Consider the following 48,599-nt stretch of genomic DNA (forward strand, 5'->3'; position numbering starts at 1 on the left):
GCTTTTTGGGGCTGGGGGTGCTGCGGGAAATCCCGGACTGGGGCACCTTGCTGTCGCAAGGGCGCGGTTACCTGACCGTCGCTTGGTGGATGGCGACGTTCCCCGGGCTGGCGATTACGTTGTTCGTATTGGCTGTCAATCTGATCGGCGATCAGCTCCGTGACCGGCTGGACCCGAAGCGGAGCCTGACATAGAAGTCAGTTGGATGCGCCGAATTTTCCACTATGTCAGGAGGAGATGCCCGAGTGAAGGCATTGCTTGAGATCGAACAGCTAACGGTCGATTTCGTCACCCCGGCCGGTTATCTTCCGGCAATCCGGGACGTGTCGCTCCACATCGGCACCGGCGAAACGGTATGCCTGGTCGGCGAATCCGGCAGCGGCAAAACCGTGACGGCCAAAGCCTTGATGCGCTTGATCGACTTCGAGAACGGCGTCATTACGGGCGGCCATGTGCGGATGGACGGCGTGGACTTGACGGCGCTGCCGCAGGAGGAAATCCGGCGCTGGCGCGGCAAACGAATCGCCATGGTGTTCCAGGAGCCGATGGCGGCGTTTGACCCGGTCTTTACGGTCGGCAGTCAAATCGCCGAGTCGATGGTGCGCCATCAAGTAGCTTCTCGGGCCGAAGCTTGGGAGCGCGGCATCGGGCTCCTGCGCAAGGTCGGCATCCCGGAGCCGGAAATCCGGATGAAGCAGTATCCCGGGGAGCTTTCCGGCGGCATGCTGCAGCGCGCAATGATCGCAATGGCGCTGGCCTGCGGCCCGGAGCTGCTCATCGCCGACGAGCCGACGACCGCGCTGGACGTGACGATTCAAGCGCAAATTCTTCAGCTGCTGCAGGAGCTGCAATCGGAATTCAACATGTCGATTCTGCTCATTACGCACGATATGGGGGTGGCGGCGGAAATCGCGGACCGCATTATCGTCATGTATGCCGGAGAGATCGTGGAGCAGGCGGCCGCAGAGCAGTTGTTCCGGGAGCCGCAGCATCCTTACACGAAAGGACTCCTGCAATCGGTCGCGACACTGGAGAGCGACCGGGGGGTGAAGCTGTATTCGATCGACGGCTCGATCCCGAGCTTGTCCGAGCTGCCGGGCGGCTGCCGCTTTCATCCGCGCTGCCCGTTTGCCACGGAAGTCTGCGAGGAAGAGCGCCCGCCGCTGGCGGACAACGGCGGCCGGCAGGTCGCCTGCTGGCACGCCGAGGCCATAACGCACTCCGGGCGGTGGGAGACCGCCTTCGCCTCCGGAGCCTCCGAAGCTGCCGCTGCCCGGGTGTCCCGGATCGTCGAACCGGAGGAGGATGAAGCAGCGCAGCCCTTTACCAGCAACCTGATCGAAGCGCACGAGCTGACCAAGCATTTTCCGGTGAAGCAGGGCTTTTTCCGCTTCGGGCGTGCCGGGGCGCATATTCGCGCCGTCGATCAAGTGTCCTTTTCCATTCGCAAAGGGGAGACGTTCGGACTCGTCGGGGAATCGGGCAGCGGGAAGTCGACGCTGGGACGGCTGCTGCTTCAGTTGGACCGTCCGACAAGCGGATGGGTCCGGTTTGACGGACACGATTTGTCGAAGCTGTCCTCTGGAAATTTACGGGAAGTCCGACGCAACATGCAGATGATTTTCCAAGATCCGTTCGGCTCGCTCAATCCGCGCTGGAAGGTGGGCGATCTGATCGGGGAACCGCTGGCGGTGCATGAAGGCTGGAGTGGACGCGCGAAGCGGGAGCGGGTAGAGCCGCTGCTGGCCGCCGTAGGGCTGAATCCGGCGTGGTACGACCGGTATCCGCACGAATTTTCGGGCGGACAGCGGCAGCGGATCGGCATCGCCCGGGCGATCGCGCTGCGTCCGAAGTTTATTTTGGCGGACGAAGCGGTGTCGGCGCTCGACGTATCCGTCCAATCGCAGATCGTCAATTTGATGCAGGATTTGCAGCGCCGTCTAGGGCTGACGTATTTGTTTATCGGCCACGGCCTTCAGATCGTCCGCTACATTTCTGACCGGATCGGCGTGATGTATCTGGGCAAGCTGGTCGAGATCGCTTCGAGCGAGGAGCTGTTCCGCCGCCCGGCGCATCATTACACCAAGGCGCTGCTTGCTTCCGTCCCTGTCCCCGACCCATCCCGCAAAAGAACATGGGCCGCTATTCAAGGGGAAATCCCGTCTCCGGCCCATCCGCCCTCAGGCTGCCGCTTTCATCCGCGCTGCCCTGCAGCGACGGCGAGATGCCGGGAGGAGGCGCCGGAGTTAACCGAAGTCGAAGCGGGTCATTGGGCTGCGTGCCATGATCCCGCATAAAGTCAGGAGGAAATCATCATGAGTCAGAGTGTGATCGATATTGAAGCGTACTTGCATACGCATGAGCAATTGAAGCAAGCGATCGAAGGCTTGTCGGAGAACGAGCTGAAATGGAAAGCGTCGCCGGAGCAGTGGAGTGTAACGGAGGTGCTGTCGCATCTGGCCGATCACAACATCGTCGTCTCGTTCCGCATCCGCGAGCTGCTGTCCGGATCGACGGAACAGCTGCCGGCCTTCAAGCAGGACCCTTGGGTGAGCTCGGTCCGGGCGAACGAAAGCTCCGCTGACGATATTTTGGACGTGTTCCGGGCGCTGCTCGTCTTCAACAGCCAGTTATTCCGTCGGTTAACCGGGGAAGATTGGAGCAAGAGCGGCGTCAACTTCAAAGGCGAAACCGTGACGCTGGAGCAGGCGATTCAAGCTTTTATCAACCACGTGCAGACGCATCTGCGGCAGATCGAGCGAATCAAGCAAGCTCTCCCGCAGAATGAATCGGTAAAATAAGAATACTTGTGCCAAAAAAGAAGCTGATTGGACCGCCAAAAGCTCCTGTTGATTGAAGCAGGGGCTTTTTGTTGCCAATTCATCACGATCATGGGGGTTATCATATGAAAAAAAGATTTCTTTCGGCGTCCCTGCTCACCGTCCTCCTTCTGGCAGGCTGCGGTGCTCAAGCCACTACGGGAGGGGCGGGCAGCTCCAGTGCTGCGGCTTCCGCCGGGGGCCAGACCGTGAAAAAAATCGTCGTCGGCACGGGCACGCAGTTTCCGAACATTTGCTTCATCGACAAGGACGGCAAGCTGACCGGCTACGACGTGGAGCTCGTCAAAGAAATCGACAAGCGTCTGCCGGAGTATGAGTTCGAGCTGAAAACGATGGAATTCAAAAATTTGCTGCTCAGTCTGGAAACGAAAAAGATCGATTTTATCGCGCATCAAATGGAAGTGAACGAGGAGAGACAGAAGAAATTTTTGTACAACGACGAAGCGTACAACATTTTCCCGAACAAAATCGTCGTGCACAAGGACAATAACGACGTCAAGTCGGTTGCCGATTTGAAGGGCAAGAAGCTGATTGCAACTGCGACAAGCAATGCGGCGGCGCTGGCCGAAAAATACAATAAAGAGCACGGCAATCCGATCCAGATCGTGTATACGGGTGCAGGCGAAGACACGAGCACGCAAGTCAAAACCGGGCGGGTCGACGCCTTGATCAGCACGCAGTTTGCCATCGATTACTTGAACAAAAGCGCGGACGCCCAGCTCAAAACAGTCGGCGAGACGCTTTCCAATTCGAAAGTGTATTTCATGCTTCGCAAGGACGAAAGCGAGCTGAAAAGCAAGATCGACGAGGCGTTGAAGGCGATCAAGGCCGACGGGACGTTGGCGAAGCTGAGCAAGCAGTGGCTGGGTGATGACTACACTGTGGAAAAATAGACCAAATTTCCTTACAGAAAGGTATGGGGTGGAATGGGGAAATCGTTCGACGCCGCGCTCATAGGGGAGTTCCTTCCTATACTGCTGTCTTACCTCCATATTACGCTGTTTATTCTGGCCGCTTCGCTCTTCTTCGGCGTACTGCTGGGAATGCTGATCGCGCTGCCGCGGCTGTACAACGTTCCGGTGCTGAACCGGATTGCCGCCGTTTACGTGTCGTTTGTCCGTGGAACGCCGATTTTGATCCAATTGTTTCTCGTCTTTTACGGGGTGCCCGCGCTGCTGCAGCTCGTGGACTTCGACATGTCGCGGATGAATCCGATCGTATTCGTTATTATTACGTATGCGCTTGGCAGCGCCGCCTCGATCTCTGAGGTGATCCGCGGGGCGGTCAAGGCCGTAGACCGGGGCCAGCTTGAAGGCGCGTATGCGGTGGGCATGACGGGGCCACAGGCCTTTTTCCGGATCGTTCTGCCGCAGGCGTTCGTCGTTGCTTTTCCGAATTTTGCGAGCACAGTGATCGGCTTTTTAAAAGATACGTCACTGGCGTACTCCATCGGCGTCATGGACATGATGGGGCGTGGACAGACGCTGATTGCGACGACCGCCCACACGCTGGAGGTATATATCGGTCTGACGATCATTTATTATTTGACCGTACTCGTGCTGGAGAAGGGCTTTGCGTTGACGGAAGTCCGGCTGCAGCGGCACGAACAAAGAATCGCGAGCGCATGACCGGCTGCCAGTCCGGGGATGGAGTGAGAACGAATGAGTATCGACATCGGGTTTATCGTTACGGCTTTTTTTGAAATATTGGACGCGCTGCCTCTGACGCTGGTCATCACGATCGTCCCGCTGCTGTTCGGGTTCGTCATCGGCGTGGCGACGGCGCTGATCCGCATGTACAAGGTGAAGGTGCTGCACCGGATCGCCGACGCATACGTTTCCTTTTTGCGCGGAACGCCGGTCATTCTGCACGTGTTCCTCATTTATTGGGGGCTGCCGATGCTGATCGACAAGCTGTCGACGCATTACGGGTGGGGGATCAAGACGGCTTCGATCCCGATCCTGTCGTTCGTACTGACGGCGTTCTCCCTGACAGCCGGCGCCTATATGTCCGAGATCATCCGCTCCGGTCTCCTGGCGGTAAACCGCGGTCAGATCGAGGCCGCCTACTCCGTCGGCATGAGCACGCCGCAAGCGCTCAGACGCATCGTGCTGCCGCAGGCGATCGGGGTTATTTTACCGAATCTGTGCAACCTGTTCGTCGGATTTTTGCATACGTCGACGTTTGCGTTCACGGTCTCGCAGATGGAGCTGCTGGGCAAGGCCAGCGTCGTGGCGTCGAGTAATTTGAAGTTTCTGGAAGCCTTTATCGCGGCGGCGCTGATTTATTGGGGAATCACGGTCGTGGCGGAGCGGCTGACGGCTTATTTGGAAAAAAAGGTAACCAAATACAATCGGGGAGGCGTGACATGATTCGGCTGACGAACATTCAAAAGTCGTTCGGCAAGCAGGCGGTGCTGAAAGGGATCGACTTGTCGGTGGAAAAAGGAGAGGTCGTCGTCATCCTCGGGCCCAGCGGATCGGGCAAAACGACGCTGCTCCGCTGCGTCAATCTGTTGGAGCGTCCGCAGGACGGGGAGGTGGCGATCGGTGATTTTACGGTCAGCTGCAAGCATCCGAGCAAGCGCGACATCTTGACGCTGCGCCGCAAAACGGCGATGGTGTTCCAGCATTACAATTTGTTCAAGCATAAGACGGCGCTGGAAAATGTGATGGAAGGCCTCGTTATTGCGCAGAAAATGCCCAAGGAAGAGGCCAGGGAGCGAAGCCTTCGGGTGCTGGAGAAGGTAGGCCTTGCGGCAAAAGCGGATGCCTACCCCAGCCAGCTCTCGGGCGGGCAGCAGCAGCGGGTCGGGATCGCCCGCGCCTTGGCGCTCAATCCCGAGGTGATTTTGTTCGACGAGCCGACGTCGGCGCTCGATCCCGAGCTGGTCGGCGAGGTGCTGTCCGTCATCCGCAAAATTGCCCGTGAAGGCATCACGATGATCGTCGTGACGCATGAGATGAGCTTCGCCCGCGAAGTGTCGAATCGCGTGGTGTTTATGGACGAAGGCGTCATCGTCGAGGAGGGCAAGCCGGAGGACATTTTCTCCCGCCCCCAAGAAGAGCGCACCAAGCAATTCCTGCGGAGAATCACGCCGGAATGGAGTTATGTGATATAATAGCGAAAATTGTGAGGTGAGTCCCGTGAACGAGGTGTACCGTCAAGCGACGTTAGACGATGCCGAGCAGGTTCTTGGCGTAATTCGCAGAGCTTATCGGAGCATCGGGGAGCTTAAAATCGAATTTGCGGCCGTCCATGCGGATTTGGAGATGGTGCGGACGAATATCGCCGAGCATGCCAGCTACGTGCTGGAGATCGACGGAACGATCGTCGCGACCATTTCGCTCCGGTCGCTGCCGGAAGTGACCGATCTGCCGTTCCTGTACAACTTTGCCGTCGATCCGGCATATGCGAACCGCGGTGTCGGCAGCAAGCTTCTGTCCTACGCGGAGGAAGCGGTCGTACGGGACATTCTGCTTTCGCCGGCTGTTGTGCTCGCGACCTCAGCGAAGCATCCCTGGCTGCTGCCGATGTATGAACGGAAAGGCTACATGCGCTTCTATGAACGAGAGCTGGGACGGGACGACAAGCTCGTCTTTTTGCGTAAAAATTTGCTGCCTGAAGTCCGCGCCACCACAGGCTGAAACGAGGAGAATCTGCGCATGAACCCTGAACGATTGCTTCAAGAGGCTGAGGAACTGAAGCCCGAATTGGTGCGGCTTCGCCGCGACTTGCACCGCCATCCGGAGCTGTCGATGCAGGAGGTGGAGACGACCCGCAAAATCCGGGAAGCGTTAAGCGGAGCGGGCATTCGTCTGCTGCCGCTCGACCTGCCTGTCGGCGTGCTGGCGGAGGTTGAAGGAGCGGAGCCCGGGCCGACGGTTGCGTTGCGGGCGGATATCGACGCGCTGCCGGTGACGGAAGAAACCGGGCTGCCGTTCGCCTCGGAAATTCCCGGGAAAATGCACGCTTGCGGGCACGATTTTCACACCGCAGCGATTGTGGGCGCGGCGCTGCTGCTCAAACGGCATGCCGCAGAGCTAAAGGGAACCGTGAGGCTGCTGTTTCAGCCGGCGGAAGAGAAGGGCACCGGAGCGAAAGCGATGATCGGTGCGGGCGCTTTGCAAGGCGTGCAGGCCATCTTCGGCATGCATAACAAGCCCGAGCTGCCGGTCGGCACCGTGGGCTTGGCGTCAGGGCCGCTGATGGCCAGCGTCGACGGCTTCAAGCTGACGGTGACCGGCAAGGGCGGCCATGCGGCGATTCCCGATGCGGCGATCGACCCGATCGTGGCCGCCAGCGCGATCGTAGGCGGCCTCCAGACCGCGGTCAGCCGCAGCATCAGCCCGCTCGACAGCGCGGTCGTCAGCGTGTGCAGCTTTCATGCGGGCAGCACGTGGAACGTGATCCCGGACGAAGCGGTCCTGGACGGCACCGTGCGGACGTTCCGCCCGGAGGTCCGGCAGAAGCTGCCGGATCTGCTGCAGCGCATCGCCGGCGGTATTGCCGCGGGCTACGGCGCGGAGGCGCGTCTGACTTGGTTTGCGGGAATTCCGTCGGTTATGAATCATCCGGAAGCGGTGGAGATCGCCCGGGGAGCGGCGCAAGCCTTGAACCTCCAGGTGACGGAGGCCCTGCGTTCCGCGGGCGGCGAAGATTTTGCGCACTATCAGGAACAGGTGCCGGGCTGCTTCCTCTGGATGGGCACGAGCGGAACGGAGGAATGGCACCATCCGAAATTTACGCTGAATGAGGATGCGCTGACGCCGGGTGCGGCTTTATTTGCGCTTACGGCGGTCCACGCTTTGGACCGTCTGCGGGGCTAGTCGCGCCGGTACCACTCGCCGGACATCCACTCGCTCGCTTTCCAGCGCAGCACGTCCGGCGTGGCGAGGTGGATGATTTCTTTCAAGAAGTCGAGCTGCTCCGTGTCGGACATCGGGCAGAATTGTTTGGCGATGGCGAGGTTTTTCTCCAACTGCTCCATCGTTTCCATCCCGATGATGGTCGTGGCAACGGGCAGCGAGAACGTGTATCGCAGCGCTTGCTCGTACCACGGGGCGAGCTTCCCGAGCGCCATTACCTTCATGCCGATTACGGCGATTCCCTTCTCGACGGCCCGCGGAACAAATTCGTGCGCGAAGCTGTAGATGAAATGGTCGGCGGCGGATAGTGCCACCAAGGCGCTGTCGAAGGGGAACCGTTCGATCGCTTCGAGCTGGACTTCCGGGTTCGTATGCCCGCTGACGCTGATCGCCTTGATGATGCCTTGCTCTTTCGCTTCGAGCATCGCCTCCATCGCTCCGCCCTTGGCGAAGCATTGCTCCAAATCGTTCATCGTCACCAGATTATGCAGACGCCACTCGTCAACACGGTCAGTTTGCAGCCGGTTCAGGCTGGCTTCGAGCAGGCGCCACGAGCCGTCTCTTGTCCGGTCGTGCGTCTTCGTTGCGATCCAGACGTCGCTGCGGCGGTGCCCGAGCGCTTTGCCCAGCCGCTCTTCCGACTGCCCGTCGGAATAGCTCGGGGCCGTATCGAAGTAGGTGATGCCTTCGTCGATCGCCCGGTTCACGATGCGAATTGCTTCTTCCTCCGTGCATTGATGCTCGTCCACGATGCGCTGGGCGCCGAAGCCCAGAATCGGAAATTGCTTGTCGGACGCGCCGAAATATCTATGTTCCAAAAAAGTTCACTCCTTCGGGAATGTAGGTGGTCATAGTCTGATTATACCTAATTATAAGGCGGTTTAATATACGATTGGGAAGGAGTGACCGTTATCCGTACGTCTTACGATGTCATCGTCATCGGCGCAGGCTCCATGGGCATGAGCGCGGGGGCGCATTTGGCGGGGCGAGGAATAAGCACGCTGCTGATCGATGCGTTTGACCCGCCCCATGGGGGAGGCAGCCATCACGGGGAAACGAGGCTGCTCCGTCATGCCTATGCCGGAGGGGGCCCCTACGCGGCCATGGCCGTCCGGGCGCACCGCCTTTGGAGCGAGCTGGAAGAGGAGCGCGGCCGGAAGCTGTTCTTTCGCAGCGGCGTGCTGAATATGGCGCCGGCAGGGCATTCGGGGCTCCGCGACAAGCTCGAATCGTCGGCAGCGCTTCAACTGCTGGTCGAGCTGCTGCGGCCGGAGGAGATTGCGAAGCGCTGGCCAGGCGTTCAACTGCCGGACGATTACGCTGGGCTGTTCGAGCCGGAGGCCGGCTATTTGCTTAGCGAGCAATGCGTGCAGGCGTACCGCGAGACGGCGCTGGCGCATCGGGCGGCGCTGCTTCCGTACACGCGTGTAACGGAGGTCGTGCCGGGGAACGCGGGCGTCACCGTAAAAACCGGGGTTGGCGACTTCTACGCGGACCGTCTTATTGTAAGTGCGGGCGCCGGAGTCGGCAGCGTACTGCTTCCGTCGCTAGCGCCGCCTGTGGCGCCGGTCCGCAAAGCGGTTGCCTGGTTCCAGGCCGATGAAGCGCTGTTCGCTTCCGAGCGCTTCCCGGGATTCACGTTAAGTACCCCGGACGGCGGCTTTTACGGCTTTCCGAGCATTCAAGGGTCCGGCGTGAAGATCGGCCGGCACGAGACCGGACTTCCGCTCTCGCCAGTCGAGCAGCCGGCTGACTTCGGGACGCTGCCGGAGGACGAAGGCGATCTCCGCCGGGCGCTGGAGACGTATATGCCGGCTGCGGCGGGCGGTCTGCTGCGCGGCGGGGTGTGCAAATACGAGCTGTCACCGGACGAACATTTCATCATCGACCGGGCGCCGTTCAATTCGAATATCCAGATCGCCTGCGGCTTCTCGGGTCACGGCTTCAAGTTTGCCAGCGTCGTCGGCGAAATTTTGGCGGACCGGATCGAAGGAAAACCGGACGCGTTCGATCTAAGCATGTTCCGGCTGTCCCGCTTTCAGGAGCAGCAGGTGGTGATCATTTAAGAGAGCACTTTCTCAACACTTGAGCACATACTTATGTGTACGTAGTAAGGTAGACAAGACAACGGAACTGCCGTGCGCTATTTTTTGTCTTAGAAAGCCCGTTTCCAAAATAGAGAACGTACGTTCCTTTATTTGTGTCGAAACATAGTAAGTAAGGTTAACATCGGGCATTTAGCGCATCTGAGTTCCTCTGTATTTGCACAAAGAGGTCAAAAAGCCGATTTAGAGGAACTTTTCTGCATCTATTTGCTGACGCGCGATCCCGCCACAGAAAGGCGGCTCTGCTGCTTACCTCCCCGATGTTTCTGACGGCTCCCGAATATCGACAGGTCCTATCGGTACGGGCTCTTGAACAAAACAGAAAAACTCTCCACTGAGAGGTTAGAGTATCGAGAAACTCGAGGAGTAAAAAATTCAGACAAATAGACGTGGATATATCCCGTAAGAGTGTACGTTCGCCTTGAAGCCCGTGAAATTACCGCTAATTCTAATCAGTTTCACGGATAGATGGGTCCACGGAAAGTATTAGAATATGCTTCTAAGAGATACATCACTTTCTGGGGAGGGGCCGCTGCTGGGAGGGATATACCCCACCGGCGTATGCCAGAGAGTTTTCTACGAGCATCGGGTTTTACAACAAAGCAAAGCCCCGGGAAACCCCGGAGCTTTACATCATCACTAACTATTCCGCCTAGACAACATAACGAAGAGGGTACCGCCAAACGCCACAAGCGCCATAAAAATCAGCATCATGTTGCTATAAAGCGCAGCCGTTTGACTCGTTACAGTCCCGACAAGCGGAGAGTCCAGCCACGGCTTCGTCAGCAGTCCGCCCACACCGGCAATGCCGATCCCTTCCGCAAGGAAGCAGGCGAAGTTGAGCATGCCCATACCTGAGCCCGCTTCATTCTCTTCCAGCGTACTGGCGACACTTGCGGAAACGGCGGTTTTGACAAACGACAGGCCGCCAAACGTCAGAATCACCGAAGCCGCGATAAACCACGGCGCCCGGTCCGTATAGAACAGGACGACCAGAAAACCGGCGACAATCATGCTTAATCCGGTCAGCATCGCGGCGTTATGGCCCCAGCGGTCGGCCAGCATCCCGCCAAGCATCCCGAACAAAATGACGCTCAAGGTGCCGGGGAACAGAATGGCGCTTCCAATGAGACCGGTCGGCATCTCGTACACCGCTCTCATCAGATAAGGCACCATGGAAAAAAAGCCGGCGACCGTGCCGAGAAGCAAGGCGCCTAGGATCACACCAACAAGATACGTTTTCTTCCGGAACAGGAACGGCTCCAGGAACGGATCCCGGTGCCGACGGATATGAAGAGCGAGAAGCGCAAACAGAACCAGACTTGCAGTCAGATAAATCCAATGATACAGCGTCGTAAACAACGCAAACGACAGAATGCCCGCGGACAACAGTACCGCTCCGGTCATGTCGAATGCTTTTGTCTCTGTCGTCTCGTCAGGCAGCGTCCGAAGGACGAACGGCAGGGCCAGCAGCGACAGCAGCGGCAGTGCAAACAACAGCGACCAATGCATATAGCCGGATACCGCGCCTCCGATGACCGGACCGAGACCCTCGCCAAAGGCGACAACAGAACCGATCAGGCCGAAAGCTTTGCCCTGTTTTCCCGGTTCGACAACCTTGACGATCATCACCATAATGAGCGACGGAATGGCCGAAGCCCCGATTCCCTGCAAAAAACGCGCGGCCAGCACGCCCGGATACCAGGCATGACCCAACAGGCCGGCCACCGAACCGAAACCGTAGGTCAGCATACCGAACAACAGCAGCTTTCGCATGCCTGTATGTTCCGATATTTTGCCGTACACGGCGACGCCGATCGCGAAAGAAAGCGAAAAGCAGGTGTTGGTCCAATTGGCCGCCGACGGTGCAATATGGAAATACGCGGCAATGTCCGGCAACGAAACGTTAAACATAGTTTCGTTCATAACGCTGAAAAATGTCAATATGCTCAACCACAGGATGAAACGCGACGCGTGAACTTCATTTCGGTGTTGCACTTGAATATTACCCCTTTAAAGGAAGGGGAATCGCAGTTTATAGGGTCAATGATGCGCCTTCCCCTAAATGTTGTACCCTTGCGAGATTGTTTTGCCGCATGATCTGCTACGCCTCCAGATTAGTAAAAATGAGAAAATAAACCAACCCGATTATATCACATCCGATGAAAGGACGTAAGCGTCATGCATTGGAATCATACGTAAAATGCGTATATACTGAAGTTAATACTATAGATTGGAGTGATCGGAATGCGGCAACTTAACCACATTCGAAAGGAGAATAACATGAACGGAGAAAAGAGGATTTTAACGCATGCATACTATGAATATAGGGATTCTGGCGCACGTCGACGCTGGAAAGACAAGTCTGGCTGAGCGTATCTTATATGAGACGAAAGTTATTGACGAGCTGGGTAGGGTAGATCAAGGAAATACGCAGATGGATGCCATGGAGCTGGAACGGAAAAGAGGCATCACGATTAAAGCATCTGTCGTTTCTTTTGATCTCCATGGGTTAAAAGTGAATTTGATCGATACGCCGGGCCATGCGGATTTTATCGCGGAAGTGGAGCGGTCGCTGAGTGTTCTGGACGGCGTTATACTGGTTGTTTCGGCTGTGGAAGGCGTGCAGGCGCAGACCAAAATTCTGTTTTCCGTCCTGAAGAAAATGGGACTTCCCACGATCTTGTTCGTGAACAAAATTGATCGTCTGGGCGCGCAATCTGACATGGTGATTGAACAAATCCGCGAAAAGCTGACACTGAACGCGTTTCCTCTGTGTCAGGTCGAACATGCAGGCATGAAGAATGCGTCTGTTGTTGAACACCGTTTCGATTGGGCTGCGGACCCCGATTTTATGGAACGATGCATCGAGCTTGCGGCAGCGCATGACGAGCAGGTGCTGGAAGCTTATGTAAACGGCGAAGCCGTGACGGCAGGGCAAGTGAAAGAGGCATTCGGAAAGCAAGTAAGGCAAGCGAACATCTACCCGGTTTATTTCGGGTCCGCCATGACGGGCGTGGGCGTGTCCGGCCTGCTCGCCGGTGTGACCCAATGGTTTCCGGTGAATATACATGCCGAGGGAGAGCCGTTGTCGGGGGTCGTATTTAAGCTTGAAAAAGAACCGTCCGGCGAAAAGATCGCTTATGTCAGACTGTTCTCAGGCGGTTTAAACATGAGAGAACAAGTGAAGCTGCAGCGGAAAAACGGGCAGAGCGAATTCGAAGCGCGTACCTGCAAAATCAAAAAGCTTCATGCCTTGATAAACGGAAAGGCGGTTCCCGCCGCCAAGGTAACCTCAGGGGATTTAGGCAAAGTATGGGGGCTGGAGGACGTCCGGATCGGGGATGTCGTCGGTGAGCAGTCTCATCTAATCAAGCATTTTAGCTTCGCAGTCCCACAAATGGAGACGCGAATTGAAGCGTCGGAACCGAGCAAGGACCACCTGCTGTACAAGGCGCTTATCAGCCTGTCGGAGGAAGATCCGTTAATCCAAGTGCTGAAAAATGATGTTCATCAAGAGCTTTATATCCGTATTTTTGGCGAAGTGCAAAAAGAAGTGATCGAAGCGGCCTTGAAGGAACAGTACGATTTGGAAGTCAGGTTTTCGGAGACTAGAACGGTTTGCTTGGAAAAACCGGCTGGAACGGGTCAGGCGCTGGAGATCATCGCGGAGGGCGATAATCCTTTTTATGCGACCGTGGGGTTTAGAGTTGAGCCAGGCTTGCCCGGAAGCGGAGTCGCCTACGCTTTGGAGGTTGAGTTGGGCTCGCTGCCGTTGCCCTTTCACAAAGCCATTAAGGAGACGGTCTTCCAAACCTTGAAACAAGGGCTGTACGGCTGGGAGGTTACCGACATCGTTGTGACCCTGACTCATACCGGTTATTTCAGTCCGGTATCGACAGCGGGCGACTTTAGAAGGCTGGCTCCACTTGTATTGATGGAGGCGCTGGCGCAGGCCGGTACGGATGTTTATGAGCCTATTCATGCGTTTGAGTTAACGATGCCCGCCGCTATGATGAGCAAAGCGATCTACAAATTATCCGCGATCCAAGCGGTGGTGCACGAAACGGCTATGCATAACGGGTTGTGTCTTATAACAGGCACCCTTCCTGTAGCCGCAACGGAGAGCTTCAAGAGAAGCTTGCATGCGTTTACCCAAGGGGAAGGCTTCGTGCTCGTCGAACCGGCCGGATTCGTAAGAATGCATGGCGACGTGCCGACAAGAGCGCGGACCGATTACAATCCGTTAAACCGGAATGAATATTTGCTTCACGTTCTGCGCGCTTATTAAGGCCAGTGCTAAACCCGGCAGGAGTTGAAAGCTCCGGCCGGGTTTTTCGCTGGCGACAGTTACCTTTATAACACATTCTAGCGTACAGCGGGCCTATTGCCTGGTCCTGCCGCTGGCCGTCAACGCCGGAGCGCCGCTCCTTCTGTCATGGGATAGCCGCAGTCAAAACTGCCGTTTCCCAGGCGAAGGGGCGGCGGTTTGTTTTCATGGGCAAATAGAGGAACGGCGATGCGTTAATAGGGGCTTTGGAATAACGGTACAGTTCCTCTAAGTTCGCGAACTTCACCGACGCAGTCAACAGTAAAAAGGCAGCGGGTACAGCCCGGTCCGGGTTCACCGGCGGACCAGCATGGTAATGAAGAACATAGAAACGGATAGAGAGGAGCCGGGGGAATGGGCTTTCTTTTCATTTTGATCTATTTTGTCTTGATTTTTATCGTGCTGGAAATTGCCGTCATGCTGCTGATCGTCACCGGTCTCGATAGCGAAATCGCCCGCTTCCAAGCGGTCTCCATGCTGACCTCCACCGGGTTTACCACCAAGGAGTCGGAGCTGATCCTGCGGCATCCCGTCCGGCGTAAGATCGGCGTATTTCTCATCTTGTTCGGGGTGTTCTCGCTCGCGGTGATGATCTCCACACTCAGCAACCTATTGGCTCAAAGTTTCCGCGTGCCGCAGCTGACAGGCGTGACGTTAGGGTTTGGCGTCGTTTTGCTGGCAACGAAAAACAAGCGTATCGTCAACAGCTTGAAGCGGCGGTTCCACAAGCATCTCAAGCAGGAATTCGAGCTGCACGAGCTGCCGATCGAGGAAGTGTTGTATTTTACAGGCAGCGATTTATTCACGGGCATTTCGATCTGTAAGGGGTCCGCTATGGCGGGGCGCGGCTTCCGCGACGTCTGTTGTCCGGAGGAGGACATCAACGTCTTGTTCGTACAGAGAGGGGAAACGAAAATCCGCAGCGGATGTCTGCAGCTGTCCCTTCAAGAGGGGGATATCTTATTCGTATACGGCGATAAGGAAGCGATCGAACAAATGTTCCGCCGCGAACTCGACGCCATGCGTCAAGAGGAGGGGAATGAGAAGCATGTCACCGAGCTGTGAACCGCTTTTCGTCAAACTTTTTACGAAAATTTAATCTCCTAATCTTTTACAAAATGGTAAAATAGATTTGGGCAGTATGCCCCAATATAGAAAATACTGGAGGTAACTGATGAGATCCTTTAAAGCTGTTCTTGCAAAATCGGCACTGGCGTTTTCGCTGCTCCTTCCGCTGCCGGGATGGATCGGGGATGCGCCGAAGGCGCTGGCGGAAGGGCCGACGGACCCTGCCCCGTTCCTTAATCCTACGGTTGTGAACGAAAATGCGGGCAAAAAGATTTTGTTCGACAATACGCACGGCCAGACGGCGGGGGCCGCAGATTGGGTTATTGACGGGGGGTTCTCGGATTTCGCCAATGCGCTCGCGAACAATGGCTACTACGTCAAGGAGCTTCGCAAAACGACGCCGATCACGCTGAGCGACTTGAGCAGCTACGACGTGTTCGTGGTCGGAGAGGCCAACATTCCTTACAAAACAAGCGAGCAGGACGCGATGACGCAGTATGTCCGGAATGGCGGCAGCATTTTTTTCATCGCCGACCATTATAATGCGGACCGCAACAAAAACCGCTGGGATGCCTCCGAGGTGATGAACGGCTACCGGCGGGGAGCCTGGACCGATCCGGCGAAAGGCATGAGCACCGAAGAGCGCGCTTCCGACGCAATGCAAGGCGTGGCCAGCTCGGATTGGCTCGCCACGAATTTTGGCGTCCGTTTCCGGTACAATGCGCTGGGAAACGTTACGGCCAACCAGATCGTTTCGCCTAATCAGGCGTTCGGCATTACCCAAGGCGTCTCGGCGGTCGCGATGCATGCCGGTTCGACTCTTGCCATCATCGATCCTCTTAAGGCAAAAGGCATCGTATACCTGCCGCAAACCAGCGCCGCTTGGCCGAATGCGGTGGATCAAGGCGTATATAACGGCGGCGGGACGGCGGAAGGGCCGTACGCGGCTGTCGCCAAAGTGGCTGCCGGCAAGGCGGCGTTCATCGGCGATTCGTCGCCGGTTGAGGATGCCACGCCGAAATACCGCCGCGAAGAAACGGGACAAGCCAAAACGACTTACGACGGCTTCAAGGAGCAGGACGACGGCAAGCTGCTGGTGAATATCGTAAACTGGCTTGCCAAAAAAGAAAGCTACACACAGCTGAGTCAAGTCCCGAACTTGCAGCTGGACCAACCGACTGCGCTGCTGCCGTTCGAAAACCCGGCTAGCTCGACCGAGCCGAAGCCGGAGCCGTGGGCGACGCCGGCGGCCGGGTATAAATGGTGGGACCGTTCGACGTTCAAGCCGGGGTCGTACGGCACCGGAGCGGTGGTCGGCAATCCGGCGTACAGCTTCGTCAAGCAGGAGCCGCTCCCGAACGCTGAAGAGTTTCAGATTCGTGTCGTCGTGGACAACTTGGCTCCGGGGACGACGGTGTCGAACTTTAGCCTAGGCATTTATGTATCCGGCGGGACCCAAGTGGCGAAGATCCGCAATGCGGACGGCTCGTGGCCGTCGGGCTACGGCTACAGCTCGAATTTCTCGCTTACGGCCAACAGTCAAGGAAAGGCTACGACAGATTTGACGGTTCAGATCAAGCCGGGAACGAGCGGTTCGGCCAACCTCCGGCTCAAACAATCGGGCAACAACTTGAAGACGGAGGCTGTCACCATCTCGAATGTACCTGCACAGCCGCTGCCCTAAAGCTTGGCGTTCACACAGCCTAACCGAACGTAACGGTTTCCGATGAAAAAACAAAGCACTCTTCGCCAGCCGGCGGCGCCATGCGCGTCGTACGGGACGAAGAGTGCTTTTTGGTTAGGAAACGGCGTGCTTTTCCGCTTCTTTTTTGGCGTGTTCGCGTTCCTGCCTCCGGCCGGCCAGCTTGCCGACGACGACAACCACCGCAGCCAGTGCGATTGGCAGCACGTAATGACCGGCAGGGAAGCTTGTCTCGATCCAATGACCGACGGCTTTGTCGCCAAGCGTCATTTCCCCCGCAGTATAGCCTAGTAGTGCCGCTCCGAGCAGAACGATGATAGGAAAACGGTTCATGAGGCGCATCAGCAGCTGGCTTCCCCAGACAATCAGCGGGATGCTGATAGCCAGTCCCACTACGATTAACAGCAGGTTTCCGCCAGCGGCACCCGCTACCGCAAGCACGTTGTCGAGACTCATAACCAGATCGGCGACGATGATCGTCTGGATCGCTTCTCCGATCTTGCTGCTGGATTTCAAGGCTTCGGCGTTATCTTCGCCCTTCAACAATTTCACAGCGATATATAGGAGCAGCAGCGCTCCGGCCACTTGTACGAACGGAACTTTCAGCAGCCAGACGGCTACGAAGGTGAGGACGATCCGCAGCAAAATCGCTCCGAAACTCCCCCAGAATATAGCTTTTTTCTGTTGCTCCGCCGGCAAATTGCGGCAGGCCAAAGCGATGACGACGGCATTGTCTCCGCTAAGCACGATGTTGATCAGAATTAATTTTAGCAGCCCGACTAGCAGATCGCCTTCCATTCGCAGACTCCTTTCACATGCCTCAGTTTGCAATGCTTGAACTTGTCCATCATACTACAAATTTATTTAATACGAAATAATTTAATATACAAAAGAACAAGCAGCGTCGTAAGCCGTCCCCCAAAAACCTGAATAAAAACCAAAAACAAATGAGAATATTCCATGTTCGGGTGTTTCCGTTTCCATATATAATTTAGGCGAGATTTATAAGCCGGCTGCATAAGAGAGGGGCGAAGCGATGAGGGGCAAATACAAAAAAAGGACCGGGCTTCCTCGGAAGAAGCACCGATCCTTATTCGCTGCCTTAAGGCTGCATGACCTTGTCGATCAAGCCGTAGGTCACCGCATCGTCCGCGGACAGGAAGTAATCGCGGTCCATATCCCGCGCCACCTTCTCCAGCGGCTGGCCCGAGCGCTCGGAGACGATCCGGTTCAGCCGGTCCCGGGTATCGAGGATGCGGTCGGCGTGAATTTTCATATCGGACGCCTGCCCCTTCATCCCACCCCATGGCTGATGAATCATGACCTCGGCGTTAGGCAGCGCATACCGCTTGCCTTTGGCTCCGGCGACGAGCAGAACGGCGGCGAAGGAGGCGGCGAAGCCTACGCAGATGGTCGACACGTCGGGTTTGATGAACTGCATCGTATCGTAAATCGCGAAGCCTGCGGTGGTCGAACCGCCGGGCGAATTGATGTAAAGATGAATGTCTTTTTCAGGGTCTTCCGCCGACAGCAGCAGCAGTTGAGCCGTGATCGAGTTGGCGACTTGATCGTCGATCTCGCTTCCGAGAAAGACGATGCGGTCTTTCAGCAAGCGGGAGTAAATATCGTAGGAACGCTCCCCGCGGCCGGTTTGTTCCACGACGACCGGTACATAGTTCATGCTTGATGCCCTCCTTGTGTGGCTCAGACCGCTCAGGCGGCCAGCGCTTGAATAGTTGTGCCTCCACGGCTCAGGCCGCGTTGGCTGCGTGCAGTAAAGCCCGAGGAGACCATGATGAGAACTTCCTCGGCGCCTGGCTCTCCGGTTCGCGAAGGCAGCGACCAGCGGGTCACGGTCGCTTCGGAGCGGTCGTTTCCGGCCTGCCGGTAATCGTCCAGATGCGTCACCGGCCGGCTGTTCCGCTCGGCTTCCTGGTTTCTTTGCGGCTCCGACCACTGCCATACGACGGCCGGGGAGTTGGCTTCGCCAGCTTCGGTTGCGCCGCTCTGCTTTGCTTCGTGCTCTCGTTCGCGTTCCATTAGTCATTCCCTCCCGAGGATTGATCGATCTGCGGATACACGGCCAGCACGACGTGATACGGGTCTGCCGGTTCCGCTTCGTTCGCCGGTTTGCGGTACTTGGTGGTCAACTGCCGGACAAGGGCGGCGTACTCCTCGACAAAAGCGTGCCGTTCCTCCGCATCCCGGAGAGAGACTTGAAACTGCAGCGATGCGCTTGGAATGTCCTGGCCTTCGTCCGAATGCTCCATCAGGAGCAGCGCATCCTGCTTGATGCGTTCCGCCGTTTGAACCAGATGAGACAGCGAGCCTTGGTCCTTGAGGCGACGGACCGTCTCCGGCTTCATTCCCAGCTGATCGGACAGGATGAACGTCTTGGCGACGGCTTGATAAAGCACCTCGACCAGGTTGCGTACCTGTCTCGTACCGACTCGGCGCACGAGCCCGGCTTTCTCCAGCGCCTTCAAATGATAGTTGATCCTTTGCGGCGCTTCTCCGATCGCCCGGGCTACTTCCGCCGCGGAAGCGGGTGCCGCCAGCCGGGCGGCAATATCCGCCCGCAGCGGGTTGAGCAGCGCCATGGCTTGCTCCGGCGCTTCAATTCGCAAGCTTTCCAGTATGTCTTCGGTCACAGTGGTTCATCTCCGTAAAACAATATTTGATACGTAAAAATATATTATTACGTAACTGTGTCATTGTCAATGGTCTCAAAAAAATCCTGGCAGTGGCGGAGCATGGGAAGGAATAGCAAAAGAGCGACACATGATCTTAAAACTCCGTAATTATTTGCATTTCGATTCCGGTTAAGATGAGCTTAGAGCAAAAGGAAAGTCAAGATGCGCCGAACTTTAATGAACGAGCCGCCGCACAAGCATAGCACCGTTGGCGTATAACCTGGCGATACGAGAAGAGTCCGCTGCGCGGACCGGCAGCGGAATCGGTTCGCGCCCAAGCAAAGGAGGGCTTTATGAACGGGATCGATATGACGCATAACGATTTGAGGGACGCCGGGCTTCGGGCAACCGGGTTCTACAGCTTTGGCGGCGGATGCCAGAACGAAGTGACTTCCGGCAAGAAGAACGGCGAGGCGTATTTATTGCTGTTGGCATTGAAAGGCCGCGGAGAACTGCGGATAGACGCGGAATCGTTCGTCGTTCTCTCTGGCTACTATTATCTCGTCCCTCCGGAATACGGTTGTAAACTTACGTTGTCGACGGAAGGGCGGGTGCTCGGCGTCCGGTTCGAATTGCGCGACGGCGGATTGGAACGGATCGTCCAGGCCATACCGCGGATGGGAGCTTGCGGCTCGGCCGCGGTGTCCGACATCGAATATTGGCTCCAAGCAGGAGGATTGCCGGGCGATGCGGACGATCCTCTGGCGTCCTACAGGATGGACGCGGCGGTCAAGACGGTGCTGCTTACCTTGGCACGGCTGGGCACAGGGCGGAAGCCGTTGACTCACGAGGTTCGCTCCGAACAAGCGTTATCCGGCGGCGGTCCGTTTCCGATGGCCGATTACATCCGCAATCATTATGCGGCCAAAGTTACGCTTGACGATATGGCCAAGCGCTTCGGATTCCACCCGCATTACATCATACGGATGTTCAACCGGCGGCTCGGGATGAGCCCGATTCAATATTTGCAGGAAGTGCGGCTGCTCAAAGCAATGGAGCTGCTAGAAACGACAAGCATGACCGTGACGGAAATCAGCGAAAGCGTCGGTTGGACGACGTCCTACTTTTCCCGGCTGTTTCATGAGCGTAAAGGCGAGTCGCCCTCGCAATTCAGGAAAAAGAAAATAAAGTCCGCGGTCTCCGCTATGAAGCATTTTTAACGACTCAAAACAATCTTACTTCGAGAAAAGAGAGGCGAGCGGGATGAATTGGGAAATGCTGCCGGCGCCGCGAGATGGCGGCTTCCGGATGGAAGGGTATTGGGTATGGTGCGGCTCCGTCGCGCAAGGAGAGGACGGAAAATATCACATGTTCGCTTCGCGCTGGCCAAAATCGGTGCCGATGCATCCGGGCTGGCTTCTGCAATCCGAGGTGGTCCGCGCCGTGTCGGATACGCCGGAAGGGCCGTATGCTTTTCAGGAAGTCGTGCTGCCGGCCCGAGGCGCCCAATACTGGGATGGGCGCAGTACGCACAATCCTCACATCGTGAAGCATAAAGACCGATATTTGCTGTTTTATATGGGCTCGACGCATCCGCTCAGCGATCCCCCTCCGGAAACGTTCGAAGGCTTGAACGATCCCCGGACCATCGTGGCTCGGGCGAATAAGCGCATTGGCCTCGCCACGGCACCCAGTGTGTTCGGTCCATGGACCCGGCAGGACGCTCCGATTCTCGGCGTGCGCCCCGGCAAATTCGACAGCTTCCTGACGTCGAATCCGGCGCCGAGCGTCGGCGAGGACGGCTCCGTGCTGCTGATCTATAAAGCGCGGCGATACGAAGGTAACGTTCACGGAAAAATGACCATCGGCGCGGCCGCGGCCGATCATTACGAAGGCCCGTACCGGGTGCTGCAGGAAACACCGGTTTTTCCGCCGGAGCGGTTCCATCTCGAAGATCCGTTTATTTGGCGGACCGAGCACGGCTATGAGTTAATTGCCAAGGATATGGACGGCACCGTCTGCGGCGAGAAATACGGCGGCATCCGCGCGCATTCCCGGGACGGGCTGAACTGGGAAGTAAGCGAGAAGCCCCAAGCGTACTCGCGTACCGTTGTTTGGGATGACGGGACGGTCACGACGCTCGGCAATCTGGAGCGGCCGTTTCTGCTTTTTGATACGAACGGCAAGCCCACGCATCTGTTTGCGGCGGTGTCGGACGGCGTGAAGGGCTTTTCGGATTGCAGCAACACTTGGAACCAGGTATTTCCCATAAAGATGAAATAAACCGACATGAAGCTTAAAAATCGGTCCAAAGGGGAGAAGCAAATGGCACAATCGACATTGACCTGGCAGACGATAGCTCCGGGAATATGGCGGCTGAAGGCGGGACAGCCTTCGACGCTGTCTCCCGCTTCGGTCATGAACCGGACTCCAAAAACGGCAGCTCTCCAATCAATGGGCGAAGCCGAATTCCCGTTCAATGCAGCGGATGTGAAAATAGAGCGGATCGGCGGCCGTATCGTCGTGGCACTGCCGCTCGGAAGCGAGGAATCGCTGTACGGATTGGGCCTGCAGCTTCTGAAGCTGAATCACCGCGGCCGGACGCGTTATTTGCGCGTCAACAGCGACCCGAAGCAGGATACGGGGGAGACGCATGCGCCCGTTCCGTTCTATGTATCCAGCGAAGGCTACGGGGTATATGCCGATACGTCCCGCATCGTGACGCTGTGCTGCGGCTCGTCGGTTCGGTTCGATAGTGGCCTATCCGGGAACGCGAAGGATCGTAACCGCGATTCGTCGTGGAAAGCGACGCCGGTGAGCGATCGGGTGGAAATTACGGTGGCGGACGAGGGGATAGACATTTACGTTTTCGCTGGACCGACGCCGCTGGACGCCGTTCGCCGCTATAACTTGTATTTTGGCGGTGGCGCGCTTCCGCCTCGCTGGGGGCTTGGCTTCTGGCACCGGGTGCCCAAAAGCTACTCGGCGGACGAGGTGCGCGTGGAAGCGGCGGCGTTCCGGGAACGGGGCATTCCGTGCGATGTCATCGGACTGGAGCCGGGCTGGCACACCCGCAGCTACCCGGTAACGTACGAATGGAACCGGGAGCTGTTTCCCGATCCGGAGCAATTTGTCCGGGACCTGGGAAAGGACGGCTTCAAAATCAACCTGTGGGAGCATCCGTACGTTTCGCCGGATGCGGCCATTTACGAGGCGCTTCAGCCATTTTCCGGCTCCCACACGGTTTGGCACGGGCTGGCGCCGGACTATACGCTGCCCGAGGCGCAAGCGATTTATAGGCAACAGCACGAAAGCGAGCACGTGATGATCGGCGTATCCGGCTATAAGCTGGACGAATGCGACGGCAGTGAGCTGACCCGCAACTCTTGGATGTTCCCTGCGCATGCAAGCTTTCCTTCAGGCTGTGACGGCGAGCAGCTGCGGCAGCTGTACGGCTTGCTGCTTCAGAAGATGACCGACGATCTGTACCGCTCTCATAATCGCCGGACTTACGGCTTGGTTCGTGCTTCCGCAGGCGCCGCCTCGTCGCTTCCTTACGTGCTTTATTCCGATCTGTACGATCACCGCGACTATGTCCGCGCGTTGTGCAATTCGGGCTTCAGCGGCTTGCTCTGGACGCCCGAGGTGCGAAAAGCGCGGAGCAGCGAGGATTGGGTCCGCCGGATGCAGACCGTGTGCTTCTCGCCGCTTGCCATGCTGAACGCATGGGCCGACGGGACGAAGCCGTGGTCGTTCCCCGAGGTCGAGCCCATCGTTACCCGTTACATTCGCTTGCGCATGCAGTTGCTGCCTTATCTGTATTCGACCTTCGCCAACTATTGGGCGGAAGGCGTGCCTCCGGTACGGGCCATGGCTCTGGAAGCTGGCGTGTCCGTGCGTGCGCAGGCCGGTAGCGGCCGTTTCGACTCGGATGAATTCGCCTACGGGGGCGCAGCGGATAAAGAATGGGACGACCAGTTCATGTTCGGCGATTCGCTGCTCGTTGCCCCGCTGTTTGAAGGGGAAACCGGGCGGACCGTTTATTTGCCGCAAGGCGGTTGGTACGACTTCGATACGGGGGAACGCTTCGAAGGCGGACGTACGATCAGCGTCCAGCCAGGGCTTGAGAAGATTCCGGTGTTCGTGAAGGACGGCTCGGTGATTCCGATGATGGCCGTCATGGACCATGCACCGCGCGCCGGAGAGAAGATCGACCTGGAGCTGCACCATTACGGCACGAGTCCGGGCAAGTTCCGTCTGTTTGACGACGATGGCGAGACATTTGCCTACGAGAGCGGCGAGTACCGCTGGCGCACGGCCGAAGTTGCCGTGGATGCCGAAGGCCGGAAAACGGGCACCGTCAGCGGTGTGGAACCCGGCTGGTCCTCCGCGTACAGCGAGTTCACGTGGGTGTTTCATTAATGCAAAAAGGCGCCGAAGGGCGCCTGAACTTGTTGAGAAAGTGGGCTTTTACAAAAATAGAGATGCAACGGAGATGGGGTATCCACTGGAGAAGCGATAGCGGCCGCCTTTGTCTTCGGGAAATGTCCGCTACTAAGCGGCTTCCAATCAAATTTCCCGAGGACAACAGCGGTCGGAAGTGGATACCCCATCCTATCGTAACCTCTATTGTCTCATTTTACCACTTTCTCAACACACTCTGAGGCGCCAAGCGGCGCCTTTTTGCATGCGTTTATTTCGTAAGCGGATCGGCCGCCGGTTCCTCATCGAGCTCTATCCATACGCTCGTCCATTTTTCCATTTCCCGGAAGACAGGAGCCAGAGCGCGGCCTTTGTCCGTGAGAGAATACTCGATGCGAACGGGAGTTTCCGGATACACGTCCCGCTTCACAATCCTCTCGTGCTCCAAATCTTTTAAACGCTCCGATAGCAATCTTCCGCTAATCTGAAGGGCGGTCTCGATGGTGCAGAACCGCTGAGGGCCCTTAAGCAGCTGATGGATAATAAGCCCGGCCCATCGCTTGCTGACGATCCGCATGCCTTTTTCGAATCTGGGGCACACTGAAGACTGATTCATATCCCGTCACCTCGCTATAGTTCAATTATACCTCATGATTATAAAAAATAATATAGTTGCAAACAAAAATATAGTTACTTGACATAGATAAATTATCATTATATACTAACTTACATAAAGTAACCTTATTACTTGGGGGGTAGCATGATGATTCCAGCTTTATTTTTAGCGCACGGCTCTCCGATGCTCGCGATCGAGCAGACGCCTTATACCGATTTTTTGGCGAAATTGGGCGAGCAGTACGAGCCCCGGGCGATTGTCATCTTTACGGCGCATTGGGAAAGCGAGACGTTGACGATTTCATCGACGGACGATGTCTACGATACGATCTACGATTTCGGCGGATTTCCGGATGAGCTGTATCAGGTCAAGTATCCGGCCAAAGGGTCCAAAGCAATCGCGGAGATGCTGGAACAAAAGCTGACGGCAAACGGCATCGAAGTCCGCACCGATTCAACAAGGGGGCTTGATCACGGCTCTTGGACGCTGCTTCATCGCATGTTTCCGAAAGCGGATATACCGGTAGTGCAAGTATCGGTGAATCCTTTTCTTGCCCCTGAGCTTCAATACCGGATCGGCGAGGCGATTCGCGGGCTTGGACGGGAAGGCATCCTGGTGATCGGCAGCGGGGTAACCGTGCACAATCTCCGGATGCTGAATTGGGGCCAGAAGACGCCTGAGCCATGGGCGGTCGCCTTCGACGATTGGCTGCTGGAGAAGCTGCAGTCCGGCGACTTGAATGCGTTGTTCCAGTATGCGGAGCAAGCTCCGTATGCCCGTCAGGCCGTGCCGAGAGCGGAGCATTTCGTGCCGCTGTTCATCGCGATGGGAAGCGGAGAAGGGCAAGCTCAGGTGATTCATCGGAGCTATGATTTAGGAACGCTCAGCTATATGTGTTTGCAATTTTAACAATAACGAATCGAAAATAAGGAGAGAGAACTTTTGAATAAGAAATACGAGGTTAGTCTGCTGTTAATCCGTTTGGTGCTTGGCATTTCTTTTTTGGTTCATGGCGTGGTCAAATTTCAGAGCGGAATCGGCAATATCGCCGGTTGGTTCGAAAGCATCGGTCTTCCGGGCTTTGCCGCCTATGCTGTAGGGATTATCGAGGTGGTCGGAGGAATCGCCCTGATTCTGGGCCTTGGCACACGGATCGTTTCGACTTTGTTCGCGTTGCTTATGATCGGCGCCATCGTGAAGGCGAAATGGGCCGGCGGATTTTTGGGAAGTCCGCAGATGGCCGGGTACGAATTGGATTTGGCGTTCTTCGTCATGGCGCTGGCTTTGGCTATAGCGGGCAGTTCGCTGCTATCGCTTGGCAGCCTGTTGTCCGCAGGCAACTCGAAACGTGCTGATGCGTAAATAACAGATACGAAAAAGAAGCAGGTCTGCCGATCTGCTTCTTTTTATATTCGAAAAGGTGTGCAGTCTTTTCGACATCTTTAGGATATTCGAGCTATTTCGACAAAAAGATGTAGACGGTATATAGGCCTCGTAGGTATAATATAGAAAAGAAAAGGATCAAATTGGAAAGAAGGTAAAGACTATGCAGCAAATGATCGGCACCTATGACTGGTTTTTGGTCTTTCTTTCCTATGCGATCTCGGTCCTGGCCTCCTATACCGCACTGGATATGGGCGGCAGAATCAATGCAGCACGTGGACGTACCCGGTTAATATGGCTTTGCGGCGGAGCGACGGCCATGGGGCTTGGGATCTGGTCGATGCATTTTGTAGGAATGCTTGCTTACCGGATGCCGATGGAGGTCCATTACGACGTCTCCCTCGTTCTGCTTTCCATGGTATTTGCCGTCAGCGCTTCGTATATTGCCTTGGCTGCGGTTGGGGGCAGACATTTCGGATGGCGCAATTGGACCGTCGGTGGACTGTTCATGGCCTTCGGCATCATAGGCATGCACTATACGGGAATGACGGCGATGAAGATGAACGCGGTCATTCAGTACCGTCCTCTGGTCTTGAGCCTATCCGTTGTTATCGCCGTGATCGCGTCCATGGTCGCGATGTGGCTGACCTATTATTTTCGCGATGACATCGGCAGATCCCGCATTTTCCGTAAAGTCGGCAGCGGCTTTGTAATGGGCGCGGCGATTTCGGGCATGCATTACACGGGGATGGGGGCAGCCCGCTTCATCAGTCTTGATCATATGAATTGGATGAGCAACGAGCTGAGCGTGGAAACGTCGTTGATTGCTTACGTGATCGGGTTGATGACGCTGTTGCTGCTGGGGATTGCGCTTGTGACGTCGTTCGTGGACAAAAGGCTGGCGTACCATGCGGCCAAGCTTCACGAAAGCGAGCAGCATTTTCAATCGCTGTTTGATTATAATACGGATGCGGTGTTTTCCATTGATCTGGAAGGGCGATTCATCGCCGCGAATCCGGCGGTCGAGGCGATAACGGGCTATTCTGCGGAGGAGACGGTAGGACGCAGCTTAAGCCGCATTTCGGAGCTTTGGAGTACCGATGAGCTGAACTGGAGGTTTGCGGAATCCGTAAAAGGCATCCCCCAGAAGTTCGAAATGACCATCAAGCATAAACAGGGGAAAGCCATAGATCTCAGCGTTACCTGCGTTCCCATTGTCGTGAACCGGGAGGTCACCGGCCTGTTCGGGATATGTCAAGACATCACGGAAAAGAAACAAGCGGAGCGCCGGATTAATGACCTTGCCTATCGGGACGATCTGACAGGGATGCCGAACCGCCGTTATTTGCTGGAAACGCTGAACGGACTGACGGAAGCGGACGAAGAAATCGAAATGGCGCTTCTGGTCATTGATATCGACCGCTTCAAGCTGATCAATGATTCGATCGGGCAAAAGCAAGGGGACAGGTTGCTGCGGCAGCTGTCGGACCGTTTGCACCAAGTCGCCGACGAAGGTAAAGTCATCGCGCGAATCGGAAGCGACGAGTTTGCTGTGCTGCTAAGCGGAATTGCGGGAGGAGAGAGCGAAGCAGCCGCGGAAGCGCTGCAGCTCCACGAGCGGCTCCAGCGTCCCTTTACGCTGGGGGCGCACAAAGTGCATCTCAGCCTGACCATCGGCTACGCGGTGCAGTCTGTTGCCGCTAACGGAGAAATGCTGCTGAAGCATGCCGATTCGGCGCTGTTTTATTCCAAAAAGCAAGGGCGCAACCGGATACAAGCCTATTCTTCAGAAATGGACGAGGCGTCCGAACAGAAGCTGGCGCTTGAGAACGGCTTGAGGCTTGCGCTGGAGCGCGATGAGTTCGAGGTCCACTATCAGCCGCAGGTGAATATGAAGGGGCAGGTGATCGGAGCCGAGGCGCTCGTGCGCTGGCGGCATCCCGAGCAAGGCCTCGTATCGCCAGGATTATTCATCCCGGTCGCCGAGGAAAGCGGGCTGATCCATCTGATCGGCGAACGCGTGCTGCGCATGGCCTGCCGGCAAAACAAATCGTGGCAGGAAGCCGGATTTTCACCGATGCCCGTTTCCGTCAACCTGTCGAACAAGCAGTTCGAGCAGCCGCATTTGATCGAAACGATCCGGGTAGCGCTGCAGGAATCGGGCTTGGAGCCGAAATATCTCGACTTGGAAATTACGGAAAGCATGATGGCCGCAGACGCGAATAATGCGGAAACGACGCTGCGCCGGCTGAAGCAAATCGGCGTGCAAGTCAGCATGGACGATTTTGGCACCGGCTACAGCTCGCTCAGCTATTTGAACCGGTTCCCGATCGACAAGCTGAAAATCGATCAATCGTTCGTGCGTGACATTGCCCACGGGTCCAGCGGGGCGTCGATTGTCGCTACGATTGTAGCCATGGCGCATCATCTCGGCCTGCAGGTCATCGCGGAAGGCGTGGAGACACAGGAACAGATCGACTTTTTACGGGACAAAAAATGTGATTTGGTGCAGGGCTACTATTACAGCCCGCCGCTGCCGCCGGATGAATTTGAGCGATACTTGCAAAATATGGCCCGTTCGGCTGAGCCTGCCTAACCCTTAAGCATAAGGCCTCTCACTCGTAACTCTTCAACGGCGGGGATGTTGCGAAGAGGTCTTCTTGGCGTTATACTTGTATTTTTTCCATCGGATGCTTATAATACAATTTACAATCGTTTTTTGTCACAGACATGGCAAACTTGACGAAAGTCAAGGACGCAAAGCTATAGGGACTAAGGTGTAACACGATGTCAGCCAGCTGCCGAAGGACAAGAGGAAATAGTCGAACACGGCCTCCCTTTTGGCGCTTGGGGCGGTCTTATTTTTTTATGTACAAAAACAACGGGTTGGGGGCTAGTTCGGCGTGAAAAAAATCTTGATCGTGGACGATTCGCTATTTATGCGGATGATACTGAGAAACGTAATTCAGGAATTGGGTTACGAAACGGTAGCCGAGGCGAGCAATGGACTGGAAGCGCTGACATTATACAATGAACTGAAGCCGGATCTTGTTACGCTTGATATTACGATGCCCGAAATGGATGGGATCACGGCACTGGAAGAGATCAAGAATATGGACCCCGACGCAAAAGTAATCATGGTGTCCGCTATGGGCCAGCAGGCGCTGTTGATTCGGGCCGTCTCGATGGGAGCAAGCGACTTTATCGTCAAGCCGTTCAGCAAGGACCGGGTCCGGGAGGCTTTGAAGAAGGCGTTTGCGAGCTAGGATTGACGATGCATAGGTGCAGCCGCGAAAGGAGCCGTCAGGAACGACTGCCTTTCTTTTTTGAGTTTCACGTCTTCTCTTTGGTACAATAGAATTCATAAAAGCTACTATTCGAATCAAAAGAAGGAGCTGGTCGCATGGAGATTTGGTATCATGGTCATTCCTGTGTTCAATTGACTCACGGAGGACATTCCTTAATTATCGATCCGTTTATTTCCGGGAACCGTCTGGCCACAACCAAGCCGGAGGATGTGAAGGCGGAATATGTCCTTCTTACCCATGGCCATCCCGACCACATTCTCGATACCGTGCCCATCGCGAAAAGCAATAATGCAACGGTCATTGCAACGTTCGAGTTGGCGACTTATATGAGCTGGCAGGGGCTGAACACCTTCGCGATGAATATCGGCGGCAGAACGTCGATCGGATTTGCGGAGATCGAGATGATTCAAGCGTTCCACAGCTCGGGAATCGTGCTGGAGGAAGAGAAAAAGATCATTTATGGCGGCATGCCCGGCGGATATGTAATCAAGTGGGACGGGCTGACGATTCTTCACAGCGGGGATACGGCCTTGTTCTCCGATATGAAGCTGATTGGTCAGCGCCACAAGATCGATCTGTCGTTCCTGCCGATCGGCGACGTTTTTACGATGGGACCGGACGATGCGGCTCTAGCCGCCGAGTGGCTGGGCGCCAAAGCGGTCGTGCCGCTTCATTTCAATACGTTCCCGCCGATCGTTCAGGATGCGGACCGTTTCGCCGCCGGACTTCGGGATAAAGGCATCCAGAGCCAGGTGCTGCTGCCGGGAGAAAAACTTACGTTATAGCTTGGGGGAAAAGACATCATGGATTTGAGCATCGTGCCTGTACATACAGAAGAACAGCTTCGCGACTGCTTTGCCGTACGTATTCGCGTGTTCGTGGAAGAGCAAGGGGTTTCGCCAGAAGAAGAGATGGACGATTACGATGCTTCGCCAAGCGCGGCAAAGCATTTTCTGATCTTGAATGGAAATGAGCCCGCCGCGGCTGCCCGCTGGATCATGTACGACGGGAATACGGCCAAGCTCCAGCGGATTGCCGTGATGAAGCCGTACCGCGGATACGGGCTCGGGCGTCAGATCATTCAGGCGATGGAAGAGGATGTCCGGTCACAGGGCGTTCCGGCGATCATCCTGGACGGTCAGACCCATGCAGAGGCGTTTTACGAGAAATTAGGCTACAAAACGGTTTCTACCGAGCCGTTCCTCGACGCCGGAATCTGGCACGTGCGCATGCGCAAGGAGCTGTAAAGAAACAAAATTGCATGACACGCTGATGTTCGGCGTGTTTTTTTACGTATACAAGGTGACAATAATGTCACTCATGTAAGCCGTATTTCCGTTATAATTTTTAGTAAATATTACAGCATAGGTGTGAACGACAATGTTTCAAGCTTATTTGCTTCCAATCGGCTTCGCGCTGCAGACGTTTCCGCTGCTGGCGTTCGTCTTTACGCTGCCGTTTTTAATCGTACAATACCGGAAATACGGCTATGTCAATAAAATACGCGTCATTGTCCTGTATTCTTTTCTGCTGTATTTAGTGTGCGCCCTGTACTTGGTCATCCTGCCGTTGCCGGATACCCGGCATACTTGTACCGGGACGACGGGCTCGTTCAATCAATGGATCCCGTTCCAGTTTGTCCGTGATTTTCTGCGGGAAACAGGCCTGCAGTGGAACAATCCGGCAACCTATCTTAAGGTGTTCGGGGAACGGGGATTTCTGCAAGTAGCGTTCAATGTGCTGCTGCTTGTCCCTTTGGGCGTGTTTTTGCGCTATTATTTCCGGCGCCGCATTGTGCGGACGACGGTTACGACGTTTATGGTTTCACTGTTTTTTGAAGTGACGCAGGGAACGGGGCTGTACGGCATTTACGAATGCCCCTACCGTCTGTTCGACGTAGATGATCTGATGCTCAATACGGCAGGCGGCCTGGTCGGTTATGCGATAGCTCCATGGTTGACGGCCTTTATGCCCAAAAGCGATACGCTGGACGAAGGCGTCGATCTGTCCGTTACGCGTGTCAGCTACACCCGTCGTTTTGTCGCGTGGCTGATTGATTGGGCGGTATTGTCGCCGTTCGTTCTATTTTTCCTAGGGCGGCATATGCTGCTTCCGATCGCTGGAGCGGTCCTCTTCTATTTTGTCGTCGTCCCATACTTGACCGAAGGCAGAACGCTGGGCAAGCGGATCGTGCGCATTCGCCTGAACGGAAAGGACGGCGGACTGACGCTGCACGCGCTTTTGGTGCGCTGTGTTTCGTTGTATTTTCTCATTGGCGGTCCTAATGTGCTGTTTATTGGCGGCGGAATGAACCACCTTCCTTCGATAGTGATGATCCCGCTGCTGCTTGTCGCAGGGCTGCTGAACCTTGTCTTCGGCATCCATGCGCTGCTCTGTTTTGTGCGGCGGGACCGGATGCTGTTCTACGAGCGATGGAGCGAGACGAAGCATTCGATCACGTAGAAACCCGGTTTTGAAGATGGCTTGTGGCGTCGTTGTTGAATACGGCACCGCGGCCGTCTTTTTCGTTTAGGGCGAGGTTGGAAATTTGGTTATAATTGTTTTTTCTTTTGGAAATGGATGGCCGAACAAGTGTTTCCTGTGATAGAATGTTTGTACGATAAAGGAGGGACGGAGAGGTTGAAGAAAGCCATACGAAAAATACCGGTTCGTGAATATGCCCTCTTGCTGAGCCGCTACTTGAAGTTCCAGCGCAAAAGTATGATTTTGCTGGCCGTCCTGCTCGTAAGCGGCATTGCCATGCAGCTGGTCAACCCGCAAATTATCCGTTATTTCATCGATACGGCGCAGTCCCAGTCAAGCACCAGGCCCTTGCTTATCGCAGGCGGTCTGTTCATTGCCGTCACCCTGATTCAACAGGTTGTTGCCGTAGCCGCAACGTACATAGGCGCGAATGTCGGGTGGCGGGCAACCAATCAGCTGCGCGGCGATGTGGCGGATCATTGCTTGAAGCTGGATATGACGTTTCATAAGTCGCAAACGTCCGGCGTGATCATTGAGCGGGTGGATGGGGATATCAACAATTTGTCCAACTTTTTCTCCAGCTTCGTCATTACACTGCTGAGCAATCTCGTGCTGGTGGCGGGGATGCTGGTGCTGCTCTTCCGGGAAGGATGGCTGATCGGCGTCGGCATGCTCTTTTTTGTCGTGTTCGCGATAGTCGCCATCCAATATATCCGGAAGTTTGCGGTGCCTCATTGGGGGAAGCTGAGACAGGTGAGCGCGAAGTTTTACGGCTTCTTAGGCGAGCATCTGGAAGGGACGGAGGATACGCGGGCCAACGGCGCGACCGGGTATGTGATGCGCCGGTATCATGAGCTGCTGCGCGAATGGCTGCCGGTCCGCGTGAGGGCGTTTCTCGGTTGGGCGTCGATGTGGATCACGACCTTGATCGTGTTTGCGATCGGCAATGCGGTTGCGTTTGTGTTGAGCTTTTATTTGTGGAAAAAGGGCTCGATTACGCTCGGTACCGTGTATATGATCTTTTACTACACCGAGCTGATGGCAAAACCAATCGAACAAATCCGCACCCAGATGGAGGATTTGCAAAAGGCGGACGCCAGCATCGTCCGAGTGAAGGAGCTGTTGGAGACACAGTCGTTGATTCAAGACGGACCGGGTACGCCGGTGCCGCAGGGAGCGCTGTCCGTGGCGTTCGAGGGTGTCCGCTTCGGCTACGAGGCGGATAGCCCGACACTGCAGGACGTGAGCTTCCGCTTGGAGCCGGGGCAGGTGCTGGGCTTGCTCGGGCGGACGGGCAGCGGTAAAACGACGCTGGCGCGCCTGCTGCTGCGTTTTTACGATCCCGGTGAAGGGCGGATTGTTCTCGGGGAGATGGATATTCGCGAGGCGAAGCTGCAGCAGCTGCGCAGCCGGGTCGGGATGGTGACCCAGTCGATCGAGCTGTTCCAAGGAACGGTTCGTGACAACCTGACGTTCTTTGACGAGACGATCTCCGACGAGCGGGTGGAGCAAGTGCTTCGGGAGCTGGGAATGGAGTCGTGGCTCCGTTCGCTGCCCGGCGGCTTGGATACGATGCTGGAGTCCGGGGGCGGAGGCTTGTCCGCAGGCGAGGCGCAGCTGCTGTCGTTCGCCCGGGTGTTCCTGTCCGATCCGGGACTCGTTATTCTCGATGAGGCGTCTTCCCGGCTTGACCCGGCAACCGAGCAGCGGATTGAGCGGGCGATGAACCGGCTGCTGCAAGGCCGGACCTGCATTATTATCGCCCACCGGCTGGCGACGATCCAGCGGGCGGACCGCATTCTTATTCTCGATAACGGCCGGATCGCCGAGGAAGGAGACCGCGCAAGGCTCGGGGCCGATCCGGATTCCCGTTACAGCCGGATGCTGAGGGTCGGAATGGAGGAAATGCTGGTATGACGACCTTTTCTTTTTTATGGCGGCTGACGCGTTACCGGTTGGGGCTTTATAGTTTGAACGCGCTCGCTTGGTCTTTGATTTATTTGGCCCCGATCGTTCCCGGGCTCGTGACGAAAGCGTTTTTCGACGAGCTGTCGGGTCATTCCGCCTACAGCTTCGGCATTGGGACGTTAGTCATCTTTCTGCTGCTGGCGGCATTGGCTCGAGTTGTATTGATCGTATTCGGCTTTATCACGGACGTCCAGTTCCGTTTCCGCGTTGCGGCGCTGCTGCGCCGGAATCTGCTGCGGCATGTGCTCAAGGAACCGGGAGCGCGGGCGATTCCGATCTCGCCGGGCGAGGCGATCAGCTCGTTCCGGGACGATGTCGAGCAGGTGGAGGAAACGGTTAGCTGGTCGGTGGACTCGTTCGGGATGACGCTGTTCGCTGCGGTATCGTGCTATATTCTTATTCGTATTAACTTAGAAATGACGCTGTGGGTGTTTTTACCGTTAGTCGTTGTTGTGACGATCGCTCAATTGTCGACGACGATGTTGCAAAAATACCGGGCGGCGAGCCGGGAAGCGACAAGCCAGGTTACTGGAGCGATCAGCGAAATGTTCTCCACAGTGCAGTCGATTCAGGTAGCGGGTGCGGAAGACCGGGTCATCGGCCGTTTCAAACGGTTGAACGATCAGCGCCGGGAAGCGATGCTGAAGGACCGACTGCTGAGCACGACGCTCGAATCGATTTTCTCCAACGCGGTTAATTTCGGCACCGGATTGATTTTGCTGTTGGCCGCGCAATCGATGCGGGACGGCAGCTTTACGGTTGGCGATTTCGCGCTGTTCGTTTATTACCTCACGTTCGTGACGCAGTTCATCCAAAACTTCGGGAAGTTTATGACTTACTTTAAGCAAAGCTCGGTTTCGAAGGACCGTCTGGTGACGCTGCTGCAAGGGGCGGACGAGGAAAGGCTGACGGAGTACCATCCGCTGCATTTGCGGGGGAGCCTCCCGGAAATGGACGAAGGGGCTGCGGTTGCCGGCAGCCGGACCTTGGAGACGCTGGAAGTACGCGGTTTGACGTACCGCTATCCCGAAACAGGCCGGGGGATTGAAGGGATCGACCTGACGCTGCCGCGCGGTTCGTTTACCGTCATTACCGGGCGGGTCGGCTCCGGCAAGACGACGCTGGCGCGCACGCTGCTCGGGCTGCTGCCCATGCAGGCGGGAGCTATTCGCTGGAACGGGGAGCCTGTGGCGAAGCCGGACGACTTTTTCATTCCGCCGCGCAGCGCCTACACGCCGCAAATCCCGCGGCTGTACAGCGATACGCTGGAGAACAATATTTTGCTCGGTATGCATGCCGAGCAGGAGCAGCTCCAACGGGCGATCCGCTCCGCCGTACTGGAGCAGGATCTCGGGTATTTGCCGAATGGCCTCGACACGGTCATCGGGCCGCGCGGTGTGAAGCTGTCCGGCGGGCAAGCCCAACGTACCGCAGCCGCCCGGATGTTCGTACGCGACGCGGAGCTGCTCGTCTTCGACGATCTGTCGAGTGCGCTCGACGTCGATACCGAAGGGAAGCTGTGGGAGCGGCTCGAAGAACTGCGTCAAGGCGCGACTTGCCTGGTCATCTCCCACCGCAAAGCGGCGCTGGCCCGGGCGGATCGCATCATCGTTCTGAAGGACGGACGCGTCGATGCCCAAGGCAAGCTGGAGGAGCTGTTGGAATCGAACGCGGAGTTGCAGCGGTTGTGGCACCGCGGCGAGTCGTAGAAGGGGCCCATTGGGGCTAGGTGCTTGTTTGGGAGGCCGCTGGGCTTGGCTCATTTCCCGGGCAAGCGCAGGAGTCGACATGCTTCTACAGTGTGGAGGGGCATGGAAAATGCCCGGAGGACCATTGCGGTGCCGGGCGGTTAAACTGCGGCGAAACCGATGTGTTTTTTAGAGCATCGGCTTCGCTTTTTTTTGCAGAGGATGGAAATAGAGCATCTCATTTCCGCTAATGGCCGGTTGGAAGAAGTGATTTAGGAAATAAAGGAATTCAGATGCGTTAAGTGCTCTGTTTGGAGGTGGGGCGAGAAATTTCGACAAGAGTAGAGCATCTGAGTTCCGCTAAGAGTTTGAGATGGCTCAATTTGCCTCCGATAAAGCATTTCGGGTGCGCTATTATATGTGAGCTATTACAGATGCATGATTTCAGGAGAGAATGAACTATCTTCTGATTTTTAAGAAAGCCGAGGACACGCCATCCGATTCGTAAAGGGATGCCGCATCTTCGGCTTTTCAACGCTTCTTCTCTTGCACGGGCACCTTTACGATTCGTGATTCGGCCAATACCCGGTTCTTGGAATCGACGACGCGTACCTGGACGTCAAGCGTTGCGGCATTGGCCGTCAGTGCCTTCGGCAGGCTGATGCTAAGCGAGGCTTCGCTCAGCCAAGTCGTCTGCTGTGGTTCGCCATTGATGAAGACGGTGCTGCCAAGGCCGTATCTTCCGCCATGTACGGTAAGCTGCGATCTTCCGAAAGCATCGCCCCCCACGGTTAAGAAAGCGGGGCTTACCCGTTCGATGAGCGGTTCGCCGTAGCCGAGAATAAACGGCTTCCCCCTCACATCGCCGCCAGTTCCGCCAGTATCGACAGCTGAGTTACTCGCGTCGCTGCTGCCCGCCGCGCTTGCGTTCCCGCTGCTTGCGGCCGCCTGCTTCTCCAACTCCAGGATGGCCTTCTGCCGATCCTCGTACTGCTGCACCAGATTCACGTCGATGTTCATTGCTTCATAATACGTTTTCGGCGGCAGCACCGGCATTTTTCGGTACAGGTCGGACAAAAAGTCCATGTAAGGGCTGCCCGGCCGCTTCGCCAGATTCAAAATGTATGGCCCGAGAAACGATGGGCTCATATGGAGCTCCTCTTTCGCTTCCTTGGGCAAATAGTTGCTCCAAATGACGACGGGAGTGTTATGCATTTTTTCTAAAAAGTCGGGGTCGTCCTCACCGCTGATGTAATTCGAATCCTTATAAACGAGCAGCTTTTCCAAGGAAGGAAGATGGTCGCCGAAAAATACAATGATCGTCGGCTCCTTCAACCTGCTGAAATGCAGAACCAGCTCCTGCAGCGCCCGGTCGGCGCCTGACAAGCCTTGCGCATACGTCTCGGCTATACCTGTGACCGCGTTGGACATATTGCTTTTCACTTCGATATGGTTCTTTTTAAACTTGCCGGGCCAGTAATGATAATGGTTTTCCATTGTATTGGCAAAAATGAAGTCTGGGCCAGAACTGCGTTCGGACTCCTCGATGATGCGCCGTACGACGGCGTGATCTCCGATGTAAGGGCCGACATACTCGTCCGGATTGAAGTACTCCAGACTGATGAAACGCGAAAATCCGAGATGCTTGTATACCTCCGAGCTGTTGAAGAACCAATGGTAAAACGGACTGATCGCCGTCGTCTTGTAGCCTTGTCCCGCTAACAAGCTGGCCAGCGAAGCGGTCGGCTGCTTGATGTACTGCTCGTACGGAGTGGAATCCTCCGGGAAGAAGCGCATCGAATGCCCGGTCAGCACTTCCAGCTCGACGTTGGCCGTACCGCCGCCGAACATCGGGGAAAGCAGCGTGCCGTGGGTGAATTTCTCTTGCAGCGCATGGAACATCGGCGCCGGGTCCTCGCTGAATTGCAGGCTTTTGATTTGAGTGATGTCCCAAAATGCTTCGCTGAGCAGGATGATGATGTTCGGGGGCTTTTGCAGCTCTTCGGGCGACCATTCCGTTTGAATTTCAATCTCGGGTGGCGGCAGTGGGACGGGAGGTCGGATGTAAACCGAAGCTTGCAACATAATAAGAAGAAATAAGCCGCAGGTCAAAGCCGTAAGGCGAAAAAACAAAGGCATAGGCAGATCTCCCGTTTGAATGCGTTTTCGTTAAAGTAGTGCTATTATACCACGGACCTTCGTCTTGTAGATAGAGCGGTGCACTTCGTAAGCATCCTTCGGTGAAGCGGGCTTTTTTATGTCCGTTTTTCCCTGACAGAGTCGTATTACCGAAATATAACTGATGCGTCAGCGAAGCCTATTTTCCTTCATGGCCGAAATAAGCTATGATGATAGGAGGTCAACTTATTTTTATCGACCGCACAACGACGCATGACCGCTGTGCAGCACTCGGAGGGAATGAAACTGGATACTTTCGCTTGTCTTTATGTGATTCGCGGAGAGCCTTTCCGCTCAGGTACGTGCCTGAATCTGACCGCCGCCGAAACGGTAGTCGGGAGGGCGTCGAACTCGTATTCTCCGGACTTCGCTTTTTCGAACGCGTTTATTTCCCGTAAACATATAGTGATCCGCAAAGAAGAGGAGCGTGCGGTCCTGTACGATCTGGGCAGCACGCACGGTACGGAAATCAATGGTGTGATCGTCGAACCGAATCAACCGTATCCGTTGAAATCGTTTGATATCATCAAGCTGGCCAAGGGGATGACGGTACTGCATTTTTCGTATCTTTTCGCCGACCAGACGCTGGAGTTCGAGCCGCTCAGCATTACGCAGCGGTGGGACGAACCGAACGGACCGCTGACGATCCATTGGGAGAAACGGGAATGTGTGGTTGACGGTAAGCGGATTGCGATGTCCGAGAAAGAATTTTTGCTTATTCAACTGCTGTACGATCATGCCAATCGGCTCGTGCCGATTGCCGAAATCAAGCAGGCTGTATGGCCGGAGCGCTCGGTCGGCGAGGACGGGGTTCCGGATGTGACGATGGACGAATTGAATGCGCTGGTGTACCGGATTCGCAAAAAATACGGCAAAGACACCTTCCTCATCAGTGCGGTTCGCGGCAGCGGATACGTGCTGGAGCTTCATAACAAATAATGACATCATCGGAAAGTGGGTAAGGGTCAATGAGATGGATTGAAGTGGAATCTGCCGGTCCCCTGAACGGCAGCGTACATATTCCCGGTTCCAAAAACAGCTCGCTCGCCTTGTTGGCCGCCGCCTCGCTGGCGGACGGTCTTGTGACGCTGGAGGGTATTCCGAATATCGACGATGTGAAATTGATCGCCCAGATCGGCAAAGATATCGGTTTGACGATCACCCGTCGCCCATCCGGCGAACTTGTGCTGGACCCGCGTTACATCCACAGCGCGATCATCGATCCGGGCAAGGCGTCCGCCTACCGGGCGTCCTACTATTTTGCCGGAGCCTTGCTTGCCAAATTCGGGAGGGTGACGGTCGGCTTTCCGGGGGGAGACAACTTTGTCTCCCGACCGATCGACCAGCATATGAAGGCGTTCCAAGCGCTGGGCGCGACGGTGGAGTTCCGCGAGGATCACTATATTGTTGAGGCCAAAACGCTGCGCGGGGCAGACATCTACTTCGATACCGTGACGTCGGGCGCTACGATCAACGCCATTCTGGCGGCAGTCCGCGCTCAGGGCCGGACGAATTTGTATCATGCCGCTGTCGATCCGGAGGTCGTCGATACGGCAGCGTTCCTGAACGGTCTGGGCGCGCGCATTTATGGTGCAGGGACGGACCGCATACGGATCGAGGGAGTGCCATACTTAGACGGGGGAAGGCATGCCGTGATTCCCGACCGGCTCATCGCCGGGGCATTTTTGATGAGTGCAGGTATCACCGGCGGTACCGTGACCGTGAAGGATGTCATTCCCGAGCACCTTGGGGCATGTATCGCCAAGTTGAGCGAGGTGGGGCTGGAGATGGAATGGGACGAAAACCGCATTACCGCCCGCGGTACAGGCCAGATCCGCGCGACCCGGGTCCGCGCAACGATGTATCCGGGCTTCGCGACGGACCTGCAGCAGCCGATGACGGCTTTGCTGACGCAGGCCAAAGGCAAGAGCATCGTCACGGAACGGGTGTATCCGAACCGGTTCAATCACGTGCCGCAGCTTCGCCGTATGGGCGCGGAGATCGAGGTACGCGGAGAAAGTGCTTTTATTCAGGGCGGCCGGCCGCTTGTCGGCGATTGGGTGCATGCGACCGATGTACGCGCGGGCACGTGTCTGGTGCTGGCCGGACTCGCAGCGGAAGGCTGCACTCGCATAACGGGCGTGGAGCATCTGGAGCGCGGCTACGAGGACGTCATCGGCAGCTTCCGCGCGCTGGGCGCCAAGCTGTCGCTGCATGAGCGGGAGACGGAGCAGGATGGCCGGGCTGCCGGGATGGCGTGACAGGATCATAGAAACGGATGGACAAGCCTTATTTTTGCCTCAATGTAACCTTTCTTGTAACCTCTCTTCGGAGAGGTTTTTTTGCTGTTTGCGGACTTGTCGATAACCGGATGGCGCCAGAGGCCACAAGGAGCCCCCGAGCGAAGCCTGCTCTCACTTATGACCGGATCTAGCGCGAGCAAAATAGACAAAATAGACGCGGAAAAGTTCCTCTAAACTATCTTTTTGACCTCCTTCTGCAACTACAGAGGAACTCAGATGCGCTAAATGCCTGATTTTAGCCTTGCTATAAATATTTCGACACGAATAAAGGAACGTATGTTCTTTATCCTGGAAAACAGGCCATCTAAGACAAACATAGCGCACGACAGTTCCTTTGTCCTGTGAAATCGTTCCGTTCGGGGGGCTCAACGAAGTAAACTCTTTCATTTGTATATTAGCTAATTATCATTGGTAACCAGAGCTATCGCGAATCCGTCGTACCCTTTGCAGCCCACCGTTTGGATGGCTGTGGCGCTTACGCGCGGCTCGGAGGCAATAAGTTCGAAGAATCGGCGCACACCCTGAACGCTAGGATCGGTACTGTTGCCGTCGGGTACCGCTCCGTCGCGTACGACATTATCGCCTATGATCATTCGTTTTGGTTCCTATCGGAAACAAACATGTTAAATGGCTCCTTTCGGTTGTAGGATTAAAAATATTTCAAATATATAAAAATATATGATCAAGTTCATTAGCTTAATCGCCAATTCAGTCTACAATGTAGTGTAGTTCTTATATGATTTCCAATTTTTCAAATAAACGTTCTAATTAAGCATACATAAGAACATGTAGTGTAGAGTTTCTTAGAATTTCCGAAATCAACAATGCATGCTGCCACTAATTTTGCGGCAGCATGCATTGTTGTTAAACTATCGTTTTCCATTAGAACAGCCTGCAGGATCTTCAGACGAATTCCTTTTTAGAGAGGTTCAATTTTTATCCCTGCACAATAAGAATAAGCAACCTTACGGGAATGGCGGGTACCCGAACTCAATACCAAGTTATTTTTCAAAATTTGCGCTTCCGAATCCATGAGACCGATGAATTCCCGGATCGGTTGTCGTCTATATAAACGAAGGCATAAATGAACACAAACTAATTTGACGAAGAGGTGTTTTGAAAATGGCATTAACGTCCGCATTCACGAGCTTCAACCTGCCTGTAAAAAACGTAGAACAATCGAAAGCGTTCTTCACCGGACTCGGATTCGAGCTCAACCCGCAATTCCCCGAGAACGAGAATTCGGTAGCCATCGTGATCGGCGACAACCTGCAGGTCATGCTGATCAATCAAGCATTCTTTAATACGCTCACGGAGAAGGAATCCGTCGATACGAGCAAGTATGCGCAGATGACGATCGCATTGGCCTTCGAGAGCCGGGAAAAGGTCGATGAAATCGTGAATACCGCGGTCTCCTTGGGCGGGAAATTGCACGCTGAACCTGAAGATCATGGGTTCATGTATCATTGGGGCTTCGTGGACTTGGACGGCCATCTATGGGCCATTAACTACATGAACATGGATGCGGCACAAGGTTAAGGCTAACGGAGAGCACGCTCGTACTAGGGTTCAAAATGAAAGACGCCGGGCATCTTCCCCGGCGTCTTCTTCGCGATGATTAGTTTTGTTCGGTATAGGCTTTGAAATTGTCCATGATCGCTTGCCAGCCTGCTTGCTGGAACTCGACGGGATTGGAGCTTTCCGCGTCGAACGTTTCAATGACCTTCGTCTCATTCCCTTGATCGACGAAAGCAATATCCACTCTTCTTCCGTCTTCCATGGTGTAGCCAATCGCCTCATGCCGATTCACGACATCGTAGACGCCGCCAAAATCAAAGCCCATGCTGCCATCCTTCGCTTCCATCCGTGTCAGAAACTTGCCGCCGACCCGCAGATCGTTTTCGGCTCTCGGCGCATGCCAGTCCTCGGACGCTTGATTCCACTTCGTGATGTGATCCGGCTCGGTCCAATAGCGCCATACCTTCTCGAAAGGGGCTTGAATGACGGCTTGCACGGTTACTTTCGTCGGTTGACTCGGTTCCATTTTAAATAGACACCTCTCTCATGATATTCATTGTTTGTTTATTCTCAATGATATAGACGTAAACCAATGACGAAATTCATTGGTCAATTCGCTCAGGCAGCCCAAATCGCGAAAATAATGGCGTATGAATGAAGTTTTGAACGTGCAGGATTTGATTTTCTTTGGTTTCGATGACGTGGATGCCCCAGGGTACCAGGCCAGAGCCCTTTTTGCCCGGCATATACTGGGCCAACGCCGGATAACCGCCATTCACCGTAATGGGCACAAATCGCGAACCTTCGCAATGCCAGCGAGTAAGCGAATAGAAGGCGGACAAATCTTCCTTGCCGCGGATCCACATCTCGAAGGGCGGCATCGACATGCAGCCTTCCTCGTGGAACAACGCGACGAGCGCAGCAATATCGAATTGCTCGAAGGCCTCCACATACCGGGACAGCAGCTGCTGCTCCGGTTGAACGTCCATGCTGCTGAGCTCATCCGAGCGAAGCTGCGCCCGGTCCATCGTCTCTCGGGCTCTTTGCAAGGCGCTGTTCACCGCTGCGGGCGACATCGCCAACGTTTCCGCGATCTGCTTGGAGGACCATTCAAATACATCCTTCAAAATGAGTACCGCGCGCTGCCGCGGAGGCAAGGTCTGCAGGAGAGCGATGAAGCACAGTTGAAGGGTATCTCTTCGGATGAGCCGATCCTCCGGATTGCCTCCAAAGTCGGGAGACGGCCAGATCCAAGCAGAGTCCGGCAGCGTGTCGCGCGGCTCAACGATGGCGACGGCCGGGTCGAACAGGTCAACGGGAAGCGCGCGGCGTTTGGATTGTCTCAGCTTGTCCAAGCACAGGTTGGAGGCAATCCGATAGACCCAAGTTTTGAACGAGGAATCCTGTCTGAACGTGCTCCAGTTCTGCCAGACCCGAATACTTGTCTCCTGAACGGCATCGTCCGCATCGTCCATGGAGCCTAGCATTCGGTAACAGAACGAGGTTAAGCCCGGCTTCAAGCTTGCAAATAATGGTTCGTCAAATGCGGTCTCGTTCATCGCGGCCTCCCTTAACGATCTCCCCGAAGGGCGGTACCTTCATCCAGGTATATTAATTAACCGGCTCCATGCCTATGATGGTGGCTTCCCTAGAGGTCACTGCACAAAATATAGTTCAACACCTATACTATGATTTCCTCCTGCACTACATACATAGGAAATTGAACCAGTTTTTCGCAAACTTTATTCAGAAGTCCTTTGAGGCTACACCTTGTTAAATTTCCATTATTCAATCTAAGCTCCTACGAGAGTAGCATGTAGTTTTTAGTTTGAGCTATGAAGCACTAAGAAAACTTTATTTGTTTTGGACAACGTTATTTTTCTCACGGGTCCGGAGACCGGATAGCTGTGAATAAATAGTGTGTATTAAATATAAATAATACACACTATTTACAATACAATAAAGCTATGATATGTTTTATACATCATTAAACATCCACAACGTTCCATATGTTACTCGCGGTCTGCGTACCGTAGGTTCTAAAATGACGGGAGGATTATCAATCATGCAAAGTGTAGTGCCGTTTCATTCGGGGCATGCTGGCTTGAAGCAGCTCCTTGGCGGAAAAGGGGCCAATCTTGCAGAGATGACGAACGCCGGTTTGCCGGTGCCGCCGGGCTTTACCATTACGACGGACGTGTGCCGCTCCTACTATGAAGCGGGTATGCAGCTTCCGGCGGGGCTGATGGAGCAGGTCCACCAAGCGATGCGGGAGCTGGAGCAATCGAAGGGCCAAGGCTTCGGCGATCCGGCCAAGCCGCTGCTCGTGTCGGTCCGGTCGGGTTCGGTGACTTCGATGCCTGGTATGATGGATACGATTCTCAACCTGGGTCTGAACGACGAAACGGTGCAAGGGCTTGCGGCATTGACCGGCAATCCGAGATTTGCGTTCGATTGTTACCGCCGTTTGATCCAAATGTTCGGTAACGTCGTGTTCGACATCGAAACGTATCAATTCGAGCGGCTGCTGCACCACCTCAAGCAGCGATTAAATGTAAGCCAGGACAGCGAAGTGAGCGCCGAAGGCTGGACGGAGCTGATCGGAGAGTACAAGACGGTGATCCGTAAGGAAGCAAGACGCGAGTTTCCGCAGCAGGTGGAGGAGCAGCTTGTGCTGGCCGTTGAAGCGGTATTCCGTTCGTGGAACAACGCGCGGGCGAAAGTTTACCGAAAGGTGCACCAGATTCCCGATGAACAAGGGACGGCCGTCAACATTCAGACGATGGTGTTCGGCAATATGGGCAGCGATTGCGGGACAGGCGTCGTGTTTACGCGAAATCCGTCTACCGGGGGGCCCGTGCTGTACGGCGAATACTTGATGAACGCGCAAGGGGAAGACGTCGTGGCCGGCGTACGGACGCCCGTTCCGATTGCGAAGCTCGGCGAGGAGATGCCGCTCGTCTTTGACCAGCTCGTGCAGACGGCGGAGAAGCTGGAGCGGCATTACACGGACATGCAGGATATCGAGTTTACGGTCGAGCAGGGCAAGCTTTATCTGCTGCAAACGCGAAACGGCAAGCGGACGGCCCAGGCCGCGGTCAAAATCGCCGTCGATCTGGTGCGCGAGGGCGTGATCGATACCGGCGAAGCGGTCAATCGCATCGAGCCGTTCCATCTGGATCAGCTGCTGCACCGCGCGATCGACACCGACAAGCCGCTGCATGTGCTGGCGGCCGGTCTTCCGGCATCACCGGGAGCCGCTTCCGGCGTCGCGGTGTTCGACGCGGACACGGCCGAGGCATGGGCCCGCGCGGGGCGCAAAGTCATCCTCGTGCGCTCGGAGACGACGCCGGAGGATATTCACGGCGTGCTGGCGGCCGAAGGCGTGCTGACCAGCCGGGGCGGCATGACCAGCCATGCGGCGGTCGTTGCCCGCGGGATGGGCAAGCCGTGCGTCTGCGGCTGCGAAGCGCTGCGCTTGACGGAACGCGTCTTTGCCGTGACGACTGCTGACGGAGAAGCCGTCACGGTACGGGAAGGCGACGCGTTGTCCATCGACGGCGCGACCGGACGGGTGATCCTCGGCGAAGTCAGCCTGCGCGAGCCCGAGCTGACCGTCGAGCTGCAGCAGCTTCTCGCCTGGGCGGACGAGATTCGTACGCTGGAGGTGTACACGAACGCCGATACGCCGGAGGATGCGGCCAAGGCGCGCAGCTTCGGCGCCGAAGGCATCGGGCTGTGCCGGACGGAGCATATGTTCATGAGCGCCGAGCGGGTGCCGGTCGTGCAAGCGATGATTTTGGCGGAGACGGCGGAGGAGCGCGCGGAGGCGCTGGCGAAGCTGCTGCCGATGCAGCAGGAGGACTTCGAGGGCATTTTCCGGGCGATGGACGGGCTGCCGGTAACGATTCGCCTGCTGGACCCGCCGCTGCACGAATTTTTGCCGAATATGGAGCAGTTGGTCATCGAGCGCGAGCGCCTGAACGCTCGGCCGGACACGGAACGCAAGGAGAGCCTGGAGAAGCTGCTGCGCAAAGTCAGAGCGCTGCATGAGATGAACCCGATGCTCGGTACCCGGGGCTGCCGTCTCGGACTTGTGCTGCCGGACATTTACGAGATGCAGATTGAGGCCGTCTTCCGCGCCGTGCTCAGTTGCCTGCGCGAGCAGCTCGACGTCCGGCCGGATATTATGATTCCGCTGGTTGGCCATGCCAATGAGCTGAAGCTGATGCGCGAGCTCGTGACCCGCAAGGCGGACGAGGTGCTTGGCGAGTTCGCCCGCACGTTCCGCTACCGCGTCGGCACGATGATCGAAGTGCCGCGGGCTGCCGTAACGGCAGGAGACATTGCGCAGCACGCCGATTTCTTCTCATTCGGCACGAACGATCTGACGCAGATGACGTTCGGTTACAGCCGGGACGACGCCGAAGGCAAGTTTTTGACGCATTACGTCGAGACGAAGCTGCTTCCCGACAATCCGTTTCAAGTGCTGGACCGGGACGGCGTCGGAACGTTGATCGAATGGGCGGTCGAGCGCGGACGTGCCGTGAAGCCGCAGCTCAAGACCGGCATTTGCGGCGAGCACGGAGGCGACAAGCAGTCGATCTTCTTCTGCCACGGAGTAGGGCTGGATTATGTCAGCTGCTCGCCATACCGGGTGCCGCTCGCCAGAATCGCCGCTGCGCAAGCGCAGCTGGCGTTGGGAAGTGCAACGGCGCCGGAGACGGCTGCGGAAGAACCCGTCACGTCCGGCCGGAGCGCTTAAGCAGCGCGATATTACACGCCGCCTGCATAGGCAAGGGTGCAGGCGGCGCTCTTGTGTCTTGTTCCGGAATACCCTCAGGCATGGAAAACGAAGGAAACGGGTATACTGGGATGCACACAGCTTTAGGTATAAGACTAGCAATCTATCATTTTAAAAACGGAGTGGAATGATAATGGAAAAAACATTTTTGATGATCAAGCCGGACGGCGTACAACGGGGATTGATCGGCAAGCTGGTTCAGCGTTTTGAGGATAAGGGCTTTCAACTGATCGGCTCCAAATTAATGGTGATCACGAAGGACCAAGCGGAAACCCACTATGCCGAGCATAAGGAAAAACCGTTCTTCGGCGAGCTGGTTCAGTTTATTACCTCCGGTCCGGTCTTTGCAATGGTATGGCAGGGCGATAACGTCATTGCGCTGTCCCGCGCCATGATGGGCAAGACGAATCCGTTGGATGCGGCGCCGGGAACGATCCGCGGCGATTATGCGGTTCATACCGGCAACAATATCATTCACGGCTCAGATTCTCCGGAAAGCGCGGAACGGGAAATTGCCAACTTTTTCAAGCCGGAAGAGCTTCTTGCTTACGACCGGTCGCTGCAAAGCTGGATCTAGCCATCCGGCAACTGGTTTCCTCAAAATGTAAAAATTGATGCAATCTTTTATCCGAAAACCTTCATTAGGGGTTTGAACTTTCCGTGAAAATTTGGTACGTTGAGAAGGTGAGTTCAAGATGCTGTCCCCAAAGGAGAGAAAGAAGATGCGAGATCCACGTTTGCAGCAGTTTGCGAGAAACCTGGTACGGTATTCCGTCGACCTTCAGCCGGGTGAGAATATCCTGATTGAAATGATCGGCCTTCGCGATCAGGAATTGACCAAGTGTTTAATAGAAGAGGTGTACGCGGCAGGCGGGCATCCGTTCATCGAGTTCCGCTATCCCGAAGTTACGCGCAAGCTGATGCTTGGCGGTAACCAAGAGCTGTACGAGCGAATGGCGGCTATCGAGCTGAATCGGATGAAGCAGATGCAAGCGTACATTGCCGTTCGCAGCGGCGACAACATCACCGAAACGTCCGATGTGCCTGAGGACAAGCTGCGCTTGTTCATGAAGGTGTACCAGCGTCCGGTCGTCGATCAGCGGGTCAATCATACCAAATGGTGCGTAATGCGTTACCCGAACCCGTCGATGGCGCAGCAGGCGAATACGAGCACTGAGGCGTTCGAAGATTTTTATTTCCAAGTGTGTAACCTCGATTACAGCAAAATGTCCGGGGCCATGGACTCGCTTGTCGAACTGATGAACAAGACGGACAAAGTGCGGCTTGTCGGACCGGGTACTGATCTCAGCTTTTCGATCAAGGACATTCCGGCGATCAAATGTGCAGGCCAGAACAATATTCCGGATGGCGAAGTATTCACTGCTCCGGTGAAGGATTCGGTCAACGGCGTCATCTCTTATAACACTCCGACGATTTATATGGGAACTTCGTTCGAGAACGTCACGCTCCGCTTCGACAACGGTAAGATCGTCGAGGCGACGGCGAACAATACTGCCAAGCTGAACGAAATTTTGGATACCGACGACGGGGCCCGCTTTGTCGGCGAGTTTGCGATCGGCGTCAATCCGTACATACAGCAGCCGATGAAAGACATTTTGTTCGACGAGAAAATCGACGGCAGCATCCACTTTACGCCGGGTAACGCTTACACGGATGCAGATAACAGCAACCGGTCCTCGGTTCACTGGGATATGGTGCTGATCCAGCGTCCGGAATACGGCGGCGGCGAAATTTATTTTGACGATCGTCTGATTCGCAAGGACGGCCGCTTTGTCGTGCCGGAACTGGAGAAGCTGAATCCCGAGCATCTGAAATAGGCATACAGCTGACCGATTCGCATTAGACAAACGCCCATGCGGCCCAAGCTCTCTTCCCATATGATGGAGTACGAATCATCATGGAGAAGAGGTTGGTGCATATGGACATTCCTGTTACGGGATTCGTGGTTCATTCCGGCGGTGAAGATGATCCTCATCATGCCCACAGGCTTTATATTACGTCGTGGGATGGCCGGCCGGTTCACGTCCATCCTTTCTCAGGAACGACTTCGTACGATGCCGGGCATCGGCATCATTATGCCGGCATGACCGAACCGGCACCCAGCGGGGTTCAGCATGTTCACGGCTATTTCGCCGTCACTTCGTTTGACGACGGCCATAGCCATACCATTCGCGGGACGACCGGAGTCCATCCCACTGCCCTGTGGAGGACACTACCATTATTTCGAAGGGTATACGACTGTGAACGGCAGTATGCCCCACACGCATAGGTACGGTGGCAATACCGGCAACGAGGTGTAACGCCCGTACCCCAAAAACGCATGTTCCGGCTCAGCTCGGGACAGGCGTTTTTTTGGTGCA

At 55.7% G+C, this 48,599-nt stretch carries 40 protein-coding genes, 3 pseudogenes and 1 riboswitch (1 of these 44 only partly in view); of the genes and pseudogenes, 32 read left to right on the plus strand and 11 right to left on the minus strand.

The window, feature by feature from the left end; genetic code table 11:
* From QMG93_RS25405 to QMG93_RS25445, 9 genes are all read left to right on the plus strand, one after another.
* Nucleotides 1-194: the end of an ABC transporter permease gene (locus tag QMG93_RS25405; RefSeq protein WP_281941480.1), read on the plus strand. Its footprint begins 706 nt before the window's first position; 194 of the gene's 900 nt are visible here — the last part of the coding sequence; the start codon falls outside the window, past its left edge; its stop codon occupies nucleotides 192-194.
* A gap of 51 nt (nucleotides 195-245) precedes the next feature.
* The gene (locus tag QMG93_RS25410) at nucleotides 246-2,297 is read left to right on the plus strand and encodes an ABC transporter ATP-binding protein (RefSeq protein WP_281941482.1); all 2,052 of its coding nucleotides are present in this window, start codon (nucleotides 246-248) and stop codon (nucleotides 2,295-2,297) included.
* Between the two features lie 18 nt (nucleotides 2,298-2,315).
* Entirely contained in the window at nucleotides 2,316-2,801 is a 486-nt protein-coding gene (locus QMG93_RS25415) for a DinB family protein (RefSeq protein ID WP_281941484.1), read from the plus strand.
* 104 nt (nucleotides 2,802-2,905) lie between these two features.
* Nucleotides 2,906-3,733, plus strand: a complete 828-nt coding sequence (locus tag QMG93_RS25420; RefSeq protein ID WP_281941486.1) for a transporter substrate-binding domain-containing protein — start codon at nucleotides 2,906-2,908, stop codon at nucleotides 3,731-3,733.
* Between the two features lie 33 nt (nucleotides 3,734-3,766).
* Nucleotides 3,767-4,468, plus strand: coding sequence for an amino acid ABC transporter permease (locus tag QMG93_RS25425; protein WP_281941488.1), 702 nt, complete (start codon nucleotides 3,767-3,769; stop codon nucleotides 4,466-4,468).
* Nucleotides 4,469-4,501: 33 nt separating this feature from the next.
* Nucleotides 4,502-5,212, plus strand: coding sequence for an amino acid ABC transporter permease (locus QMG93_RS25430; protein ID WP_281941490.1), 711 nt, complete (start codon nucleotides 4,502-4,504; stop codon nucleotides 5,210-5,212).
* Complete coding sequence (locus QMG93_RS25435; protein WP_281941492.1) at nucleotides 5,209-5,961, plus strand: amino acid ABC transporter ATP-binding protein; 753 nt, start codon at nucleotides 5,209-5,211, stop codon at nucleotides 5,959-5,961. Before QMG93_RS25430 ends, QMG93_RS25435 begins: the two co-directional genes overlap by 4 nt.
* Nucleotides 5,962-5,986: 25 nt before the next feature.
* Nucleotides 5,987-6,487 (plus strand): GNAT family N-acetyltransferase, encoded by a 501-nt coding sequence (locus tag QMG93_RS25440; RefSeq protein ID WP_281941494.1) that lies wholly within the window; start codon nucleotides 5,987-5,989, stop codon nucleotides 6,485-6,487.
* An 18-nt stretch (nucleotides 6,488-6,505) separates the two neighbouring features.
* Nucleotides 6,506-7,669 carry an amidohydrolase gene (locus tag QMG93_RS25445; RefSeq protein WP_281941496.1) on the plus strand — a complete coding sequence of 388 codons (1,164 nt, stop codon included), beginning with the start codon at nucleotides 6,506-6,508 and terminating at the stop codon, nucleotides 7,667-7,669.
* Here QMG93_RS25445 and QMG93_RS25450 read toward each other — a convergent pair.
* Nucleotides 7,666-8,526, minus strand: coding sequence for an aldo/keto reductase (locus QMG93_RS25450; protein WP_281941498.1), 861 nt, complete (start codon nucleotides 8,524-8,526; stop codon nucleotides 7,666-7,668). The genes QMG93_RS25445 and QMG93_RS25450 overlap by 4 nt on opposite strands.
* 93 nt (nucleotides 8,527-8,619) lie before the next feature.
* On the opposite strand from QMG93_RS25450, the gene solA reads away from it, so the two are divergent.
* Nucleotides 8,620-9,774 (plus strand): N-methyl-L-tryptophan oxidase, encoded by a 1,155-nt coding sequence (gene solA, locus QMG93_RS25455; RefSeq protein WP_281941560.1) that lies wholly within the window; start codon nucleotides 8,620-8,622, stop codon nucleotides 9,772-9,774.
* A gap of 678 nt (nucleotides 9,775-10,452) precedes the next feature.
* On the opposite strand, the gene QMG93_RS25460 is transcribed toward solA, so the two are convergent.
* Nucleotides 10,453-11,811 carry an MFS transporter gene (locus QMG93_RS25460; protein WP_281941499.1) on the minus strand — a complete coding sequence of 453 codons (1,359 nt, stop codon included), beginning with the start codon at nucleotides 11,809-11,811 and terminating at the stop codon, nucleotides 10,453-10,455.
* A 313-nt stretch (nucleotides 11,812-12,124) separates the two neighbouring features.
* On the opposite strand from QMG93_RS25460, the gene QMG93_RS25465 reads away from it, so the two are divergent.
* From QMG93_RS25465 to QMG93_RS25475, 3 genes and pseudogenes are all read left to right on the plus strand, one after another.
* A complete protein-coding gene (locus tag QMG93_RS25465; RefSeq protein ID WP_281941501.1) occupies nucleotides 12,125-14,104 on the plus strand; it encodes an elongation factor G in 1,980 nt (659 codons plus the stop codon).
* A gap of 393 nt (nucleotides 14,105-14,497) precedes the next feature.
* Nucleotides 14,498-15,208: a TrkA C-terminal domain-containing protein gene (locus QMG93_RS25470; RefSeq protein WP_281941502.1), complete on the plus strand. Its 711-nt coding sequence runs from the start codon at nucleotides 14,498-14,500 to the stop codon at nucleotides 15,206-15,208.
* Nucleotides 15,209-15,317: 109 nt separating this feature from the next.
* Nucleotides 15,318-16,892 (plus strand): annotated as a pseudogene (locus QMG93_RS25475) (endonuclease); the annotation flags it as partial.
* A gap of 117 nt (nucleotides 16,893-17,009) precedes the next feature.
* On the opposite strand, the gene QMG93_RS25480 reads toward QMG93_RS25475, so the two are convergent.
* The 4 genes from QMG93_RS25480 to QMG93_RS25495 form a co-directional block, all read right to left on the minus strand.
* Nucleotides 17,010-17,711 carry a TerC family protein gene (locus tag QMG93_RS25480; protein WP_281941505.1) on the minus strand — a complete coding sequence of 234 codons (702 nt, stop codon included), beginning with the start codon at nucleotides 17,709-17,711 and terminating at the stop codon, nucleotides 17,010-17,012.
* A gap of 304 nt (nucleotides 17,712-18,015) precedes the next feature.
* Nucleotides 18,016-18,594: an ATP-dependent Clp endopeptidase proteolytic subunit ClpP gene (clpP, locus tag QMG93_RS25485; protein WP_036681016.1), complete on the minus strand. Its 579-nt coding sequence runs from the start codon at nucleotides 18,592-18,594 to the stop codon at nucleotides 18,016-18,018.
* A 32-nt stretch (nucleotides 18,595-18,626) separates the two neighbouring features.
* A complete protein-coding gene (locus tag QMG93_RS25490) occupies nucleotides 18,627-18,953 on the minus strand; it encodes a hypothetical protein (RefSeq protein WP_281941508.1) in 327 nt (108 codons plus the stop codon).
* Nucleotides 18,953-19,564 carry a helix-turn-helix domain-containing protein gene (locus QMG93_RS25495; protein ID WP_281941510.1) on the minus strand — a complete coding sequence of 204 codons (612 nt, stop codon included), beginning with the start codon at nucleotides 19,562-19,564 and terminating at the stop codon, nucleotides 18,953-18,955. The genes QMG93_RS25490 and QMG93_RS25495 overlap by 1 nt, the downstream gene beginning before the upstream one ends.
* Before the next feature lie 335 nt (nucleotides 19,565-19,899).
* Between QMG93_RS25495 and QMG93_RS25500 the strand changes: the two genes are divergently transcribed.
* The 3 genes from QMG93_RS25500 to QMG93_RS25510 are packed head-to-tail and all read left to right on the plus strand — an operon-like array spanning nucleotide 19,900 to nucleotide 23,968.
* Nucleotides 19,900-20,766, plus strand: a complete 867-nt coding sequence (locus tag QMG93_RS25500) for an AraC family transcriptional regulator (RefSeq protein ID WP_281941512.1) — start codon at nucleotides 19,900-19,902, stop codon at nucleotides 20,764-20,766.
* A 43-nt stretch (nucleotides 20,767-20,809) separates the two neighbouring features.
* Nucleotides 20,810-21,829: a glycoside hydrolase family protein gene (locus QMG93_RS25505; protein ID WP_281941514.1), complete on the plus strand. Its 1,020-nt coding sequence runs from the start codon at nucleotides 20,810-20,812 to the stop codon at nucleotides 21,827-21,829.
* 42 nt (nucleotides 21,830-21,871) lie between these two features.
* On the plus strand, nucleotides 21,872-23,968 hold the full coding sequence (locus QMG93_RS25510) for a TIM-barrel domain-containing protein (RefSeq protein WP_281941516.1): 2,097 nt from the start codon (nucleotides 21,872-21,874) through the stop codon (nucleotides 23,966-23,968).
* Between the two features lie 271 nt (nucleotides 23,969-24,239).
* Here QMG93_RS25510 and QMG93_RS25515 read toward each other — a convergent pair whose 3' ends face one another.
* A complete protein-coding gene (locus tag QMG93_RS25515) occupies nucleotides 24,240-24,584 on the minus strand; it encodes a winged helix-turn-helix transcriptional regulator (protein WP_281941518.1) in 345 nt (114 codons plus the stop codon).
* Between the two features lie 147 nt (nucleotides 24,585-24,731).
* On the opposite strand from QMG93_RS25515, the gene QMG93_RS25520 reads away from it, so the two are divergent.
* From QMG93_RS25520 to QMG93_RS25560, 9 genes are all read left to right on the plus strand, one after another.
* Nucleotides 24,732-25,493: a DODA-type extradiol aromatic ring-opening family dioxygenase gene (locus tag QMG93_RS25520; protein WP_281941562.1), complete on the plus strand. Its 762-nt coding sequence runs from the start codon at nucleotides 24,732-24,734 to the stop codon at nucleotides 25,491-25,493.
* Between the two features lie 33 nt (nucleotides 25,494-25,526).
* A complete protein-coding gene (locus tag QMG93_RS25525) occupies nucleotides 25,527-25,946 on the plus strand; it encodes a DoxX family protein (RefSeq protein ID WP_281941519.1) in 420 nt (139 codons plus the stop codon).
* A gap of 184 nt (nucleotides 25,947-26,130) precedes the next feature.
* Nucleotides 26,131-28,563: an EAL domain-containing protein gene (locus tag QMG93_RS25530; RefSeq protein WP_281941521.1), complete on the plus strand. Its 2,433-nt coding sequence runs from the start codon at nucleotides 26,131-26,133 to the stop codon at nucleotides 28,561-28,563.
* 126 nt (nucleotides 28,564-28,689) lie between these two features.
* Nucleotides 28,690-28,773, plus strand: a riboswitch (cyclic di-GMP riboswitch).
* Between the two features lie 97 nt (nucleotides 28,774-28,870).
* Complete coding sequence (locus tag QMG93_RS25535; protein ID WP_281941523.1) at nucleotides 28,871-29,233, plus strand: response regulator; 363 nt, start codon at nucleotides 28,871-28,873, stop codon at nucleotides 29,231-29,233.
* A gap of 137 nt (nucleotides 29,234-29,370) precedes the next feature.
* A complete protein-coding gene (locus QMG93_RS25540; RefSeq protein ID WP_281941525.1) occupies nucleotides 29,371-30,060 on the plus strand; it encodes a metal-dependent hydrolase in 690 nt (229 codons plus the stop codon).
* An 18-nt stretch (nucleotides 30,061-30,078) separates the two neighbouring features.
* The gene (locus QMG93_RS25545; protein ID WP_281941527.1) at nucleotides 30,079-30,522 is read left to right on the plus strand and encodes a GNAT family N-acetyltransferase; all 444 of its coding nucleotides are present in this window, start codon (nucleotides 30,079-30,081) and stop codon (nucleotides 30,520-30,522) included.
* Between the two features lie 133 nt (nucleotides 30,523-30,655).
* Nucleotides 30,656-31,738 carry a VanZ family protein gene (locus QMG93_RS25550; RefSeq protein WP_281941529.1) on the plus strand — a complete coding sequence of 361 codons (1,083 nt, stop codon included), beginning with the start codon at nucleotides 30,656-30,658 and terminating at the stop codon, nucleotides 31,736-31,738.
* 177 nt (nucleotides 31,739-31,915) lie between these two features.
* Entirely contained in the window at nucleotides 31,916-33,676 is a 1,761-nt protein-coding gene (locus QMG93_RS25555) for an ABC transporter ATP-binding protein (protein WP_281941530.1), read from the plus strand.
* Nucleotides 33,673-35,436 carry an ABC transporter ATP-binding protein gene (locus QMG93_RS25560; protein ID WP_281941532.1) on the plus strand — a complete coding sequence of 588 codons (1,764 nt, stop codon included), beginning with the start codon at nucleotides 33,673-33,675 and terminating at the stop codon, nucleotides 35,434-35,436. The genes QMG93_RS25555 and QMG93_RS25560 overlap by 4 nt, the downstream gene beginning before the upstream one ends.
* A gap of 510 nt (nucleotides 35,437-35,946) precedes the next feature.
* Here the strand turns inward: QMG93_RS25560 and QMG93_RS25565 are convergent.
* Nucleotides 35,947-37,554 carry an LTA synthase family protein gene (locus QMG93_RS25565; protein ID WP_281941534.1) on the minus strand — a complete coding sequence of 536 codons (1,608 nt, stop codon included), beginning with the start codon at nucleotides 37,552-37,554 and terminating at the stop codon, nucleotides 35,947-35,949.
* A gap of 279 nt (nucleotides 37,555-37,833) precedes the next feature.
* On the opposite strand from QMG93_RS25565, the gene QMG93_RS25570 reads away from it, so the two are divergent.
* Together QMG93_RS25570 and murA are read left to right on the plus strand one after the other, a co-directional pair.
* Entirely contained in the window at nucleotides 37,834-38,532 is a 699-nt protein-coding gene (locus QMG93_RS25570; protein WP_253957647.1) for an FHA domain-containing protein, read from the plus strand.
* A 29-nt stretch (nucleotides 38,533-38,561) separates the two neighbouring features.
* Nucleotides 38,562-39,854, plus strand: coding sequence for a UDP-N-acetylglucosamine 1-carboxyvinyltransferase (gene murA / locus QMG93_RS25575; protein ID WP_281941536.1), 1,293 nt, complete (start codon nucleotides 38,562-38,564; stop codon nucleotides 39,852-39,854).
* 440 nt (nucleotides 39,855-40,294) lie between these two features.
* On the opposite strand, the pseudogene QMG93_RS25580 reads toward murA, so the two are convergent.
* Nucleotides 40,295-40,498: pseudogene (locus tag QMG93_RS25580) on the minus strand (O-methyltransferase); the annotation flags it as partial.
* Nucleotides 40,499-41,018: 520 nt separating this feature from the next.
* Between QMG93_RS25580 and QMG93_RS25585 the strand changes: the two are divergent.
* On the plus strand, nucleotides 41,019-41,435 hold the full coding sequence (locus tag QMG93_RS25585) for a VOC family protein (protein ID WP_007729208.1): 417 nt from the start codon (nucleotides 41,019-41,021) through the stop codon (nucleotides 41,433-41,435).
* A 79-nt stretch (nucleotides 41,436-41,514) separates the two neighbouring features.
* Here QMG93_RS25585 and QMG93_RS25590 read toward each other — a convergent pair whose 3' ends face one another.
* The gene (locus tag QMG93_RS25590; RefSeq protein WP_281941545.1) at nucleotides 41,515-41,940 is read right to left on the minus strand and encodes an SRPBCC family protein; all 426 of its coding nucleotides are present in this window, start codon (nucleotides 41,938-41,940) and stop codon (nucleotides 41,515-41,517) included.
* A gap of 76 nt (nucleotides 41,941-42,016) precedes the next feature.
* On the minus strand, nucleotides 42,017-42,973 hold the full coding sequence (locus QMG93_RS25595) for a sigma-70 family RNA polymerase sigma factor (RefSeq protein ID WP_281941547.1): 957 nt from the start codon (nucleotides 42,971-42,973) through the stop codon (nucleotides 42,017-42,019).
* Between the two features lie 506 nt (nucleotides 42,974-43,479).
* Between QMG93_RS25595 and ppdK the strand changes: the two genes are divergently transcribed.
* The 4 genes and pseudogenes from ppdK (at nucleotide 43,480) to QMG93_RS25615 (ending at nucleotide 48,539) form a co-directional block, all read left to right on the plus strand.
* On the plus strand, nucleotides 43,480-46,179 hold the full coding sequence (gene ppdK / locus QMG93_RS25600) for a pyruvate, phosphate dikinase (protein ID WP_281941549.1): 2,700 nt from the start codon (nucleotides 43,480-43,482) through the stop codon (nucleotides 46,177-46,179).
* Nucleotides 46,180-46,351: 172 nt separating this feature from the next.
* Nucleotides 46,352-46,795: a nucleoside-diphosphate kinase gene (gene ndk / locus QMG93_RS25605; protein WP_281941551.1), complete on the plus strand. Its 444-nt coding sequence runs from the start codon at nucleotides 46,352-46,354 to the stop codon at nucleotides 46,793-46,795.
* Between the two features lie 145 nt (nucleotides 46,796-46,940).
* On the plus strand, nucleotides 46,941-48,056 hold the full coding sequence (locus QMG93_RS25610; protein WP_281941554.1) for an aminopeptidase: 1,116 nt from the start codon (nucleotides 46,941-46,943) through the stop codon (nucleotides 48,054-48,056).
* A 101-nt stretch (nucleotides 48,057-48,157) separates the two neighbouring features.
* Nucleotides 48,158-48,539, plus strand: a pseudogene (locus QMG93_RS25615) (YmaF family protein).
* Nucleotides 48,540-48,599: the final 60 nt, after the last annotated feature.

This window comes from Paenibacillus tyrphae, from assembly GCF_027925525.1.
In the GTDB taxonomy this organism is placed as follows: Bacteria; Bacillota; Bacilli; order Paenibacillales; family NBRC-103111; genus Paenibacillus_G; species Paenibacillus_G tyrfis_B.

Coding starts and splice junctions, on each gene's coding strand:
- QMG93_RS25420 (WP_281941486.1), top strand. CDS start 2,906: ATGAAAAAAAGATTTCTTTCGGCGTCCCTGCTCACCGTCCTCCTTCTG.
- QMG93_RS25490 (WP_281941508.1), bottom strand. CDS start 18,953: ATGGAACGCGAACGAGAGCACGAAGCAAAGCAGAGCGGCGCAACCGAA.
- QMG93_RS25560 (WP_281941532.1), top strand. CDS start 33,673: ATGACGACCTTTTCTTTTTTATGGCGGCTGACGCGTTACCGGTTGGGG.
- QMG93_RS25470 (WP_281941502.1), top strand. CDS start 14,498: ATGGGCTTTCTTTTCATTTTGATCTATTTTGTCTTGATTTTTATCGTG.
- QMG93_RS25550 (WP_281941529.1), top strand. CDS start 30,656: ATGTTTCAAGCTTATTTGCTTCCAATCGGCTTCGCGCTGCAGACGTTT.
- QMG93_RS25425 (WP_281941488.1), top strand. CDS start 3,767: ATGGGGAAATCGTTCGACGCCGCGCTCATAGGGGAGTTCCTTCCTATA.
- QMG93_RS25585 (WP_007729208.1), top strand. CDS start 41,019: ATGGCATTAACGTCCGCATTCACGAGCTTCAACCTGCCTGTAAAAAAC.
- QMG93_RS25570 (WP_253957647.1), top strand. CDS start 37,834: ATGAAACTGGATACTTTCGCTTGTCTTTATGTGATTCGCGGAGAGCCT.
- QMG93_RS25430 (WP_281941490.1), top strand. CDS start 4,502: ATGAGTATCGACATCGGGTTTATCGTTACGGCTTTTTTTGAAATATTG.
- QMG93_RS25505 (WP_281941514.1), top strand. CDS start 20,810: ATGAATTGGGAAATGCTGCCGGCGCCGCGAGATGGCGGCTTCCGGATG.
- QMG93_RS25435 (WP_281941492.1), top strand. CDS start 5,209: ATGATTCGGCTGACGAACATTCAAAAGTCGTTCGGCAAGCAGGCGGTG.
- QMG93_RS25540 (WP_281941525.1), top strand. CDS start 29,371: ATGGAGATTTGGTATCATGGTCATTCCTGTGTTCAATTGACTCACGGA.
- QMG93_RS25500 (WP_281941512.1), top strand. CDS start 19,900: ATGAACGGGATCGATATGACGCATAACGATTTGAGGGACGCCGGGCTT.
- ndk (WP_281941551.1), top strand. CDS start 46,352: ATGGAAAAAACATTTTTGATGATCAAGCCGGACGGCGTACAACGGGGA.
- QMG93_RS25590 (WP_281941545.1), bottom strand. CDS start 41,940: ATGGAACCGAGTCAACCGACGAAAGTAACCGTGCAAGCCGTCATTCAA.
- QMG93_RS25445 (WP_281941496.1), top strand. CDS start 6,506: ATGAACCCTGAACGATTGCTTCAAGAGGCTGAGGAACTGAAGCCCGAA.
- QMG93_RS25480 (WP_281941505.1), bottom strand. CDS start 17,711: ATGGAAGGCGATCTGCTAGTCGGGCTGCTAAAATTAATTCTGATCAAC.
- clpP (WP_036681016.1), bottom strand. CDS start 18,594: ATGAACTATGTACCGGTCGTCGTGGAACAAACCGGCCGCGGGGAGCGT.
- QMG93_RS25530 (WP_281941521.1), top strand. CDS start 26,131: ATGCAGCAAATGATCGGCACCTATGACTGGTTTTTGGTCTTTCTTTCC.
- ppdK (WP_281941549.1), top strand. CDS start 43,480: ATGCAAAGTGTAGTGCCGTTTCATTCGGGGCATGCTGGCTTGAAGCAG.
- murA (WP_281941536.1), top strand. CDS start 38,562: ATGAGATGGATTGAAGTGGAATCTGCCGGTCCCCTGAACGGCAGCGTA.
- QMG93_RS25595 (WP_281941547.1), bottom strand. CDS start 42,973: ATGAACGAGACCGCATTTGACGAACCATTATTTGCAAGCTTGAAGCCG.
- QMG93_RS25465 (WP_281941501.1), top strand. CDS start 12,125: ATGCATACTATGAATATAGGGATTCTGGCGCACGTCGACGCTGGAAAG.
- QMG93_RS25515 (WP_281941518.1), bottom strand. CDS start 24,584: ATGAATCAGTCTTCAGTGTGCCCCAGATTCGAAAAAGGCATGCGGATC.
- QMG93_RS25520 (WP_281941562.1), top strand. CDS start 24,732: ATGATTCCAGCTTTATTTTTAGCGCACGGCTCTCCGATGCTCGCGATC.
- QMG93_RS25415 (WP_281941484.1), top strand. CDS start 2,316: ATGAGTCAGAGTGTGATCGATATTGAAGCGTACTTGCATACGCATGAG.
- QMG93_RS25510 (WP_281941516.1), top strand. CDS start 21,872: ATGGCACAATCGACATTGACCTGGCAGACGATAGCTCCGGGAATATGG.
- QMG93_RS25565 (WP_281941534.1), bottom strand. CDS start 37,554: ATGCCTTTGTTTTTTCGCCTTACGGCTTTGACCTGCGGCTTATTTCTT.
- QMG93_RS25545 (WP_281941527.1), top strand. CDS start 30,079: ATGGATTTGAGCATCGTGCCTGTACATACAGAAGAACAGCTTCGCGAC.
- QMG93_RS25610 (WP_281941554.1), top strand. CDS start 46,941: ATGCGAGATCCACGTTTGCAGCAGTTTGCGAGAAACCTGGTACGGTAT.